At 60.5% G+C, this 56,911-nt stretch carries 52 protein-coding genes (2 of these 52 running past the window's edge); 36 read left to right on the forward strand and 16 right to left on the reverse strand.

Going from position 1 to position 56,911, the window contains the following annotated elements; translation table 11 throughout:
- Positions 1 to 776, reverse strand: the 5' portion of a protein-coding gene (plsB, locus tag BFN10_RS05310) for a glycerol-3-phosphate 1-O-acyltransferase PlsB (RefSeq protein WP_071488789.1). 1,729 nt of this gene lie to the left of the window's left edge; 776 of the gene's 2,505 nt are visible here — the first part of the coding sequence; its start codon is at positions 774 to 776; its stop codon lies off the left edge, out of view.
- Positions 777 to 958: 182 nt separating this feature from the next.
- On the opposite strand from plsB, the gene BFN10_RS05315 reads away from it, so the two are divergent.
- Complete coding sequence (locus BFN10_RS05315) at positions 959 to 1,168, forward strand: cold-shock protein (protein ID WP_003189131.1); 210 nt, start codon at positions 959 to 961, stop codon at positions 1,166 to 1,168.
- A gap of 178 nt (positions 1,169 to 1,346) precedes the next feature.
- Here the strand turns inward: BFN10_RS05315 and BFN10_RS05320 are convergent, their stop codons facing one another.
- The 4 genes from BFN10_RS05320 to BFN10_RS05335 all read right to left on the reverse strand — a co-directional run bounded on the left by BFN10_RS05320 (position 1,347) and on the right by BFN10_RS05335 (position 6,583).
- Positions 1,347 to 1,724, reverse strand: a complete 378-nt coding sequence (locus BFN10_RS05320; protein ID WP_058425300.1) for a hypothetical protein — start codon at positions 1,722 to 1,724, stop codon at positions 1,347 to 1,349.
- Between the two features lie 54 nt (positions 1,725 to 1,778).
- A complete protein-coding gene (locus BFN10_RS05325) occupies positions 1,779 to 2,588 on the reverse strand; it encodes a putative RNA methyltransferase (protein ID WP_071488790.1) in 810 nt (269 codons plus the stop codon).
- Complete coding sequence (gene dapE / locus BFN10_RS05330) at positions 2,588 to 3,739, reverse strand: succinyl-diaminopimelate desuccinylase (protein WP_071488791.1); 1,152 nt, start codon at positions 3,737 to 3,739, stop codon at positions 2,588 to 2,590. Before dapE ends, BFN10_RS05325 begins: the two co-directional genes overlap by 1 nt.
- Before the next feature lie 252 nt (positions 3,740 to 3,991).
- Positions 3,992 to 6,583 (reverse strand): glycosyltransferase, encoded by a 2,592-nt coding sequence (locus BFN10_RS05335; RefSeq protein ID WP_071488792.1) that lies wholly within the window; start codon positions 6,581 to 6,583, stop codon positions 3,992 to 3,994.
- A 212-nt stretch (positions 6,584 to 6,795) separates the two neighbouring features.
- Between BFN10_RS05335 and tcdA the strand changes: the two genes are divergently transcribed.
- The gene (gene tcdA, locus BFN10_RS05340; protein WP_083351546.1) at positions 6,796 to 7,611 is read left to right on the forward strand and encodes a tRNA cyclic N6-threonylcarbamoyladenosine(37) synthase TcdA; all 816 of its coding nucleotides are present in this window, start codon (positions 6,796 to 6,798) and stop codon (positions 7,609 to 7,611) included.
- 116 nt (positions 7,612 to 7,727) lie between these two features.
- Here the strand turns inward: tcdA and BFN10_RS05345 are convergent, their stop codons facing one another.
- The 4 genes from BFN10_RS05345 to BFN10_RS05360 all read right to left on the reverse strand — a co-directional run bounded on the left by BFN10_RS05345 (position 7,728) and on the right by BFN10_RS05360 (position 10,784).
- Positions 7,728 to 8,141 carry a SufE family protein gene (locus tag BFN10_RS05345; RefSeq protein WP_071488793.1) on the reverse strand — a complete coding sequence of 138 codons (414 nt, stop codon included), beginning with the start codon at positions 8,139 to 8,141 and terminating at the stop codon, positions 7,728 to 7,730.
- Positions 8,138 to 9,343 (reverse strand): aminotransferase class V-fold PLP-dependent enzyme, encoded by a 1,206-nt coding sequence (locus tag BFN10_RS05350; protein ID WP_071488794.1) that lies wholly within the window; start codon positions 9,341 to 9,343, stop codon positions 8,138 to 8,140. The genes BFN10_RS05345 and BFN10_RS05350 overlap by 4 nt, the downstream gene beginning before the upstream one ends.
- Before the next feature lie 64 nt (positions 9,344 to 9,407).
- Complete coding sequence (dapD, locus tag BFN10_RS05355; RefSeq protein WP_058425293.1) at positions 9,408 to 10,442, reverse strand: 2,3,4,5-tetrahydropyridine-2,6-dicarboxylate N-succinyltransferase; 1,035 nt, start codon at positions 10,440 to 10,442, stop codon at positions 9,408 to 9,410.
- A gap of 33 nt (positions 10,443 to 10,475) precedes the next feature.
- A complete protein-coding gene (locus BFN10_RS05360) occupies positions 10,476 to 10,784 on the reverse strand; it encodes an arsenate reductase (RefSeq protein ID WP_231999482.1) in 309 nt (102 codons plus the stop codon).
- Positions 10,785 to 11,050: 266 nt separating this feature from the next.
- On the opposite strand from BFN10_RS05360, the gene BFN10_RS05365 reads away from it, so the two are divergent.
- Positions 11,051 to 12,694, forward strand: a complete 1,644-nt coding sequence (locus tag BFN10_RS05365; RefSeq protein WP_071488795.1) for a Na+/H+ antiporter — start codon at positions 11,051 to 11,053, stop codon at positions 12,692 to 12,694.
- A 12-nt stretch (positions 12,695 to 12,706) separates the two neighbouring features.
- Here BFN10_RS05365 and dapC read toward each other — a convergent pair whose 3' ends face one another.
- The 3 genes from dapC to map form a co-directional block, all read right to left on the reverse strand.
- The gene (gene dapC, locus BFN10_RS05370) at positions 12,707 to 13,906 is read right to left on the reverse strand and encodes a succinyldiaminopimelate transaminase (RefSeq protein ID WP_071488796.1); all 1,200 of its coding nucleotides are present in this window, start codon (positions 13,904 to 13,906) and stop codon (positions 12,707 to 12,709) included.
- A 163-nt stretch (positions 13,907 to 14,069) separates the two neighbouring features.
- Positions 14,070 to 16,772, reverse strand: a complete 2,703-nt coding sequence (locus tag BFN10_RS05375) for a [protein-PII] uridylyltransferase (protein WP_071488797.1) — start codon at positions 16,770 to 16,772, stop codon at positions 14,070 to 14,072.
- Positions 16,773 to 16,837: 65 nt separating this feature from the next.
- Entirely contained in the window at positions 16,838 to 17,632 is a 795-nt protein-coding gene (gene map / locus BFN10_RS05380) for a type I methionyl aminopeptidase (protein WP_058425288.1), read from the reverse strand.
- Positions 17,633 to 18,019: 387 nt separating this feature from the next.
- Between map and rpsB the strand changes: the two genes are divergently transcribed.
- From rpsB to ispD, 23 genes are all read left to right on the forward strand, one after another.
- On the forward strand, positions 18,020 to 18,757 hold the full coding sequence (rpsB, locus tag BFN10_RS05385; RefSeq protein ID WP_003189158.1) for a 30S ribosomal protein S2: 738 nt from the start codon (positions 18,020 to 18,022) through the stop codon (positions 18,755 to 18,757).
- 191 nt (positions 18,758 to 18,948) lie between these two features.
- Positions 18,949 to 19,812 (forward strand): translation elongation factor Ts, encoded by an 864-nt coding sequence (gene tsf / locus BFN10_RS05390; protein ID WP_058425287.1) that lies wholly within the window; start codon positions 18,949 to 18,951, stop codon positions 19,810 to 19,812.
- 212 nt (positions 19,813 to 20,024) lie between these two features.
- Positions 20,025 to 20,768 (forward strand): UMP kinase, encoded by a 744-nt coding sequence (pyrH, locus tag BFN10_RS05395; protein WP_003189161.1) that lies wholly within the window; start codon positions 20,025 to 20,027, stop codon positions 20,766 to 20,768.
- A complete protein-coding gene (gene frr, locus BFN10_RS05400; RefSeq protein WP_012722596.1) occupies positions 20,765 to 21,322 on the forward strand; it encodes a ribosome recycling factor in 558 nt (185 codons plus the stop codon). Before pyrH ends, frr begins: the two co-directional genes overlap by 4 nt.
- Positions 21,323 to 21,339: 17 nt before the next feature.
- Positions 21,340 to 22,095, forward strand: coding sequence for a polyprenyl diphosphate synthase (gene uppS, locus BFN10_RS05405; RefSeq protein ID WP_016974405.1), 756 nt, complete (start codon positions 21,340 to 21,342; stop codon positions 22,093 to 22,095).
- The gene (locus tag BFN10_RS05410) at positions 22,096 to 22,902 is read left to right on the forward strand and encodes a phosphatidate cytidylyltransferase (protein WP_071488798.1); all 807 of its coding nucleotides are present in this window, start codon (positions 22,096 to 22,098) and stop codon (positions 22,900 to 22,902) included.
- Positions 22,899 to 24,089 carry a 1-deoxy-D-xylulose-5-phosphate reductoisomerase gene (gene ispC, locus BFN10_RS05415; RefSeq protein WP_071488799.1) on the forward strand — a complete coding sequence of 397 codons (1,191 nt, stop codon included), beginning with the start codon at positions 22,899 to 22,901 and terminating at the stop codon, positions 24,087 to 24,089. The genes BFN10_RS05410 and ispC overlap by 4 nt, the downstream gene beginning before the upstream one ends.
- A gap of 53 nt (positions 24,090 to 24,142) precedes the next feature.
- Positions 24,143 to 25,495, forward strand: coding sequence for a sigma E protease regulator RseP (gene rseP / locus BFN10_RS05420; RefSeq protein WP_071488800.1), 1,353 nt, complete (start codon positions 24,143 to 24,145; stop codon positions 25,493 to 25,495).
- 74 nt (positions 25,496 to 25,569) lie between these two features.
- Positions 25,570 to 27,957: an outer membrane protein assembly factor BamA gene (gene bamA, locus BFN10_RS05425; protein ID WP_058425283.1), complete on the forward strand. Its 2,388-nt coding sequence runs from the start codon at positions 25,570 to 25,572 to the stop codon at positions 27,955 to 27,957.
- A gap of 45 nt (positions 27,958 to 28,002) precedes the next feature.
- Entirely contained in the window at positions 28,003 to 28,506 is a 504-nt protein-coding gene (locus tag BFN10_RS05430; RefSeq protein WP_003172279.1) for an OmpH/Skp family outer membrane protein, read from the forward strand.
- A gap of 3 nt (positions 28,507 to 28,509) precedes the next feature.
- On the forward strand, positions 28,510 to 29,565 hold the full coding sequence (gene lpxD / locus BFN10_RS05435) for a UDP-3-O-(3-hydroxymyristoyl)glucosamine N-acyltransferase (protein ID WP_071488801.1): 1,056 nt from the start codon (positions 28,510 to 28,512) through the stop codon (positions 29,563 to 29,565).
- Between the two features lie 111 nt (positions 29,566 to 29,676).
- Positions 29,677 to 30,117, forward strand: coding sequence for a 3-hydroxyacyl-ACP dehydratase FabZ (fabZ, locus tag BFN10_RS05440; RefSeq protein WP_003172281.1), 441 nt, complete (start codon positions 29,677 to 29,679; stop codon positions 30,115 to 30,117).
- Positions 30,114 to 30,890, forward strand: coding sequence for an acyl-ACP--UDP-N-acetylglucosamine O-acyltransferase (gene lpxA, locus BFN10_RS05445; protein WP_071488802.1), 777 nt, complete (start codon positions 30,114 to 30,116; stop codon positions 30,888 to 30,890). The genes fabZ and lpxA overlap by 4 nt, the downstream gene beginning before the upstream one ends.
- A gap of 2 nt (positions 30,891 to 30,892) precedes the next feature.
- Positions 30,893 to 32,032, forward strand: coding sequence for a lipid-A-disaccharide synthase (lpxB, locus tag BFN10_RS05450; protein ID WP_071488803.1), 1,140 nt, complete (start codon positions 30,893 to 30,895; stop codon positions 32,030 to 32,032).
- A complete protein-coding gene (rnhB, locus tag BFN10_RS05455) occupies positions 32,029 to 32,661 on the forward strand; it encodes a ribonuclease HII (RefSeq protein WP_071488804.1) in 633 nt (210 codons plus the stop codon). The genes lpxB and rnhB overlap by 4 nt, the downstream gene beginning before the upstream one ends.
- A 72-nt stretch (positions 32,662 to 32,733) precedes the next feature.
- Positions 32,734 to 36,255, forward strand: coding sequence for a DNA polymerase III subunit alpha (gene dnaE, locus BFN10_RS05460; protein WP_071488805.1), 3,522 nt, complete (start codon positions 32,734 to 32,736; stop codon positions 36,253 to 36,255).
- A 129-nt stretch (positions 36,256 to 36,384) separates the two neighbouring features.
- Positions 36,385 to 37,332 carry an acetyl-CoA carboxylase carboxyltransferase subunit alpha gene (locus BFN10_RS05465; protein WP_058425278.1) on the forward strand — a complete coding sequence of 316 codons (948 nt, stop codon included), beginning with the start codon at positions 36,385 to 36,387 and terminating at the stop codon, positions 37,330 to 37,332.
- A 161-nt stretch (positions 37,333 to 37,493) separates the two neighbouring features.
- Positions 37,494 to 38,813: a tRNA lysidine(34) synthetase TilS gene (gene tilS, locus BFN10_RS05470; protein WP_071488806.1), complete on the forward strand. Its 1,320-nt coding sequence runs from the start codon at positions 37,494 to 37,496 to the stop codon at positions 38,811 to 38,813.
- 273 nt (positions 38,814 to 39,086) lie between these two features.
- Complete coding sequence (locus BFN10_RS05475) at positions 39,087 to 40,718, forward strand: CTP synthase (RefSeq protein ID WP_071488807.1); 1,632 nt, start codon at positions 39,087 to 39,089, stop codon at positions 40,716 to 40,718.
- A gap of 5 nt (positions 40,719 to 40,723) precedes the next feature.
- Positions 40,724 to 41,569, forward strand: a complete 846-nt coding sequence (kdsA, locus tag BFN10_RS05480; RefSeq protein WP_027604465.1) for a 3-deoxy-8-phosphooctulonate synthase — start codon at positions 40,724 to 40,726, stop codon at positions 41,567 to 41,569.
- A 157-nt stretch (positions 41,570 to 41,726) separates the two neighbouring features.
- Positions 41,727 to 43,016, forward strand: a complete 1,290-nt coding sequence (gene eno, locus BFN10_RS05485; RefSeq protein ID WP_071488808.1) for a phosphopyruvate hydratase — start codon at positions 41,727 to 41,729, stop codon at positions 43,014 to 43,016.
- A gap of 184 nt (positions 43,017 to 43,200) precedes the next feature.
- Complete coding sequence (gene ftsB, locus BFN10_RS05490; RefSeq protein WP_003172294.1) at positions 43,201 to 43,479, forward strand: cell division protein FtsB; 279 nt, start codon at positions 43,201 to 43,203, stop codon at positions 43,477 to 43,479.
- Positions 43,476 to 44,183 carry a 2-C-methyl-D-erythritol 4-phosphate cytidylyltransferase gene (gene ispD, locus BFN10_RS05495; protein WP_071488809.1) on the forward strand — a complete coding sequence of 236 codons (708 nt, stop codon included), beginning with the start codon at positions 43,476 to 43,478 and terminating at the stop codon, positions 44,181 to 44,183. Before ftsB ends, ispD begins: the two co-directional genes overlap by 4 nt.
- A gap of 112 nt (positions 44,184 to 44,295) precedes the next feature.
- On the opposite strand, the gene BFN10_RS05500 is transcribed toward ispD, so the two are convergent.
- Positions 44,296 to 45,192 carry a LysR substrate-binding domain-containing protein gene (locus tag BFN10_RS05500; RefSeq protein ID WP_071488810.1) on the reverse strand — a complete coding sequence of 299 codons (897 nt, stop codon included), beginning with the start codon at positions 45,190 to 45,192 and terminating at the stop codon, positions 44,296 to 44,298.
- Between the two features lie 110 nt (positions 45,193 to 45,302).
- On the opposite strand from BFN10_RS05500, the gene BFN10_RS05505 reads away from it, so the two are divergent.
- The 8 genes from BFN10_RS05505 to rpoS all read left to right on the forward strand — a co-directional run bounded on the left by BFN10_RS05505 (position 45,303) and on the right by rpoS (position 52,423).
- A complete protein-coding gene (locus BFN10_RS05505) occupies positions 45,303 to 46,415 on the forward strand; it encodes an S-(hydroxymethyl)glutathione dehydrogenase/class III alcohol dehydrogenase (protein WP_071488811.1) in 1,113 nt (370 codons plus the stop codon).
- An 8-nt stretch (positions 46,416 to 46,423) separates the two neighbouring features.
- Complete coding sequence (fghA, locus tag BFN10_RS05510) at positions 46,424 to 47,269, forward strand: S-formylglutathione hydrolase (protein ID WP_071488812.1); 846 nt, start codon at positions 46,424 to 46,426, stop codon at positions 47,267 to 47,269.
- 54 nt (positions 47,270 to 47,323) lie between these two features.
- Positions 47,324 to 47,797 carry a 2-C-methyl-D-erythritol 2,4-cyclodiphosphate synthase gene (gene ispF / locus BFN10_RS05515; protein ID WP_012722614.1) on the forward strand — a complete coding sequence of 158 codons (474 nt, stop codon included), beginning with the start codon at positions 47,324 to 47,326 and terminating at the stop codon, positions 47,795 to 47,797.
- Positions 47,794 to 48,852: a tRNA pseudouridine(13) synthase TruD gene (truD, locus tag BFN10_RS05520; protein WP_071488813.1), complete on the forward strand. Its 1,059-nt coding sequence runs from the start codon at positions 47,794 to 47,796 to the stop codon at positions 48,850 to 48,852. Before ispF ends, truD begins: the two co-directional genes overlap by 4 nt.
- Entirely contained in the window at positions 48,840 to 49,589 is a 750-nt protein-coding gene (gene surE, locus BFN10_RS05525) for a 5'/3'-nucleotidase SurE (protein ID WP_071488814.1), read from the forward strand. Before truD ends, surE begins: the two co-directional genes overlap by 13 nt.
- Before the next feature lie 41 nt (positions 49,590 to 49,630).
- A complete protein-coding gene (locus BFN10_RS05530; RefSeq protein ID WP_170856035.1) occupies positions 49,631 to 50,266 on the forward strand; it encodes a protein-L-isoaspartate(D-aspartate) O-methyltransferase in 636 nt (211 codons plus the stop codon).
- Positions 50,267 to 50,475: 209 nt separating this feature from the next.
- Complete coding sequence (locus BFN10_RS05535) at positions 50,476 to 51,312, forward strand: peptidoglycan DD-metalloendopeptidase family protein (protein ID WP_071488816.1); 837 nt, start codon at positions 50,476 to 50,478, stop codon at positions 51,310 to 51,312.
- 106 nt (positions 51,313 to 51,418) lie between these two features.
- Complete coding sequence (rpoS, locus tag BFN10_RS05540) at positions 51,419 to 52,423, forward strand: RNA polymerase sigma factor RpoS (protein WP_025855149.1); 1,005 nt, start codon at positions 51,419 to 51,421, stop codon at positions 52,421 to 52,423.
- Between the two features lie 213 nt (positions 52,424 to 52,636).
- Here the strand turns inward: rpoS and BFN10_RS05545 are convergent, their stop codons facing one another.
- Positions 52,637 to 52,846: a cold-shock protein gene (locus BFN10_RS05545; protein WP_002554837.1), complete on the reverse strand. Its 210-nt coding sequence runs from the start codon at positions 52,844 to 52,846 to the stop codon at positions 52,637 to 52,639.
- Positions 52,847 to 53,235: 389 nt separating this feature from the next.
- Between BFN10_RS05545 and dcd the strand changes: the two genes are divergently transcribed.
- A complete protein-coding gene (gene dcd / locus BFN10_RS05550) occupies positions 53,236 to 53,802 on the forward strand; it encodes a dCTP deaminase (RefSeq protein WP_071488817.1) in 567 nt (188 codons plus the stop codon).
- Between the two features lie 108 nt (positions 53,803 to 53,910).
- Positions 53,911 to 54,108, forward strand: coding sequence for a hypothetical protein (locus BFN10_RS05555; protein WP_058425267.1), 198 nt, complete (start codon positions 53,911 to 53,913; stop codon positions 54,106 to 54,108).
- A gap of 3 nt (positions 54,109 to 54,111) precedes the next feature.
- On the opposite strand, the gene pdeM is transcribed toward BFN10_RS05555, so the two are convergent.
- Positions 54,112 to 54,762 (reverse strand): ligase-associated DNA damage response endonuclease PdeM, encoded by a 651-nt coding sequence (pdeM, locus tag BFN10_RS05560; protein WP_071488818.1) that lies wholly within the window; start codon positions 54,760 to 54,762, stop codon positions 54,112 to 54,114.
- Positions 54,762 to 56,911: the 3' portion of a ligase-associated DNA damage response DEXH box helicase gene (locus tag BFN10_RS05565; protein ID WP_071488819.1), read on the reverse strand. It continues 331 nt past the right edge of the window; 2,150 of the gene's 2,481 nt are visible here — the last part of the coding sequence; its start codon lies off the right edge, out of view; the stop codon is at positions 54,762 to 54,764. The genes pdeM and BFN10_RS05565 overlap by 1 nt, the downstream gene beginning before the upstream one ends.

Below are 56,911 nucleotides of genomic sequence, written 5' to 3' on the forward strand. Positions count from 1 at the left end.
TCGTTGCCGTAGCGCAAGGCCTGGGCCTTGGCTTTTTCCGGGCTGATCTTTTCCCGTTCGGCCTCGTCGATGATGGCCTGGCGCACCAGCGGCATGTTGACCAGGCCCTTCACCAGATTGCGCCGGTGTGACAGATCGGGACCGATCACCGCCGTCTTCAGGTTACGAAAGTGCACACGCAGGATGCGTTGGGCCATGCGCACCGTGCGTTCGTGCCCTTTATTGTGCTCGATCAATTCACGCAGGTTGATTGGCGCAGAGAATTGCACGCGGGTCTTGCGACCCAGGATCAGGATGCTCAACAGGCGACGTAGACGCCCGGTGACCGCCCAGCTGTCGGCAAACAACAGCTTCCACGGGCTGGACTCGCTCTCGGGGGACTGGCCCCAGAACACGCTGACCGGAATGATTTGTGCATTCTCTTCGGCGTGCTCGCTGAGGGTATCGACCAGGCGGGTCAGCGTGGGCGGTGCACCACGCTTGTCCTGGCGGCCGAGCCAGTCCGGTTCCGGCGTGAGGTAGAAGAACGCCGCCGGTTCCATCAGCGGGCCGACCGAAACCGGCAGCACCGGGCGCGGCAGGCCGGCCTTGGTGCACTCGGCATCGACTACGGCCAATTCGGTGAGGGAGGGTGATTGCAGGACGTAGAACACCGGCCGGCTGCGGTCCAGGTTGAGGGTTAGGGACGACTGGTTGATCGTCTCCGAGCGAACCCAGAGGTACAACAGTCGGCGCAAGGTGCCAAACACTAGACGGCGGAACGGGGAGCGGGTCATAGGCGTGCTGCTTCAAGTGGAAAAAACCGAGCAGGCGCTCGGGCGGGTAGTGTGCCGTATTCGCCGAAAATCGGCAAAAAAGCAGCGATGTAAACTTGAGTTGATCGTTTTTGAGCCTGTCTTATACTCGGCAGTTCAATGCGACTGACCCAACAATAAAAAACTGTGGGAGCAAAAACAGAATGACAACGCGTGAAACCGGCAATGTGAAATGGTTCAACGATGCAAAGGGCTATGGCTTCATTCAACGCGAAGACGGCAAGGATGTGTTTGTGCATTACCGTGCCATTCGCGGCGAAGGCCACCGTTCCCTGGCCGAGGGCCAGCAGGTGGAATACGCCGTGGTGACTGGCGAGAAGGGGTTGCAGGCGGAGGATGTGGTGGGGCTTTAACGCGCGCTGAACCCCTGTTGTGGTGAGCGGGCTTGCCCCGCGTTGGGCTGCGAAGCGGCCCCAATAAGAACGCCGCGTTGTGTCAGGCACTCCGCGGCGTAGGGTTTTAGGGCCGCTTCGCAGCCCAGCGCGGGGCAAGCCCGCTCACCACACAAGCCCTTCCCTCATGCTTTCAGGATCAGGCGGTTTTCCAGGTGATCTGCTCTTCACCGTCCACGCTGATCCGAATCCAGGTATCGGCGCTTTCTTCGCCTTCTTCCTCGACCCAGGTCCCCGGTGCACAACGCACTTCCACGTTCAGTGCAGCAAACGCAGCACGGGCGCAGGCAATGTCGTCGTCCCACGGCGTCTGGTCACTTTCCAGGTACAGGCTGTTCCATTTGCCGACGGCTTTGGGCAGCCAGGTGACCGGCACGTTGCCGGCCTTGCATTTGTAGGTCTGGCCTTTCTGGACCCAGTCGGTGCAAGGGCCCAGGGCGGCGCCCAGCCAGGCGGCAATGGCCTTGTGGTCGACGTCGGCGTCCTTCAGGTAAATCTCGATATCGGGTTGGCGCATGGATGTTCCTCGTTGCGGGATTCGAAAATCCATTCGCGGGTATTGGAAAGGTGTTTATTGAAGCACGAAATAGTCGTAGCGCATCGACACGGTGACCACCAGCGGCTCGGCCGCCTCGATCACTTGCGCACGGCGCTCGGCACTGGCACGCCAGCCGTGAGGCGTCATGGCCAGCAGGTTGGCGCGGTCCCGGGGCTCGGCCAGGTTCAGCGTGAATTCCAATGTTTCGCTGTGTGCCAGGCTCATGCCGTCCGGCACCAGGGCCAGGTGCTTGTCGTCGGTGTATTCACGCACTTCGTCGTACAAGCGCTCGCGCAATTCCATCAGGTGGCCGCTGGTCGGACCGACCTTCATCAGACCGCCGCCGGGGCTGAGCAGGCGCTTGGCCTCTTCCCAGTCCAATGGGCTGAACACGCTGGCGAGAAACTGGCAGCTGCCTGACGCCAACGGCACGCGGGCCATGCTGGCGATCAACCAGGTCAGCGCAGGGTTGCGCTTGCATGCACGCTTGACCGCTTCCTTGGAAATATCCAGTGCGTAGCCATCGGCGTGAGGCAGGGCGTCGGCGATTTGCGCGGTGTAGTAACCCTCGCCACAGCCGATATCGACCCAGCGCTGCGGCGCGCGTTCGGCGGCCAGTTCGGCCAGGCGCCTGGCCACCGGGGCGTAGTGCCCGGCGTTGAGGAAATCGCGGCGCGCTTCGACCATGGCCAGGTTGTCGCCCGGGTCGCGGCTGTTCTTGTGCTGCACCGGCAACAGGTTCAGGTAACCCTGGCGCGCACGGTCAAAACGATGCCCGGCCGGGCACGCCACGCCATTGTCCACCGTGTTGAGCGGCGCGCTGCAAATGGGGCAGGCGAGCATCAGGCGAGCAACTTGATCAGGGTCTGGTAGTAGATTTCGGTCAGCACATCGAGGTCGCTGGCCAGGATGCGCTCGTTGACCTGGTGGATCGTCGCGTTGACCGGACCCAACTCGACCACTTGGGTGCCGAGGGTGGCGATGAAACGCCCATCGGAGGTGCCACCGCTGGTGGACGCCTGGGTCTCACGCCCGGTGATCGCCTTGATGCTCGCCGACACCGCATCCAGCAAGGCGCCCGGTTCGGTGAGGAACGGCAGGCCCGACAGCGCCCACTCCACGTGCCAGTCCAGGCCGTGCTTGTCGAGAATCTCCGCAACCCGTTGCTGCAGGCCTTCGACGGTGGACTCGGTGGAGAAACGGAAGTTGAACACCGCCGTCAGGTCACCGGGGATCACGTTGGTCGCGCCGGTGCCGGAATTGAGGTTGGAGATCTGGAAGCTGGTCGGCGGGAAGAAGGTGTTGCCGTCATCCCAGTGCTCGGCGGCCAGTTCGGCCAGGGCCGGCGCGGCCAGGTGGATCGGGTTCTTCGCCAGGTGCGGGTAGGCTACGTGACCTTGCACGCCGCGCACGGTCAGGGTGGCGCCGAGGGAGCCGCGACGGCCGTTCTTGACCACGTCGCCCACCAGCGTGGTGCTCGACGGCTCGCCGACGATGCACCAGTCCAGGCGTTCCTTGCGTGCAGCCAGGCGTTCGATCACGGCCTTGGTGCCGTGGTGCGCCGGGCCTTCTTCATCGCTGGTGATCAGGAAAGCCACCGAACCCTTGTGGTCGGGGTAGTCGGCGACAAAACGCTCCGCCGCCACCAGCATGGCCGCCAGGCTGCCTTTCATGTCCGCTGCGCCACGCCCGCAGAGCATGCCGTTTTCATCGATCAGTGCGTCGAACGGGTCGTTCTGCCACGCCTGCACCGGGCCGGTCGGTACCACGTCGGTGTGGCCGGCAAAGCACAGCACCGGGCCATCGTGCTTGCCGTGGGTGGCCCAGAAGTTGTCCACGTCTTCGATGCGCATCGGCTCAAGCGCAAAACCGGCGTCGCCCAGGCGCTGCATCATCAGCTTCTGGCAATCGGCGTCGATCGGCGTCACCGAGGGGCGACGGATCAGGTCGATGGCAAGTTGAAGGGTCGGCGAAAGGTCGGCATGGGCCGTCATGGGAAACTCCGGAAGCATGTGATGGGCGCAGGACGTAAGGTGCGCAGATTCAGTGTGGGAGGGGGCTTGCCCCCGATGGCTGAGTGTCAGTCACTGCATCTGTTGACTGGCTCACCGCCATCGGGGGCAAGTCGAATCGTCGCACCGCCCCTCCCACACAAAGCATTGGCCTGGGCCAAGACTCATAAAACGGCCGTTATCTTATAGCAAAACGGCGGCCAGAGGCCGCCGTTTAGTGCATTGCGCAAGTTTTTACGCAGCCGGTGCGGGTTGCGCTGCCGCCGCCGGTTTCGGCAGCGAAGACAGGAACGCCATGACCAGCGCCGCCACATACGGCAGCGACTGCACCAGCAACATCACCACCCAGAAGCGGATGTCATTGCTCGGCAGGCCCTGCACCAGGTAGATCCCCAGCGCCGCGCCCCACAACAGCAGCATGATGAACATCTCTTCGCGGGCTTCGGAAATCGCCACCCAGAAGCCGTGGTTATCGGCGTTTTTCGGTGTACGGAAGAACGGGATACTGGTGGTGAAGAAGCCATACAGCACCGCCTTGGCGATGGTGTGGGACAACGCCAGACCGGCCAGCGCCGCGCAGAATGCGTCCTTCAAGTTCACGCCTACCGCACGACGGTAAAGGAAGATGATCTTGCCCACCTTGAACACGAACAGCGCCAACGGCGGGATCGCGAAAATCAGCAGCGGCGGATCGACCCGCGTCGGCACGATGATCATCGCCGCCGACCACAGCAGCGCACCCACGGTGAAGAAGATGTTCATGCCGTCCGCCACCCACGGCAGCCAGCCCGCCAGGAAGTGGTAACGCTGGCCACGGGTCAGTTCGGTGTCCTTGCCGCGCAACAGGCTCGCGGTGTGGCGCTTGATGATCTGGATTGCCCCGTAGGCCCAGCGGAAACGCTGTTTCTTGAAGTCGATAAAGGTATCCGGCATCAGGCCCTTGCCGTAGCTGTCGTGGTAATACGCCGCCGACAGGCCTTTCTCGAACACACGCAGGCCCAGTTCGGCGTCTTCGCAGATGCACCAGTCGGCCCAGCCCAGTTCTTCGAGCACCGAGCGACGGGTCATGGTCATGGTGCCGTGCTGGATGATCGCATCGCGGTCGTTGCGGGTGACCATGCCGATATGGAAGAAGCCTTTGTATTCCGCATAGCAGAGCTTCTTGAAGGTGCTTTCGTTCTGGTCGCGGTAATCCTGCGGCGACTGCACCACGGCGATTTTCGGGTCGGCGAAGTGCGGCACCATGTGCTTGAGCCAGTTCGGCGATACGCAGTAATCGGAGTCGATCACCGCGATCACCTCGGCATCCTTGGCGGTGTGCGGGATCAGGTAGTTCAGTGCGCCACCTTTGAAACCGGCCAGGGGCGCGACATGGAAGAACTTGAAGCGCGGGCCCAGGGTTTCGCAGTAGTCGCGCACCGGCTCCCACACGGCCGGGTCCTTAGTGTTGTTGTCGATGATCAGGACTTCGTAGTCCGGGTAATCGAGCGCGGCCAACGCGTCGAGGGTCTGTTTGACCATCTCCGGCGGCTCGTTGTAGCAGGGCACGTGGATCGACACTTTTGGACGGTAGTCCGAATCCCCCACTACTGGCAGGAATTCACGCCGGCGCTTGTGGGTCCAGACCGCTTCCGCCAACTCATGGGCTTCGGTCAGCAACACGATAAACACGCCCAGGGCACCGAGGGCCAGGAGAATGCCCACGGTCACGCTGAACCAGGTGCTGTATTGCTGGCTGTAGTCGTAGCCGATCCACACCAGCACCGAACCGCACAGGAACGCGATAAAGGTCAGGAAGGTGCGGCCACGCTGGCGCAGGGCCGAGCCGTCGATCATCAGCAGGGTCAGCGACAACAGCGCGAGCACCACCGAACCGATGGCCAGCACGCGCCATTGCGGGATCGCGACCACGGGGCCTTCAAAGTTGAATTTCTGCTGGCGTGCGGCGTTGTACACGCCCCAGTAGGCGCCCGCCGAGCCTTCGTCGCTGACTTTCCACGGCTGATCGAAGGCCTCGATCACAAAGTAGTTGTAGCCCTGGCGGTTCAGCTTGTTTACCAGCGTACGCAGGTAAATCGCCTGGTCGGCCGGGGAGGTTTCATTACCCCCGCGCATGCGGCCGTTGCTCGGCCAGCCGACTTCCGACAGCAGCAGCGGTTTTTTCGGGAACAGTTTCTTCAGGTCACGGGCACGGTCGAGTACATACTGGCCGGCCTTGTCCATCGGGATGTATTCCCAGAACGGCAGGATGTGCGCGGCGATCAGGTCGACGTGCTTGGCCAGTTGCGGGTTCTTTTCCCAGATGTGCCACTGCTCGGAGGTCGTCACCGGTACTTTCACGGCGGCGCGCACCCGGTCCAGCAGCACAATCAGTGCCTCAGGGGTGATTTCTTCCCGGAACAGGGCTTCGTTACCCACCACTACCCGCACCACACTGCGCGAGGTGTTGGCGATTTCGATGGCACGCTGGATTTCTCGTTCGTTGCGCTCCAGGTCCGGGCTGATCCAGATCCCCAGCGTCACGCGCAGGCCGAACTCTTCCGCCAGCTTGGGGATGTCCCCCAGGGTGCCGTCGACCGAGTAGGTGCGGATGTTGTCCGTCAGCTTGCTCATGATCGCAAGGTCTTGACGCATCTGGTCGTCGGTCGGGTACTGGTCTTTCTGTGGGAACTGGCCTTGCTGGAACGGCGAGTAGGAAAAACCGGAGATCTGTTCAGGCCAGTTGGGGGTGGTGACGGGGCGGTTGATCAGCGCCCAGAAGCCGGTGAACAGCGCGGCGATTGCCAGCACGATCACCAGGTTGAGTCCAAATTTACGCGATGCCATGGCTATTTCGGGTTCCAAAAGGTGTGGAACGAAAAGAGGTGTCGGCCTGCGCCGAACGGCGCGCATCCTACACCGGCCCTTCCCTGACCGTACAGCAAGCAGAGAAAAACCGGACATTAGTCAGCGAAAGGCCATCTTAGTTCTTAACTTGTAGCTTGAAGCTTCGAACTTGTCGCTGCGTAGCCCTATAATGCGCGCCGGTTTTTGGGGTAATGGTCATGAGTACAGAAGATCCGCGGTTTGCAGGCGTCGCCCGCTTGTATGGCATTGAAGGCCTGGAGCGCTTGAAAGCGGCCCATGTGGCGATCGTCGGCGTCGGCGGCGTAGGCTCCTGGGCGGCGGAAGCCATGGCCCGTTGCGGGGTGGGCGAGATTTCGCTGTTTGACCTGGATGACGTCTGTGTCAGCAACAGCAACCGCCAGTTGCACGCCCTGGACAGCACCGTGGGCAAACCCAAGGTCGAGGTGATGGCCGAGCGCCTGCGCGGCATCAACCCGCACTGCACGGTGCATGCGGTGGCCGACTTCGTGACCCGCGACACCATGGCCGAATACATCACCCCCAACATCGATTGCGTGATCGACTGCATTGACGCGGTCAACGCCAAAGCTGCGCTGATCGCCTGGTGCAAGCGCCGCAAGATCCAGATCATCACCACCGGCGGCGCCGGCGGGCAGATCGACCCGACGTTGATCCAGGTCTGCGACTTGAACCGTACCTTCAATGATCCACTGGCTTCGAAAGTGCGTTCTACCTTGCGTCGCGACTATGGTTTTTCACGCACCGTGACCCGTCATTACAGCGTGCCGTGCGTGTTTTCCACCGAGCAACTGCGTTATCCCAAGCCGGATGGCAGCATTTGTTTGCAGAAGAGTTTTGTCGGGGATGGCGTGAAGCTGGACTGCGCGGGTGGGTTTGGTGCGGTGATGATGGTGACTGCCACGTTCGGCATGGTGGCGGCGACCAAGGCGGTGGACAAGATTGTGGCCGGGGTGCGCAGGCCTTCCGAGCGGGTCAAGCCCACTTAATACTGGATACTTGCACCATTCAAAATGTGGGAGCTGGCTTGCCTGCGATAGCGGTGCATCAGTCAACCTCTTCGACGACTGACACCCTGTAATCGCAGGCAAGCCAGCTCCCACATTTAGTTTTGTATAAGGCTCAATGCTCGCATGCGCTGCAAGACCGCATTCAGGCCATTGCTGCGCGACGGCGACAATTGGCGGGAAAGCCCCAGTTGGTTGAACCAGTCGGGCAAGTCGACGGCTTGCAGCTCGGCGGCAGAGAGTCCATTGACCCGCGCCAGCAACAACGCCACCAACCCGCGAATCATCCGCGCCTCGCTGCTGGCGGCGAACTGCCAATGGCCATCGTGCAATTGCCCGACCAGCCACACCAGGCTTTCGCAGCCCTGCACGAGATTGGCGTCGACTTTATCTTCGGCAGGCAGGGCGGGCAAACGCTCGCCCCATTGCATCAGCATGCGCGCGCGCTGTTCCCAACTGCCTACCGCCTGGAAGGCCTCCAGTGCAGCGACTGCCTCCACCGGCAGGCTCATCGCAGCATATCCAGCGCCTGATCCAGTGCTTCAAAAAAGCGTTCCAGATCGTCGGAATCGTTATACAGCGCCAGCGATACACGGATCGCCCCCGACAAGTGCATTGCCTTGAGCAACGGCATGGCGCAATGGTGCCCGGCGCGCACAGCGATGCCTTGTTCGGTCAACAGATGCGCGAGGTCGGCGTTATGCACGCCTTCGACCACAAAGCTGACCAACGCCACTTGCGGCGAGCCCAGCACGCGCACGCCATTGCGCGCTTTCAAACCGCGCAGCAGATACTCGTGCAACGCCGCTTCATGGGCGATCACTGCCGGTTGATCCAGCGAACTCAGGTAATCCAGGCTGGCGCCCAGGCCGATCACGCCGGCAATCGGCGGTGTGCCCGCTTCGAAACCCAGCGGCGCCGGGCGGAAACTGGCGCTGTGGTAGTCGGCCTGTTGCACCATTTCGCCGCCAAACTGCCAGTGGTGCAGGTGGTGCAGGGCTTCGTTGCGGCCAAACAGCACGCCGACGCCGTCCGGCCCGTACAACTTGTGGCTGGAAAACACATAGAAGTCGCAGCCCAGGGCCTGCACGTCGTGGCGGCCGTGGACGATGCCTTGGGCGCCATCGACCACGGTCAGTGCGCCGTGGGCCTTGGCCGTTGTGATCAGCGTCTGTAAGGGTTGCCAGGCGCCCAGCACGTTGGATAGCTGGCTTACCGCCAGCAGGCGTGTACGCGGGCCGATCAATTCGGCGGCGGCTGTCAGGTCGATCACGCCGTCATCGTTCAACGGCAACACCACCAGCGTGGCAGCGCGGCGTTTGGCCAGTTGCTGCCAGGGCAGCAGGTTGGCGTGGTGTTCCAGGGCGCTGACCACAATCTCATCGCCCGCATTGAATAAGTGCTCAAGGCCGTAGGCCAAGAGGTTCAGCGCAGAAGTCGCGCCGTGGGTGAACACGATCTGCCCACTGCCGCCTGCATTCAACCACTGCGCGACCTTGCTGCGGCTGTCTTCGAACGCCTGGGTCGCATGGGCGCCGGGCAAGTGCTGGGCACGGTGCACATTGGCTGCGCCATTGGCGTAGTAATGGCTGATGGCATCCAGCAGGGCCTGGGGCTTTTGTGTAGTGGCGGCGTTGTCCAGGTACGTCTGGTCTTGCCGTTGCAGGGTGGCGATGGCCGGGAAATCGGCGCGCCAGGGGGAGGGCACTAGCATGGTGTTCAAGACTCGTATAAGCGAGCCCCAGGGTCGGGGCCCGCTAGTGGCATCGAGTGGCTGCTTAGTTGTGAGCGTGCAGCGCTTCGTTCAGTTCGATGGCCGATTTGTGGGTTTTGCACTCCACGGCACCGGTCTCGGAGTTACGGCGGAACAACAGGTCCGGCTGGCCGGCCAGCTCACGGGCCTTGACCACTTTCACCAATTGGTTTTTCTCATCCAGCAGCGCGACCTTGGTGCCGGCGGTGACGTACAGGCCCGACTCCACGGTGTTGCGGTCGCCCAACGGGATACCGATACCGGCGTTGGCGCCGATCAGGCAGCCTTCGCCGACCTTGATCACGATGTTGCCGCCGCCGGACAAGGTGCCCATGGTGGAGCAACCGCCACCCAGGTCCGAACCCTTGCCGACGAACACGCCTGCCGATACACGGCCTTCGATCATGCCCGGGCCTTCGGTGCCGGCGTTGAAGTTGATGAACCCTTCGTGCATCACGGTGGTGCCTTCGCCCACGTAGGCGCCCAGGCGCAGACGTGCGGCATCAGCGATACGCACGCCGCTCGGCACCACGTAGTCGGTCATTTTCGGGAACTTGTCCACCGAGAATACTTCCAGCAGCTCGCCACGCAGGCGGGCTTCCAGCTGGCGTTCGGCCAGTTCGTTGATGTCGATCGCGCCCTGGCTGGTCCAGGCCACGTTCGGCAGCTGCGGGAACACACCGGCCAGGCTCAGGCCGTGGGGCTTGACCAGGCGATGGGACAGCAGGTGCAGCTTGAGGTAGGCCTCAGGCGTGGAGGTCAGTGCGGCGTCTTCGGCCAGCAGGGTGGCGACCAGCGGGGTGTGGCTTTCGGCCAGGCGGTTGAGCAGCGCGGCTTGGGTGGCGTCGACATTCTTGAGGGCATCGGCCAGTTGCAGCGCTTGGCTGATGGTGAAGGTGATGGCCTGGTTGCCTTCGGTGTAACCGAGGATCGGCGCGATAGCCGCGACGATTTCAGCCGATGGGTTGAGCAGCGGCTGTGCGTAAAACACTTCCAGCCAAGCACCTTGGCGGTTCTGAGTGCCGACGCCGAAGCCCAGGCTGAACAGGGAATTGGACATGCTGTTACCTCTACAAAAATGGAAAGGGCTGGCCTACTTGAGGGCCGCCGAATAACTATCTGGCTTGAAGCCAATCAGGGTTCTGTCACCGAGATCGAGCACCGGGCGCTTGATCATCGAGGGTTGTGCGAGCATCAATTCAATGGCTTTCGACTGATCGAGATCGGCTTTGCGTTCGTCTTCGAGTTTGCGAAAGGTGGTGCCCGCACGGTTCAACACCACCTGCCAACCGTGCTCGTTGCACCATTGGGTCAAGTGTTCGCGGTCGATACCGGCCGTTTTGTAGTCGTGGAACTCATAGCCCACGCCGTGCTCATCGAGCCAGGTGCGCGCTTTTTTCATGGTGTCGCAGGCTTTGATGCCGAAAAGGTGCAACGTTTTGCTTGAAGCGGTCAAGGAATTGCCCCCCTTTGGACCAAGTGAAAATTAAAGGTCACGGATTATGCCACGACCAGCGGGCGGGTGCCCCTCGTCATGCGGCGTGCGACTTATGTGCAAAGGCCGGCAGGCAGCATAGGCGGTTAACATAGCTGGGTAATATGGCACTTAGGCGGCCAGTTGTTGCCTCATGTGTGTCGTTGCAAGTCGATTGTCCGGGAAACCGCGTTATGCAAACCGCCTACACCGTTCTTATCCTGCTGATGCTGGTCAGCGTTTCGCGTCTGGTTGGGCGTGTCATTCCTCTGCCGTTGCCCCTGGTACAGATTGCTGCCGGAGCCCTGCTGGCCTGGCCGACGCTGGGCCTGCATGTGGCGCTGGACCCGGAGCTGTTTCTGTTTCTGTTCCTGCCGCCGTTGCTGTTTTCGGATGGCTGGCGTATGCCCAAGCGTGAGTTGTGGCGGTTGCGTGGGCCGATCCTGACGCTTGCGGTGGGGCTGGTGTTGTTCACGGTGGTTGGTGCTGGTTATTTCATTCACTGGATATTGCCTACGATCCCGTTGCCGGTGGCCTTCGCCCTGGCGGCGGTTTTGTCGCCGACGGATGCCGTGGCGGTGTCGGCCATTTCCCAGAATCGTTTACCTACGCCACTGATGCACATGTTGCAGGGCGAGGCCTTGATGAACGACGCATCGGGCCTGGTAACGTTCAAGTTTGCCCTGGCGGCGGCGTTGACCGGGGTGTTTTCCCTGGCGGATGCCAGCCTGACCTTCGTGTTGGTCGCCGTCGGTGGCCTGGCCGTTGGCGTGGCCCTGAGCTGGCTGGTCGGCCGACTGCGCGCCTGGATGATCGCCCGTGGCTGGGATGACCCGGCAACCCACGTGGTGTTCATGTTGTTGCTGCCCTTTGCTGCGTATGTGCTGGCCGAGCGCCTGGGAGCCTCGGGCATCTTGTCGGCGGTCGCGGCAGGCATGATGCAAAGCTGGCTTGATCTGCTACCGCGCCAGACCAGCACGCGCTTGCTCAACCGCAGCGTCTGGTCGCTGCTGGAGTTTGCCTTCAATGGCCTGATCTTCCTGCTGCTGGGCCTGCAACTGCCGGACATCATCAAGGCCGTGGTCAGCCATGAGCCGACACTGTGGCCGACCCTGTTTTATCGCTGCCTGGATGTGATTGCGATCTTCCTGGTGTTGGTCGTGCTGCGTTTTATCTGGGTGCAGAGCATCTGGCGGCTGTCCGGCCTGTTACGCCGGATTCGTGGGAAAAGCGAGCTGACGCTGGTGCCAACCGCCCGTTCTTGCTGGTTGTTGACCGTGGGTGGTGTGCGCGGTGCGGTGACGTTGGCCGGTGTGATGTCGGTGCCGTTGCTGCTGGCGCCGGGCCAGGACTTTCCCGAGCGCGACCTGCTGATCTTCATCGCGGCAGGCGTGATCCTCCTGTCGCTGATCGCCGCCTGTATCGCCTTGCCGTTGTTGTTACGCGGCATTGAAAAGAGCCCGGACGAGAAACGCCATAAAGAGGTCCGCGAGGCTTGGAAAAAAACGGCCGTCGCTGCGATCCATGCGCTGGAAACGGAAGAGCCCGTTGAGCCCGAAACCCAGGACGCCGCCCAGGCTGCGCTCGCCACCGAACTCAAGGCACGGCTGATGTCGGAATATCGCCATCAATTGGAGGTGTTCAACGACTCGGCCGAAGCCCAGGCGTTGGCACGGCAGATGGACCTGCTCGAGCGCAAATTGCGCCTCAAGGCCCTGCGGGCACAGCGGTTGGAGCTGTATAGCCTGAGCCGTCATCACCAGATTGGTGATGACGTGCTGAGGGAGGTGTTGGCGGATCTGGATATGAGTGAGGCGAATCTGGGTCAGGTGAAATGACCCTCAAGCCCGTTAGCGGCGACGCTGAATAAAATCGCGAATGCGCTCAGCCGCTTCCACACACTCGGCCAACGGCGCGACCAACGCCATACGCACTCGCCCAGCGCCGGGGTTGGCGCCGTCCACTTCACGGGACAGGTACGAACCCGGCACCACGGTCACATGTTCTTCCACGAACAGATCGCGGCAGAATGCGGCATCGTCGCCATTCACATTCGGCCACAGATAGAAGCCGCCATCCGGGCTCTGCACATCCAGCACCGGCTTGAGAATCGCCAGCACCGCGTCGAATTTCTCGCGATACAGGTCACGGTTGGCGTGCACGTGGGCTTCATCCTGCCAGGCGGCAATGCTCGCCAGCTGGGTTTGCACCGGCATCGCGCAGCCGTGATAGGTGCGGTACAGCAGGAACGCCTTGAGGATGTCGGCATCGCCGGCAACGAACCCGGAACGCAGGCCCGGCAGGTTGGAGCGCTTGGACAGGCTGTGGAACACCACGCAGCGCTTGAAATCCTGGCGACCCAGTTCGACGCAGGCGCTCAGCAGGCCGGGCGGCGGGGTTTGTTCGTCGAAGTACAGTTCGCTGTAGCACTCGTCGGCGGCGATGACGAAGTCGTATTCGTCGGCCAGGGCGATGAGTTTTTTCAGGGTGTCGACCGGGATCAGCGCGCCGGTCGGGTTGCCGGGCGAGCACAGGAACAGGATCTGGCAGCGTTTCCAGATGTCCGGCGTCACGGCGTCGAAGTCCGGGTTGAAGCCATTGGCGTCCAGGCACGGCAGGTAGTGTGGCTTGGCCCCGGCCAGGAACGCGGCACCTTCGTAGATCTGGTAGAACGGGTTCGGGCTCACCACCAGTGCATCGTCGCCACGGTTGACCACGGTCTGGGTGAAGGCGAACAGCGCTTCACGTGTGCCGTTGACCGGCAAGATATTGCGCGCCGGGTCGAGCCAGCCCTTGGGCACGTTGAAGCGACGTTCGCACCAGGCACCGATGGCTTCGCGCAGCGCCGGGATACCCAGGGTGGTCGGGTACACGGCCATCTGGTCGAGGTTGTTGCTCAACGCTTCGGCCACGAACGTTGGAGACTTGTGCTTCGGCTCGCCGATGGACAGCGCAATCGGGCGCTTGTCCGGGTTTGGCGTGACGCTGCCGAGCAGGGCGCGCAGTTTCTCGAACGGGTAGGGTTGCAGTTGGTTCAGGGCGTTGTTCATGGGCATCTCGTTCAATTCGGTTTAAAGCATGCGGTCTGCTGGGCGAAGCCATCTAAATGTGGGAGGGGGCTTGCCCCCGATTGCAGTGTGCCAGCCAAAGCATTTTTATCTGATCCACCATTATCGGGGGCAAGCCCCCTCGCACACGGGCCCTGTTTGTTTTTTAGAGAGTCAGGCGTGTCAGCTCGACGCCGGGTTCCTGGGTCACGCTCAATTGCTGGACGATCGCTTCCTGCAACCGCAGGCACAGCTCCGGGTCGGACAACGGCTGGTTGTCGGCATCGGTGATAAAGAACACGTCTTCCACGCGTTCGCCGAGGGTCGCAATCTTGGCGTTCTGCAACGACAGGTCGAACTCCAGGAAAATCCCACCGATACGGGCTAGCAGGCCTGGGCGGTCCGGGGCGCTCAGTTCGAGCACCGTCACCGGGCGCTGGGCGTCGTTGGAAATGGTCACCTGGGGCGCAAACGCAAAGTGTTTGAGTTGGCGCGGCACTCGACGCTGGATGATGGTCGGGTAGTCGTCAGGGTTGCGCAGGGCCTCGGTCAGGCCTTCGCGGATCTTCTTCACGCGCGCTGGATTGTCGCCGATCGAGTCGCCATCGGTGTCGAGCACGATATAGGTGTCGAGGGTGAACTGGCTGCTGGAGGTGATTACCCGTGCGTCATGGATGTTCAGGTTCAACTGGTCCATGGCCGCTACGGTCACAGCGAAGAAGTCGTGCTGGTCCGGCGCGTAGATGAAAATCTGCGTGCCGCCTTCGAATTCGCGCTGGGTGGTTTCCTTGATCAGCACCAGTGGGCCGCCGTCGGCCGGTTGCTGCAGGATCGCGTCGGTGTGCCAGGCCACATCACCGGCGGTGTGGCGCAGGAAGTAATCGTCGCCCAGTTGCGACCACAGTTGTTCCACATCGTCCGGGTCGTTGCCGCCGCGCACCAGGATATCCAGGGCGGCGCTTTGGGTGCGGCGGATCTGCTCTTCGCGGTCCACCGGGTTTTCCAGGCCGCGGCGCAGGGCGCGCTTGGTCTCGGTGTACAGTTGGCGCAGCAGGCTGGCGCGCCACGAGTTCCACAGCGTCGGGTTGGTCGCGTTGATATCCGAGACGGTCAGCACATACAGGTAGTCGAGGCGGGTTTCATCGCCGACGATCTGCGCGAAGTCGTGTATCACCTGCGGGTCGGACAAGTCCTTGCGCTGGGCGGTGGTCGACATCACCAGGTGGTTCTGCACCAGCCAGACGATCAGGCGGCTGTCCCATAGCGGCAACTGGTGGCGCTGGCAGAAGGCTTCGGCATCAACCGCACCGACCTCGGAGTGATCGCCATGCCGGCCCTTGCCGATGTCGTGGTACAGGCCGGCCAGGTAGATCAGCTCGGGCTTGGGTAGCTTGGCCATCAATTTGCTGGCCAGCGGGAATTTCTCCGACACCTGGGTGTACTGCAGCTTACGCAGGTGCTTGATCAGGTTCAGGGTGTGGGCGTCCACGGTATAGATGTGGAACAGATCGTGTTGCATCTGCCCGACGATAAAACCGAACTCCGGCAGGTAGCGCCCGAGGATGCCGTAACGGTTCATGCGCCGCAGGTTGCGGTGGATGCCGATCTTGCACTTGAACAGCTCGATGAACAGGCTGGTGTTGCGGATATCGTTGCGGAAATCCTCGTCGATCAGGTGCCGGTTTTCCCGCAGCAGGCGAATGGTATCGGCGCGCACGCCTTTGATTTCCGGCTGCTGGGCCATCAGCACGAAGATTTCCAGCATGGCAAACGGTGTGCGGCGGAACACGTTGTCGTTGCGCGCCTCGATATAGCCATCGTGCAGTTGGAAACGCGCATTGATCGGTTGCGGCGGCGCCTCGTCTTCGGGGGCCAGGATCACTTCTTCGAAATGCTGGATGATCAGGTCGCTGAGCTGTGCAATGCTCATGACCACCCGGTAGTACTGCTGCATGAAGCTTTCGATGCTGGTCTTCGCGTCTTCGCCTTCAAAGCCCAGCAGGGTGGCGATGGAGCGCTGGTGGTCGAAGAGCAGGCGGTCTTCGGAACGCCCGGCCAGCATGTGCAAGGCGTAGCGCACTTTCCAGAGGAATTCCTGGGAGGAGGCCAGCAGGGCGTTTTCGCTTTCCACCAGGAAGCCTTCGCCGGCCAGGGCGCGCAGGTTCAGGGTGCCGTACTGGCGACGCGCAACCCACAGGATCGTCTGGATATCCCTCAGTCCGCCCGGCGAGCCTTTGACGTTGGGTTCCAGGTTGTATTCGGTGTCGTTGTACTTGTGGTGCCGGGCCTTTTGCTCGGCGCGCTTGGCCAGGAAGAAGTCCTTGCTCGGCCACATGTGCGCGGTGCTGGTGACTTCGAGCATGCGCTGGCGCAGGCGCTCGGGGCCGGCGATGGTACGGCTTTCCATGAGGTTGGTGATGACGGTGAGGTCGGCGCGGGCTTCTTCGGCGCATTCGTCCACCGAGCGTACGCTTTGGCCGACTTCCAGGCCGATGTCCCACAACAATGTGAGAAAGCGCTCGATGGAATCGCGAAAGATCTCATGGTCGGCGCTGTCCAGCAGGATCAGCAGGTCGATGTCGGAGTAAGGGTGCAGCTCACCGCGACCGTAGCCGCCGACCGCCACCAGGGCGATGTCGGCGTCTTCGCTCCAACTGAACTGTTCCCAGGCTTTTTGCAGGATGTTATCGACGAACCAGGCTCGGTCCTCAATCAGCCGGCGGATGTCCCGGCCCCTGCGAAAGCGCTCGTCGAGCACCTCGCGGGCCTGGCGGATCGCCTTCTTGAACGCGGCGATGGGGCTCGCCTTCAGGGCCAGTTCGGCCTGGAACTGGCCACGGTCGAAGAGTTCGGGATCCACCTGGGGCATTGATCGGCTTTCCTTTCTATCTATTCAGTCAGTCACAACACAGTGGGGGAAAACCTGAGCAACGTTTATGCCGACGTTGTACCCGACGTACGCGGGATCGTGTCATCGGCGCGCAGCGTGAAAATCTCGTAGCCGGTCTCGGTGACCAGCAAAGTGTGTTCCCACTGGGCCGAAAGCTTGCGGTCCTTGGTGATGGCAGTCCAGCCGTCGCCCAGCACCTTGGTGTCGGCCTTGCCCTGGTTGATCATCGGCTCGATGGTGAAGGTCATGCCTGCCTTCAGCTCCATGCCGGTGCCGGCGCGGCCGTAGTGCAGGATCTGTGGCTCTTCGTGGAAGACCGTGCCGATACCGTGGCCGCAGAACTCGCGTACCACCGAGAAGCCGTTCTTTTCCGCATGCTTCTGGATCACTTCGCCGATGTCGCCCAGGCGGCAGCCAGGCTTGACGATTTCGATGGCCTTGTACATGCATTCCTGGGTGACCTGGGACAGGCGCTCGGCCCAGACCGGCACGTTGCCGACGTGGAACATGCGGCTGGTGTCGCCGAAGTAGCGGTCCTTGATCACGGTGACGTCGATGTTCAGGGTGTCGCCGTCCTTCAGCGGCTTGTCACCCGGAATTCCGTGGCAGACCACGTGGTTGACCGAGGTGCAGATCGACTTGGGGAAGCCCTTGTAGTTCAGCGGCGCAGGGATGGCGCCCTGCACGTTGACGATATAGTCGTGGCAGATCTGGTTGAGGGTCTCGGTGGTGACGCCGGGCTTGACGTGTTCGGCAATCATTTCCAGCACGTCGGCAGCCAGTTTGCCGGCGATGCGCATGCCAGCGATGTCTTCGGCGGTTTTCAAACTAACGGTCATACAGGCTCTCTCTAGCGCGACGCGCTGAAATCAATACGGTTTACGGGCGTGCGACAAAAGGTTGCAAAATTCGCACAAGCCACAGAAAACGCGATTCTAACAGACCATGGCGTCAAATCATGAGCCTCTGATGATCGCTTCTGTCTATAAGGTAGGGCTATGTCACCTCTATTCAAGGGGTTACACGAACGCGCCCAACGGCAAATGTGATTGCGTGTTCCGTTTTTGCCGATGCTGTGGTATAAAATGCGCCGCTTTCCGGGGATACCCCGCAAAGCTTAAATCCACACACGTGTCGACACGATGACCTGGGTGCCGGAGGCCTTGATGCCGCTGGTTGGTCATTGGGATACGTGGAGGCCAAACCCGACTTATTAAGGAACTATCATGTCCCAAGTCAACATGCGCGATATGCTGAAGGCCGGTGTGCACTTCGGTCACCAGACCCGTTACTGGAACCCGAAAATGGGTAAGTACATTTTCGGCGCGCGTAACAAGATCCACATCATCAACCTTGAAAAAACCCTGCCAATGTTCAACGAAGCGCTGACTTTCGTAGAGCGCCTGGCCCAAGGCAAAAACAAGATTCTGTTCGTCGGCACCAAGCGTTCCGCTGGCAAGATCGTTGCTGAAGAAGCAGCACGTTGCGGTTCGCCGTACGTCGATCATCGCTGGTTGGGCGGCATGCTGACCAACTTTAAAACCATCCGTGCTTCCATCAAGCGTCTGCGTGACCTTGAAGTGCAAGCCGAAGACGGTACTTTCGCCAAGCTGACCAAGAAAGAAGCGCTGATGCGCTCCCGTGACCTGGAAAAGCTCGATCGTTCCCTGGGTGGTATCAAGGACATGGGCGGTCTGCCTGACGCACTGTTCGTTATCGACGTTGATCACGAGCGCATCGCGATCACCGAAGCCAACAAGCTGGGCATCCCTGTTATCGGCGTAGTCGATACCAACAGCAGCCCGGAAGGCGTTGACTACATCATCCCAGGCAACGATGACGCAATCCGCGCCATCCAGTTGTACATGGGGTCGATGGCTGACGCTGTCATCCGTGGTCGCAACCACGTTGCTGGCGGTACCGAGCAGTTCGTTGAAGAAGCTCCGGTAGCTGCCGCTGAGTAATTAGCGCCCTGGCGTTGACTCAGTAAGCAAAAAGGGGGCTTGGCCCCCTTTTTGCCACCTCGAAAACCATTTGTCGGCAGCGCGGCTACATCATCTGTAACGTGCAGCGGCCTACAAGGGAGATTCGGGAAGAATTGATCGCCCGTCTGATCGGGTGGAATGGTTGAAAACCTATCCAAGAGGATTTTGAAATGGCAGAGATTACTGCAGCGTTGGTTAAAGAACTGCGTGAGCGTACCGGCGAAGGCATGATGGATTGCAAAAAGGCCTTGACCAAGGCTGGCGGCGACATCGAAAAAGCCATCGACGACATGCGCGCTTCCGGCGCCATCAAGGCCGCCAAGAAAGCCGGCAACGTCGCTGCTGAAGGCGCTATCGCCCTGGTTGAAGACGGTAAAGCCGCCGTTCTGCTGGAAGTGAACTCGCAGACCGACTTCCTGGCCCTGCAAGACGACTTCAAGGCATTCGTTGCTGCCAGCGTCAAGAAGGCATTCGATGAGAAGCTGACCACCGTTGAGCCTCTGATCGAAGCTCAAGAAGCGGATCGCCTGGTACTGGTCGGCAAAGTTGGCGAAAACGTCAACATCCGTCGCCTGACTCGCGTTGAAGGTGATGTCGTCGGTGGTTACCTGCACGGCAACAAAATCGGTGTAGCTGTTGTTCTGAAAGGCGGCGACGTTGAGCTGGCCAAAGACATTGCTATGCACGTTGCTGCCAGCAACCCTGAGTTCCTGCTGCCTTCGGAAGTGTCTGCCGAAGCGATCGAGCGTGAAAAAGCGGTGTTCCTGAGCCTGAACGCCGACAAGATCGCCGGCAAGCCAGAAAACATCGTGGAAAACATGATCAAAGGCCGTATCAGCAAGTTCCTGGCTGAAGCGAGCCTGGTTGAGCAGGCGTTCGTCAAGAACCCTGAAATCAAGGTTGGCGAACTGGCCAAGAAAGCCGGTGCTGAAATCGTTTCCTTCACTTACTACAAAGTAGGTGAAGGCATCGAGAAGCCGGTCGACAACTTCGCTGAAGAAGTTGCTGCCCAGCTGGCTGCCGCCAAGCAATAAGACAGCTTTCAACTGTCGCCCGAAAGAGGCTGCCCGCTCACGCGCGCAGCCTCTTTTCAAATGGGAGGGCCGATTTTAATTGGCATCCCTCCGGAACTGGCTTACAAAGCCGTGTTCCGATGGCGCTGTTACAGCGTCCAGCTAGAGTGAACGCAAGCCGTAAAACGGCTCGCCAAGAATTTTTAAAAAATACGCCGCAGGAGAGATTCGCAATGGCTCAGCAGGGCAGTGGTTATCAGGCTCGCTATAAACGCATTCTACTCAAGCTTAGCGGCGAGGCCCTGATGGGCTCGGAAGAGTTCGGGATCGATCCCAAGGTGCTCGACCGCATGGCGCTGGAAGTCGGCCAACTGGTCGGTATCGGCGTACAGGTCGGCCTGGTGATCGGTGGTGGCAACCTGTTCCGTGGCGCGGCCCTGAGTGCTGCTGGCATGGACCGGGTTACCGGCGACCATATGGGCATGCTGGCCACTGTGATGAATGCCCTGGCCATGCGTGACGCCTTGGAGCGCGCCAATATCTCGGCTATCGTGATGTCGGCTATTTCCATGGTCGGCGTAACCGATCACTATGACCGCCGCAAAGCCATGCGCCACCTGAATTCCAAGGAAGTGGTGATCTTCGCCGCCGGCACGGGTAACCCGTTCTTTACCACCGATTCGGCAGCCTGCCTGCGCGCCATCGAGATCGATGCGGACGTGGTGCTCAAGGCGACCAAGGTAGACGGCGTGTACACCGCAGATCCATTCAAAGACCCGCATGCCGAGAAGTTCGATCATCTGACCTACGATGAAGTGCTGGATCGCAAGCTGGGCGTAATGGATCTGACGGCTATCTGTCTGTGCCGCGACCACAAGATGCCACTGCGCGTATTTAATATGAACAAGCCCGGCGCCCTGCTGAATATCGTACACGGCGGCGCAGAAGGGACTCTGATCGAGGAAGGCCAACAATGATCAACGAAATCAAGAAAGACGCCCAAGCGCGTATGCAGAAATCCCTGGAGTCTCTGAGCCATGCATTCGGCCAGATTCGTACCGGCAAGGCACACCCAAGCATCCTGGGCAGCGTGATGGTGCCTTACTACGGCTCCGATACCCCTATCAGCAGCGTCGCCAACATTACCGTTAAAGACTCGCGCACCCTGCAAGTCGTAGCGTTTGAGCGCAACATGCTGGGTGCTGTCGACAAGGCCATCCAGAGCGCCGGTTTGAACCTCAACCCGACCAACCTGGGTGAGTTGCTGCTGATCTCCATGCCGGCCCTGACTGAAGAGACCCGTAAGGGCTTCACCAAGCAGGCTCGCAGCGCTGCAGAAGACGCGCGTGTTGCCGTACGTAATATCCGTCGTGATGCCTTGGGTGACCTGAAGAAGTTGGTCAAGGACAAGGAAATCAGCGAAGACGAAGAGCGTCGTGCCACCGCCGATATCGACAAGTTGACCAAGGATGCCGAGGCCCAGATCACCAAGGCCACGGAAGAAAAAGAAAAGGACCTGATGGCCGTATAAGGGGTCAGGACGCCTTCATGGAAAAGACCAAGCAGACTGTACCCTCCGTGGTGCCGCGCCATGTCGCGATCATCATGGATGGGAATAATCGCTGGGCGAAGAAGCGCTTTATGCCGGGTGTCGCCGGGCATAAAGCCGGTGTCGATGCGGTAAGGGCTGTGATCGAGGTGTGTGCCGAGGCCAAGGTCGAAGTGTTGACCCTGTTTGCGTTCTCCAGTGAGAACTGGCAGCGGCCCGCCGAAGAAGTCAGTGCCTTGATGGATCTGTTCTTCAAGGCCTTGCGTCGTGAGGCCAAGCGCCTTAACGACAACAACATCAGCCTGCGCATCATTGGCGACCGCTCGCGCTTCCACCCGGAACTTCAGGCTGCCATGCGCGAGGCTGAGGCAATCACCGCTGGTGCCAACCGTTTTGTGCTACAGATCGCAGCCAACTACGGCGGCCAGTGGGATATCGCCCAGGCAGCGCAGCGGCTGGCTCGCGAAGTGCAGGCCGGGCACCTGCGGCCCGACGACATCACGCCCGAACTGTTGCAAACCTGCCTGGTGACCGGTGATCTGCCGTTGCCGGACCTGTGCATCCGGACCGGTGGTGAGCACCGCATCAGTAATTTCCTGCTGTGGCAGCTGGCCTATACCGAGCTGTACTTCTCCGACCTGTTCTGGCCGGACTTCAAACACGATGCCATGCGTAATGCACTGGCCGATTTCGCTTCCCGTCAGCGTCGCTTCGGTAAAACGAGCGAGCAGATCGAAGCTGGAGCCCGGGTTTAAATGCTTAAACAACGAATCATCACTGCACTGATCCTGTTGCCGATCGCCTTGTGCGGGTTTTTCCTGCTCGAGGGTTCCGGCTTTGCGCTGTTCATTGGCCTGGTCGTCACCCTGGGCGCCTGGGAATGGGCGCGCCTGGCCGGGTTCAGCGCGCAGTTGCCGCGCGTGGTGTATGCCGCCGTCGTGGCCGCGTTGGCGTTCCTCTTGTACATCCTGCCGGATCTCGCGCCCTGGGTGTTGGGGGCGGCGGTGCTGTGGTGGGCGCTGGCGACGTTCCTGGTGCTGACCTATCCGCGCACCAGCGGCCAATGGTCCAGCGTTGCCTGCAAGCTGGTGATTGGTTTGCTGATCCTCTTGCCGGCTTGGCAAGGGCTGGTGGAGATCAAGCGTTATCCAATGGGTAACTGGTTAATCCTGGCAGTCATGGTGCTGGTATGGGGGGCTGATATCGGTGCCTACTTCTCCGGTCGGGCCTTCGGCAAGCGCAAGTTGGCGCCGGCGGTCAGCCCGGGCAAGAGCTGGGAGGGCGTCTATGGTGGTTTGGCGTTGACACTGGTGATTGCGCTGGTGGTCGGTGTCGTGCGTGGCTGGGCGGTGAAGGAAATCTTCCTGGCGCTGCTGGCCACAGCCATTGTCGTGTTTGTTTCTGTGGTGGGTGACCTCACCGAAAGCATGTTCAAGCGTCAGGCCGGCATCAAGGACAGCAGTAACCTGCTGCCCGGGCACGGTGGTGTATTGGACCGTATCGACAGCCTGACGGCGGCTATTCCGATCTTCGCTGTGCTGCTATGGATGACTGCTTCGTGAGCCGCCTTCAACAAGTGACGGTGCTGGGTGCAACCGGCTCGGTGGGGCTGAGCACCCTGGATGTGATTGCGCGTCATCCTGATCGCTATCAGGTCTTTGCCCTGACTGGGTTCAGTCGTCTGAGCGAGCTGTTGGCTTTGTGTGTGCGCCACGCACCGCGCTTCGTGGTAGTCCCTGAGGCAGGAGCGGCGCGTGGCTTGCAGGATGATCTGCGGGCGGCCGGGTTGGCGACTCGAGTGCTGCTGGGCGAGGAGGGGTTGTGCCAGGTCTCGGCTGACGCTGAGGTAGATACGGTAGTCGCCGCTATCGTCGGTGCCGCCGGCCTGCGTCCAACCCTCGCCGCTGTAGATGCGGGCAAGAAGATCCTGCTGGCCAACAAAGAAGCGCTGGTCATGTCTGGCGCGCTCTTCATGCAAGCAGTGCGTAAAAGCGGCGCCGTGCTGCTGCCGCTCGACAGCGAGCACAACGCGATCTTCCAATGCATGCCTGGCGACTATGCGCGTGGTTTGGGTCAGGTTGGCGTGCGTCGGATTCTGCTGACCGCCTCCGGTGGTCCGTTCCGGCAAACTCCGCTGACCGAGCTTGAGCATGTTTCGCCCGACCAGGCGTGTGCTCATCCGAACTGGTCCATGGGGCGTAAGATCTCGGTGGATTCGGCGAGCATGATGAACAAGGGGCTGGAACTGATCGAGGCGTGCTGGCTGTTCGATGCGCGGCCGGATCAGGTCGAAGTGGTGATTCATCCGCAAAGTGTTATTCATTCCCTGGTCGATTACGTCGACGGTTCGGTACTTGCGCAGTTGGGTAACCCCGATATGCGCACGCCGATTGCCAATGCCTTGGCCTGGCCGGAGCGGATTGATTCCGGTGTCGCCCCGCTGGATCTGTTTGCAGTGGCCCGCCTGGACTTTGAAGCGCCGGACGAGCAGCGCTTTCCTTGCCTGCGCCTGGCCCGGCAAGCGGCCGAGGTGGGGAACAGCGCGCCAGCAATGCTGAATGCGGCCAACGAAGTGGCTGTGGCGGCGTTTCTCGAACGGCGCATCCGCTTTCCGCAGATCGCGAGTATCATCGAGGACGTCCTGGCGCTCGAGCCTGTCGTGGCGGTGAATGACCTGGCGGCGGTATTCGAAGCCGATACCAAGGCTCGGGACCTGGCAGAGCAATGGTTGAGCCGCAACGCGCGTTAGCCTGTGGGCGGGTTCGAGCCTTCAGGCACTGGATTGGAATGCGGAGAAATTAGATGAGTGCGCTTTACATGATTGTCGGCACCCTGGTTGCTCTGGGCGTGCTGGTTACCTTCCACGAGTTCGGCCATTTCTGGGTGGCGCGTCGTTGCGGCGTCAAGGTATTGCGCTTTTCCGTCGGCTTTGGCATGCCGCTGCTGCGCTGGCATGACCGTCGTGGCACCGAGTTTGTGATTGCGGCCATCCCGTTGGGTGGCTACGTCAAGATGCTCGATGAGCGCGAAGGCGAAGTGCCTGCAGACCAGTTGGATCAATCCTTCAATCGCAAGACCGTTCGTCAGCGTATCGCCATTGTTGCTGCGGGTCCGATCGCCAACTTCCTGTTGGCGATGGTGTTCTTCTGGGTGTTGGCCATGCTGGGCAGCCAACAGGTGCGTCCGGTGATCGGTGCGGTTGAATCGGACAGCATCGCCGCCAAGGCCGGGCTGGTCGCTGGGCAGGAAATTGTTTCTATTGATGGCGAACCCACCACGGGTTGGGGCGCAGTCAATTTGCAGTTGGTGCGTCGCCTGGGCGAAAGCGGGACTGTGAATGTAGTGGTGCGCGAGCAGGGCTCCACCACCGAAAGCCCGCGTGAACTGGCTCTCGACCACTGGCTCAAGGGCGCAGATGAGCCTGATCCGATCAAATCCCTGGGCATACGTCCATGGCGTCCTGCCTTGCCGCCGGTGCTTGCCGAGCTGGATCCGAAAGGTCCGGCCCAGGCTGCTGGCCTGCAAACCGGCGATCGCCTGTTGGCCCTCGATGGTCAGCCACTGGGTGACTGGCAGCAGGTGGTCGATCTGGTTCGTGTACGTCCTGATACCAAAATTGTGCTGAAAGTTGAGCGCGACGGTGCTCAAATCGACGTCCCTGTGACCTTGTCGGTTCGCGGGGAAGCCAAGGCGGCCGGGGGTTACCTGGGTGCTGGAGTCAAAGGTGTCGATTGGCCGCCATCGATGGTGCGTGAGGTGAGTTTCGGGCCGTTGGCGGCAATTGGCGAGGGTGCGAAACGTACCTGGACCATGAGTGTGCTGACCCTGGAATCCCTCAAGAAAATGTTGTTCGGCGAGCTCTCGGTAAAAAACTTGAGTGGACCGATAACCATTGCTAAAGTGGCGGGCGCTTCTGCCCAGTCGGGTGTCGCGGATTTCCTGAATTTCCTGGCTTATCTGAGTATTAGCCTGGGGGTTCTGAATTTGCTGCCCATTCCAGTATTGGATGGGGGGCATCTGTTGTTTTATCTGGTCGAGTGGGTGCGTGGTCGCCCCTTGTCGGATCGGGTGCAGGGTTGGGGGATACAGATCGGTATCAGTTTGGTGGTCGGGGTGATGTTGTTAGCCCTGGTCAACGATCTGGGTCGACTGTAACGCTTCGCTGAATTGCGAATCTGCCGCATTTTGCGGCAGTTTGTTTATTGCCAGTTGGAATAAGAAAGGACTTCATGAAACGTCTGCTGCTAACTGCGGTTCTCACCGTATTGATGATCGCCGAAGTTCACGCCGAGTCCTTCACCATCTCCGATATTCGCGTCAACGGCCTCCAGCGGGTTTCCGCGGGTAGCGTCTTTGGTGCCTTGCCGTTGAACGTTGGGGAACAGGCTGATGACCGTCGCCTGGTGGAATCCACTCGTGCGCTGTTCAAAACCGGTTTCTTTCAAGACATCCAACTGGGTCGCGAAGGCAACGTCCTGGTCATCACCGTGGTCGAGCGACCTTCCGTCGCCAGTATCGAGATCGAAGGCAACAAGGCGATCTCGACTGAAGACCTGATGAAGGGTCTGAAGCAATCCGGCCTGGCCGAAGGCGAGATCTTCCAGCGCGCCACCCTCGAAGGTGTGCGTAACGAGCTGCAACGCCAGTACGTTGCGCAGGGCCGCTACTCCGCGACCGTGGAAACGGAAGTGGTGCCGCAGCCGCGTAACCGTGTCGGCCTCAAGGTCAACATCAACGAAGGCACTGTGGCGGCGATCCAGCACATCAACGTGGTAGGCAATACCAAGTTCTCTGATGACGACCTGATCGACCTGTTCGAACTCAAGACCACCAACTGGCTGTCGTTCTTCAAGAACGATGACAAGTATGCCCGCGAAAAACTGTCTGGTGACCTGGAGCGCCTGCGCTCCTACTACCTGGACCGTGGCTACATCAATATGGACATCGCTTCGACCCAGGTGTCCATCACCCCGGACAAGAAGCACGTCTACATCACCGTCAACGTCAACGAAGGCGAGAAGTACAAGGTTCGCGACGTCAAGCTGAGCGGCGACCTGAAGGTGCCTGAAGACCAGGTCAAGGCGCTGTTGCTGGTGCAGAAGGACCAGGTGTTCTCGCGCAAGCTGATGACCACCACGTCCGAACTGATCACCCGTCGCCTGGGCAACGAAGGCTACACCTTCGCCAACGTCAACGGCGTGCCGACGCCCCATGATGATGACCACACCGTGGACATCACCTTCGTGGTCGATCCAGGCAAGCGCGCCTACGTAAACCGTATCAATTTCCGTGGCAACACCAAGTCTGCGGACGAAGTGCTGCGTCGTGAAATGCGTCAGATGGAAGGTGGCTGGGCGTCGACTTACCTGATCGACCAGTCCAAGACCCGTCTTGAGCGTCTGGGCTTCTTCAAGGAAGTCAACGTCGAAACCCCGGCCGTACCGGGTGTGGATGACCAGGTTGACGTGAACTACGCCGTAGAAGAACAGGCATCGGGCTCCATCACCGCCAGTGTTGGCTTCGCACAGAGCGCCGGCCTGATCCTCGGTGGTTCGATCACTCAGAACAACTTCCTGGGTACCGGTAACCGAGTTTCCATCGGCCTGACCCGAAGCGAATACCAGAGCCGATATAACTTCGGTTATACCGACCCCTACTGGACTGCTGACGGTGTGAGCCTGGGCTACAACGCCTTCTATCGCACCACTGACTACAAAGATCTCGACGTTGATGTAGCCAGCTATGCAATCGATAGTCTTGGTGCTGGCGTGAACGTTGGTTACCCGATCAGCGAGACCTCGCGCCTGACGTTCGGCTTGACTGCGCAGCAGGATGAAATCAAGACCGGTGTGTACACCGTGGACGAAATCTTCGACTTCACCCGTCGTGAAGGTGACAAGTTCCTGAACTTCAAGGCGTCCGCCGGCTGGTCCGAGTCGACCCTGAACAAAGGTGTACTGGCGACCCGTGGTCATTCCCAGAGCCTGACCCTGGAAACCACCACGCCGGGCAGCGACCTGTCGTTCTTCAAGCTCGACTACCGCGGCCAGCTGTTCCAGCCGTTGAGCGACAACTACACCATGCGCCTGCACACTGAGCTGGGTTATGGCGATGGTTATGGCTCCACCAATGGTCTACCGTTCTACGAGAACTACTATGCGGGTGGCTTCAACTCCGTACGTGGTTTCAAAGACAGCACCCTGGGCCCGCGTGGTACGCCGAGCCGTGGTGTTGGTGTAACCGGTAACCAAGGCACCGTAGCAGACTCCGACAACGACCCACTGCCTTTCGGTGGTAACGTCCTGATCCAGGGTGGTGCGGAAATCCTGTTCCCGCTGCCGTTCGTGAAAGATCAGCGCTCCCTGCGTACTTCGGTATTCTGGGATGTGGGTAACGTGTTCGACTCCAAGTGCGAGCAGATCCGTAACCCGAGCGGCGTGAAGTCCAACACCCAGTGTAACGACGTGAGCCTGAGTAATCTGGCAAGCTCCGTGGGCGTGGGTGTGACCTGGGTGACTGCGCTTGGCCCATTGAGCTTTGCTCTGGCCATGCCGATCAAGAAACCGGATAACGCTGAAACCCAGATTTTCCAATTCTCCCTCGGCCAGACGTTCTAAGCGTCTGACCCAAGATAACGACAACGGATTCTGTAGGAGTACATCGTGCGCAAGTTGACTCAATTGGTCCTGCTGGCAACCGTGCTGGTAACCACCCCGGCCTTCGCCGAAATGAAAATCGCCGTCCTGAACTATCAGATGGCCCTGCTGGAATCCGATGCGGCCAAGAAATACGCCGTGGATGCCGAGAAAAAATTCGGTCCGCAACTGACCAAGCTCAAGACCCTGGAAAGCAGCGCCAAGGGCATCCAGGATCGTCTGGTAGCCGGTGGTGACAAGATGCAGCAAGGCGAGCGCGAGCGTCTGGAGCTTGAATTCAAGCAAAAGGCCCGTGACTACCAGTTCCAGTCCAAGGAGCTGAACGAAGCCAAGGCTGTTGCTGACCGTGAAATGCTGAAACAGCTGAAGCCGAAACTCGACAGCGCTGTGGAAGAAGTCATCAAGAAAGGTGCCTTTGATCTGGTGTTCGAGCGTGGCGCTGTGATCGACGTCAAGCCTCAATACGACATCACCCGTCAGGTGATCGAGCGCATGAACCAGCTGAAGTAAGCCATGACCGCGACTATCAAGCTCGGCGAGTTGGCCGAGTTCCTGGGAGCCACCTTGCGTGGCTCCCCGGAGAAGGAAATCACTGGGCTAGCCACCTTGCAGGAGGCTGGCCCAGCTCAGTTGAGCTTCCTCGCAAACCCCCAATACCGTAAATACCTGGTCGACAGCCAAGCCGCAGCCGTGTTGCTGAAGGCGGCTGATGCCGAAGGGTTTGCCGGGGATGCGCTGGTGGTAGGCGACCCTTACCTGGCGTATGCGCGGGTGTCGCACCTGTTCGATCCGAAACCCAAGGCCGCCAGCGGTATTCACCCGTCTGCGGTGATCGCCGATGATGCCCAGGTTGACCCTGCTGCCAGCGTCGGTGCTTTTGCGGTGATCGAGAGCGGTGCACGCATTGCGGCGGGCGTGACCATTGGCGCCCATTGTTTTATCGGTGCGCGCTGCGAAATCGGCGCAGGCGGTTGGCTGGCACCCCGCGTAACCCTGTACCACGACGTGCGTATCGGTGAGCGTGTGGTCATCCAGTCAGGTGCCGTGATCGGTGGTGAAGGCTTTGGCTTTGCCAATTCCAAGGGCATCTGGAACAAGATTGCCCAGGTCGGCGGCGTACTGATCGGCGATGACGTGGAAATTGGCGTGAACACAGCTGTTGATCGCGGGGCCCTGGCCGATACCGTGATCGGCAACGGCGTAAAGCTCGACAACCAGATCCAGATCGCCCACAACGTGCAGATTGGCGATCACACCGCCATGGCAGCATGCGTGGGTATCTCCGGCAGCACCCGGATCGGCAAGCATTGCATGCTGGCCGGTGGCGTCGGGCTGGTGGGGCACATCGATATTTGCGACAACGTCTTCATCACCGGCATGACCATGGTCACCCACTCGATTACCGAACCGGGTGCTTATTCTTCCGGTACCGCCATGCAGCCTGCGGCTGAATGGCGCAAGAGTGCAGCACGGTTGAGGCAGCTCGACGACATGGCTCGACGTCTCAAACAGCTGGAAAAGCGTGTTGGGGACGTGACCCCTGGCGGTAATGCTTCATCAGAAGGCTGATACCATTTCCATATCAAGTGTGCACAGCCGCTAGACTGCCTCCTTGATTTGCTAGCGGGGCGTGCTTTTAGTTCGCCCGCCCCCAATCTTTATTACAGGCTTCCCCCCGAAATGATGGACATCAACGAGATTCGCGAATACCTGCCTCACCGTTACCCGTTCCTGTTGGTGGATCGCGTAGTGGACCTCAATGTCGAGGAAAAGCGCATTCGTGCCTACAAGAATGTCAGCATCAACGAACCATTCTTCAATGGTCACTTTCCTGCGCATCCGATCATGCCGGGTGTGTTGATCATCGAGGCGATGGCCCAGGCTGCCGGTATCCTTGGTTTCAAAATGCTCGACCTCAAGCCTGCCGATGGCACGCTTTACTATTTCGTGGGCTCCGACAAGTTGCGTTTCCGCAATCCGGTTACCCCGGGTGACCAGTTGATCCTGGAAGCCAAGTTCATCAGCTGCAAGCGCCAGATCTGGAAGTTCGAATGCCAGGCCTCGGTGGATGGCAAGCCGGTGTGCTCTGCCGAGATCATCTGTGCGGAACGCAAACTATGAGTTTGATTGACCCTCGCGCAATCATCGATCCGTCGGCCGTTCTGGCCGCCGACGTTGAGGTCGGCCCCTGGTCGATCATCGGCGCAGGTGTGGAAATCGGCGAGGGGACTGTCATCGGGCCGCACGTGATCCTCAAAGGTCCGACCCGCATTGGCAAGTACAATCGCATCTACCAGTTCTCCTCGGTAGGCGAAGACACCCCGGACATGAAGTACAAGGGTGAAGAGACCCGCCTGGTAATCGGTGATCACAACATCATCCGTGAAGGCGTGACCATTCACCGTGGCACCGTGCAGGATCGGGCCGAGACCACGCTGGGTGACCACAACCTGGTCATGGCCTACGCCCATATCGGCCACGACAGCGTGATCGGCAACCATTGCATCCTGGTCAACAACACCGCGTTGGCCGGCCATGTGCATGTTGACGATTGGGCAATCCTGTCCGGTTTCACCCTGGTGCATCAGTACTGCCATATCGGTGCCCACAGCTTTTCCGGCATGGGTACCGCCATTGGCAAGGATGTTCCGGCATTCGTCACGGTATTCGGTAACCCCGCCGAAGCCCGTAGCATGAACTTCGAAGGCATGCGTCGTCGAGGTTTCAGCGAAGAAGCCATCCACGCCCTGCGCCGCGCCTACAAGGTGGTTTACCGCCAGGGGCTCACGGTGGACCAGGCGTTGACCCAACTGACCGAGCCGGCAGCGTTGTTCCCGGAAGTCGCGGTGTTCCGTGACTCGATCCAGGCGTCGACTCGCGGCATCACCCGCTGATCATGGCTAATCTGCGTATCGCGCTGGTGGCCGGGGAAGCTTCCGGCGACATTCTGGGCGCAGGTCTTATGCGGGCCCTCAAGGCCCAGCATCCAGCGGTAGAGTTCATCGGCGTCGGCGGCCCGCTGATGCAGGCTGAGGGGCTTACGTCCTACTTCCCCATGGAGCGTTTGTCTGTCATGGGGCTGGTCGAGGTGCTGGGCCGCCTGCGCGAGCTGCTGGCCCGCCGCAAGCTGCTGATCCAGACCCTGATCGAAGAAAAGCCGGACGTCTTTATCGGAATCGACGCGCCGGACTTCACCCTCAATATCGAACTCAAGTTGCGCCAGGCCGGCATCAAGACAGTGCACTATGTCAGCCCGTCCGTCTGGGCATGGCGGCAGAAGCGCGTGCTCAAGATCCGCGAAGGCTGCGACCTGATGCTGACCTTGCTGCCGTTCGAAGCGCGGTTCTATGAAGAAAAGGGCGTGCCGGTGCGGTTTGTCGGGCACACCCTGGCCGACACTATTCCCTTGCAGGCGGATCGCGCGGCCGCGCGTGCCGAGTTGGGCTTGCCCGACGGCCCATTGGTTGCGCTGATGCCGGGCAGCCGTGGCGGCGAAGTCGGCCGCCTGGCCTCGGTATTTTTCGACGCCGCAGAGCGTCTGCAGGTCTTGAAGCCGGGCGTACGTTTCGTGTTGCCCTGCGCCAGCCCGCAACGGCGTGCGCAGATCGAGACATTGCTGGAAGGGCGCAACCTGCCGTTGACCCTGCTCGATGGTCAATCGCACCTGGCCCTGGCGGCCTGCGATGCGGTGTTGATCGCTTCGGGGACGGCCACGCTGGAGGCCTTGCTGTACAAGCGTCCGATGGTCGTGGCCTACCGCCTGGCGCCGCTGACGTTCTGGATTCTCAAGCGCATGGTCAAAAGTCCTTACATCTCCCTGCCCAACCTGCTGGCCCAGCGCTTGTTGGTGCCGGAGTTGTTGCAGGACGATGCAACGCCTGAGGCGCTCGCGCAAACCTTGCTCCCCTTGATCGAGGGTGGCGAAGAACAGACCCGTGGTTTCGACGACATCCATCGCATACTGCGCCGTGACGCCTCGAACCAGGCGGCAGACGCCGTGTTGACTCTGATCGGCCAGAAGCAGGAGGCGTTATGAGTACGCAAATGGGCCTGGATTTCAGCCTGGTTGCCCAAGCCCACGAACTGGTAGCCGGTGTTGACGAGGTCGGGCGCGGACCTTTGTGCGGTGCGGTCGTCACGGCTGCGGTGATTCTTGATCCGAACCGTCCGATCCTCGGCCTCAACGACTCGAAAAAACTCACCGAAGCGCGCCGTGAAAAGCTCTACGACGAGATTTGCGAGAAAGCCCTGAGCTGGCACATCGCACGGGCCGAAGTTGAGGAAATCGACGAACTGAACATCCTCCACGCCACCATGCTCGCCATGCAGCGTGCAGTGGAGGGCCTGCACATTACGCCCAAACTGGCGATGATCGATGGCAACCGCTGCCCCAGACTGGCCATGCCATCGGAAGCGGTGGTGAAGGGCGATAGCAAGGTGCCGGCGATCGCGGCAGCCTCCATCCTGGCAAAGGTCAGTCGTGATCGTGAAATGGCGGCTTTCGAACTGATCTATCCCGGCTATGGCATCGGCGGTCATAAAGGCTACCCGACGCCCGTTCATCTGGAAGCCCTCGCACGTCTTGGCCCGACACCGATCCATCGCCGCTCGTTCGCCCCGGTGCGCCAGGCTTGCGAGGCGCGGGAGAGTCTCAGCGAGGTGTAGTCGCGAGGCTGATGTTTTTGCCAAGGCCCGGTACAATCCGGGCCTTGTTGTTTCCACGTATAAGAGATCACTATGCCGGCTTCATTCGTTCACCTACGCCTGCACACTGAATACTCCCTGGTCGACGGCCTGGTACGGATCAAACCGCTGGTCAAAACCCTGGTGGGCATGAACATGCCTGCGGTGGCGGTCACCGATCAGAACAACATGTGTTCCCTGGTCAAGTTCTACAAGAACGCCATGGGCGCCGGCATCAAGCCGATCTGCGGCGCCGACCTGTGGCTGTCCAACAAAGACCCGGATAACCCCCTGAGCCGCATCAGCCTGCTGGCGATGAACGGCGTGGGTTACCGCAACCTCACTGAACTGATTTCCCGTGGTTTCATTGACGGCCAGCGCAATGGCTCGATCATCATCGAGCGCGAATGGGTCGCCGAGGCCAGCGAAGGCCTGATCATGCTGTCGGCCGCCAAAGAGGGCGAAATCGGTATCGCGCTGCTGGGCGGCAACCCCCAGGAAGCCGAAGTGCTGGCCAGGGAATGGATGCAGGTCTTCCCCGACCGTTTTTACCTGGAAGTCCAGCGGACCAACCGCCCCAACGATGAAGAGCACCTGCACGCTGCCGTGGCCCTGGCCGACAAGCTGGGCGCGCCACTGGTGGCGACCAACGACGTGCGCTTCATCAAGAAGGAAGACTTCGAAGCCCACGAAACCCGCGTGTGCATCGGTGAAGGCCGGGCCCTGGATGACCCGCGTCGTTCGAAGAACTACAGCGAAGAGCAGTACCTCAAAAGCGCTGAGGAAATGGCCGAGCTGTTCAGCGACCTGCCCGAGGCCCTGGAAAACTCCGTCGAGATCGCCAAGCGCTGCAATATCGAGGTCAAGCTGGGCAAGCACTTCCTGCCCAACTTCCCGATTCCGGATGGCATGACCATCGACGAGTACTTCCGCAAAGTCTCGTTCGACGGGCTGGAAGAGCGGCTGGCCGTTCTGCTGCCCAGGGACACCACCGAAGATTACGAGGCCAAGCGCCAGGTTTATGTGGACCGGCTGAATTTCGAGCTGGATATCATCATCCAGATGGGATTCCCCGGTTACTTCCTGATCGTGATGGACTTTATCCAGTGGGCCAAGAACAACGGCGTGCCGGTTGGTCCGGGCCGGGGGTCAGGTGCCGGTTCGCTGGTGGCCTATGTGCAAAAGATCACCGACCTCGATCCGTTGGAATATGACCTGCTGTTCGAACGTTTCTTGAACCCGGAACGGGTTTCCATGCCCGACTTCGACGTCGACTTCTGCATGGATGGCCGTGACCGCGTGATCGAGTATGTGGCCGAGAAATACGGCCGCAACGCGGTAAGCCAGATCATCACCTTCGGTTCCATGGCGGCCAAAGCGGTAATCCGCGACGTGGCCCGGGTGCAGGGCAAGTCGTACGGCCTGGCGGATCGCCTGTCGAAGATGATCCCGTTCGAAGTCGGCATGACCCTGGAAAAGGCCTACGAGCAGGAAGAAATCTTGCGCGACTTCATCAAGGTCGATGAAGAAGCGGCCGAGATCTGGGAGATGGCCCGCAAGCTTGAAGGCGTGGTGCGTAACGTCGGTAAGCACGCGGGTGGCGTGGTCATCGCGCCGACAAAGTTGACTGACTTTTCGCCGATCTATTGCGATGAAGAAGGCGACGGCCTGGTCACCCAGTTCGACAAGGATGACGTGGAGGCGGCCGGCCTGGTGAAGTTCGACTTCCTCGGCCTGCGGACCCTGACCATCATCGACTGGGCGCTCAAGACCATCAACCGCGACCGCGCCAAGGTGGGCGAAGAACCGCTGGACATCGCTTTCATCCCGCTGGACGACAAGCCGACCTACACCCTGCTGCAAAAAGCCGAAACCACGGCGGTGTTCCAGCTTGAATCGCGTGGCATGAAAGAGCTGATCAAAAAGCTCAAGCCCGACTGCCTGGAAGACTTGATCGCACTGGTGGCCCTGTTCCGTCCGGGCCCGCTGCAATCGGGCATGGTGGACGACTTTATCAACCGTAAACACGGGCGCGCCGAGCTGGCCTACCCGCACTCGGACTACCAGTACGAAGGCCTCAAGCCGGTATTGGCACCGACCTACGGCATCATCCTGTATCAGGAACAGGTGATGCAGATTGCCCAGGTGATGGCCGGTTACACCCTGGGTGGCGCGGACATGCTGCGTCGAGCCATGGGTAAGAAAAAACCCGAGGAAATGGCCAAGCAGCGCGGTGGTTTCATTGAAGGTTGCGCGACCAACAATATCGACGCCGACCTCGCGGGTAACATCTTCGACCTGGTGGAGAAATTCGCCGGTTACGGCTTCAACAAATCCCACTCCGCCGCCTACGGCCTGGTGTCGTACCAGACTGCCTGGCTGAAAGCCCACTACCCGGCGCCGTTCATGGCTGCGGTACTTTCGGCGGATATGCACAACACCGACAAGGTCGTGACCTTGATCGAGGAAGTGCGCACCATGAAGCTGCGCCTTGATGCGCCGGATGTGAACGCCTCGGAGTTCAAGTTCACGGTAAACGACGAAGGCCGCATCATCTATGGCCTGGGCGCGATCAAAGGCGTCGGTGAAGGCCCGGTGGAAGCCATTACCGAAGCGCGCCAGGACGGTCCGTTCAAGGACCTGTTCGACTTCTGCGCACGGGTGGACCTCAAGCGCATCAACAAACGAACCCTCGATGGCCTGATCCGCAGCGGCGCGCTCGACCGTCTCGGCCCGTATTTCCATGACGAGCCGAAGGCTTACCAGGCCAATATCGACCGTAACCGTGCCGTGCTGCTCGCCGCCATGGAAGAAGCGATCAAGGCGGCCGAACAGACTGCACGTACCCATGACAGCGGCCATGCCGACCTGTTTGGCGGGTTGTTCGTCGAAGACGATGCGGATGTCTACGGTAACCACCGCAAGGCCAAGGAACTGACCCTCAAGGAACGCCTCAAGGGTGAGAAAGATACCCTGGGCTTGTACCTGACCGGCCATCCGATTGACGAATACGAAGGTGAAATCCGTCGCTTCGCCCGTCAGCGCATCATCGACCTGAAACCGGCGCGGGACACCCAGACCGTCGCCGGCATGATCATTGCCCTGCGGGTGATGAAGAACAAGAAGGGCGACAAGATGGGGTTTATCACCCTCGATGACCGCTCGGGCCGCATCGAAGCGTCGCTGTTTGCCGACGCGTTCCACTCCGCCCAGTCGTTGTTGCAGACCGACGCCATGGTGGTCGTCGAAGGGGAGGTCAGCAACGATGACTTCTCCGGCGGCCTGCGCCTGCGGATCAAGCGGGTGATGAGCATGGAAGATGCGCGCACCAATCTGGCCGAGAGCCTGCGCTTGAAGGTGAAAACCGAAGCGCTCAAGGGCGATCAGCTACGCTGGTTGGGCGACCTGCTCAAACGCCACCGTGGCGCGTGCCCGGTGACCATGGAGTACACCGGCAATGACGCCAAGGCCATGTTGCAGTTTGGCGAGACCTGGCGAATCGATCCCGCTGATGGCTTGATTCAAGCTTTGCGTGACCAGTTCGGGCGAGACAACGTCTTCCTCCAATACCGTTGATGGTCAGATATGTCTGACCTCGGCTAAACATTTAATCTCGACCTAAACGCGCCTCTCCCTTAAGGTAGGGCGCGAATAGACAACCGGCTGGCCAGGCATGCCCTGGCCGTCGACCCAAGACGGACGCTTATGAACCCGAATTTTCTTGATTTCGAACAGCCGATCGCTGACCTGCAAGCCAAGATCGAAGAGCTGCGCCTGGTCGGCAATGACAATTCGCTGAATATCGGCGATGAGATCTCCCGCCTGCAAGACAAGAGCAAAACGCTCACCGAAGACATCTTCGGCAAGCTGACCAGCTGGCAGATTGCGCGCCTGGCTCGCCACCCGCGCCGCCCGTACACCCTGGACTACATTCAGCACATCTTCACCGAGTTCGACGAGCTGCATGGCGACCGCCACTTCTCCGACGACGCGGCCATCGTCGGCGGTATCGCTCGCCTGGACGACCAGCCGGTGATGGTGATCGGTCACCAGAAAGGCCGTGAAGTGCGCGAGAAGGTCCGTCGCAACTTTGGCATGCCGCGTCCAGAGGGCTACCGCAAGGCGTGCCGCCTGATGGAAATGGCCGAGCGCTTCAAGATGCCGATCCTGACCTTCATCGACACCCCGGGCGCTTATCCGGGGATCGACGCCGAAGAGCGTAACCAGAGCGAGGCTATCGCCTGGAACCTGCGCGTCATGGCCCGCCTGAAAACCCCGATCATTGCCACCGTGATTGGTGAAGGCGGTTCCGGCGGTGCACTGGCCATCGGCGTCTGCGACCAGTTGAACATGCTGCAATACTCGACCTACGCGGTGATCTCGCCGGAAGGTTGCGCCTCGATCCTATGGAAAACCGCCGAAAAGGCACCGGACGCTGCCGAAGCCATGGGCATCACCGCCGATCGCCTCAAAGGCCTTGGGATCGTGGACAAAGTGATCGCCGAGCCATTGGGCGGCGCTCACCGTGACCCGGCTGCTGCTGCTGCGACCATCCGTGCTGAACTGGGTTCGCAACTGGCGATGCTCAAGAAGCTGGATAACGAAGCGCTGCTGGCTCGTCGTTACGAGCGCCTGATGAGCTACGGTCTCTAAGACCCACGCAATACCCAAATGTGGGAGGGGGCTTGCCCCGATTGCTGAGTGTCAGTCAATGTATCCAGGACTGGCCCACCGCTATCGGGGGCAAGCCCCCTCCCACATTTGCGTTGTGTATGCTTGGTGAGCGTATTCCAGACCAGAGGCGGTAACTTGTCATGAAACCGGCTCTGCCCGCCAAACTCGTGCAAATCCTAGCGCCTTGGCGCAACGCCCCGGCCTGGCACATCGCACTCTCCGGTGGCCTTGATTCCACCGTCCTGCTGCACCTCCTGGCCAACCTGGCGAAAACCGAAACCCTGCCACCCCTCAGCGCTGTCCATGTCCACCATGGCCTGCAGGCTGCCGCCGACGCGTGGCCGGCTCATTGCCAGTCGATCTGTGACAGCCTGGGCGTGCCTTTGCGCGTGATGGGCGTGCAGGTACAACCGGGCGCCAGCCTCGAGCGTGCCGCCCGTGACGCGCGCTACCAGGCATTTACCGAGGTGATCGGGGCGGGGCAGGTGATGCTCACCGGCCAGCATCGTGAAGACCAGGCAGAAACACTGTTGTTCCGCCTGCTGCGTGGGGCTGGGGTGCGCGGGTTGGCAGCGATGCCCGTGCAGCGCCGATTGGCAAGTGGCTACCTGGTAAGGCCATTGTTGCGTGTCTCCAGGGACGAGTTGGAAGCCTACGCACGCCAGTATCAGCTCAAATGGATCGAAGACCCTTCCAACGCAGATTTGCGTTTCTCCCGTAATTACCTGCGTCACCGCGTGCTTCCTGCACTGACGGAACGCTGGCCTCAGGCCTTCTCAAGCCTGGCGCGCACCGCCGAACACCTGAGTGAAGCCCAGGGCCTGCTCGATGAGCTGGCGCAGATGGACCTGCAGGCCGCCGATCAACCTTCCCCTTTTCCCTGGCTGAATTTGCCGTCCTTGGCTCTTGCGCCGCTGCGTGAGCTTTCCGACGCCCGTCAGCGCAACGCCCTGCGTCATTGGCTGACGCCGCTGACGCGCCTGCCCGACAGTGACCACTGGGCAGGCTGGTATTCCCTGCGCGATGCCAGGGGTGACGCACAACCTTTATGGCGCCTGGCCGACGGTGAGTTGCATCGCGGTGGCGAGCGCATCTGGTGGCTGCCCCGTGCAGGATCAGAATTTTCCGACGCATCGCTGAGCTGGTCCGATCCACAAAAAACACTAGAGTTACCCGGCAATGGTCAGTTGACGTTCACGGGCAGCGTGCCCGCAGGCCCGCTGGAGGTCCGCTACCGCCAGGGCGGCGAAATCCTCGACGTACCCGGTCGAGGCCGGCGTGACTTGAAGCGCCTGCTTAACGAAAGTGGCCTGCCGGGTTTCGTCCGTGGCAGATTGCCGCTGCTCTATCGCGGCCAGCAATTGCTGGGTGCACCCAGCCTTGCGGGACTGTGGCCGGCGGCAAGTGATGACTGGCAATTACATTGGATGCCACAGACCTGCGATCAAGGTTTGAGCTGATAGCGCCTTTCCGGTAGACTACGCTCCCTTCTTGATACAACTTCTGTGGATTCGACTGAATCGCAGCAGTTGCCGATTACCAAGCAGTCTTTGCTGGGCGATTCCAAAAAATGTGTAGCGATCAACGTACCGGTGTTTCATTGCTGGTCTGTCACCACGCGGCGGTTTTTTTGAAAGGTGCACTGTGATTAATGCAGGTGATCGGGGGCTTCGGCCTTCCTTCGCTTTCCCCGGCGGCTCGGACCGCTTTAACGCAGACTTCTAGGGTTTTTCATGACGCGCTACATATTCGTCACGGGCGGTGTTGTTTCTTCATTGGGGAAAGGCATTGCCTCCGCTTCATTGGCGGCCATCCTGGAGGCGCGGGGACTTAAGGTCACCATGCTCAAGCTGGACCCCTACATCAACGTTGACCCGGGCACCATGAGCCCGTTCCAGCACGGTGAAGTGTTCGTCACCCACGACGGCGCCGAAACCGACCTGGACCTGGGCCACTACGAGCGGTTCATCCGCACGACCATGACCCAGAACAACAACTTCACCACCGGCCGTGTCTACGAGCACGTGCTGCGCAAGGAGCGCCGTGGTGACTACCTGGGTGCAACCATCCAGGTGATCCCGCACATCACCGACGAAATCAAGCGCCGCATCATCAAGGGTGCCGGCGATGCCGACGTGGCGATGGTCGAGATCGGTGGCACCGTGGGTGACATCGAGTCCCAACCGTTCCTCGAAGCCATCCGCCAGTTGCGTTTCGAAGTCGGCGCCAAGCGCGCGATGCTGATGCACCTGACCCTGGTGCCGTACATCGCCACCGCCGGCGAGACCAAAACCAAGCCTACCCAGCACTCGGTCAAGGAACTGCGTTCCATCGGCCTGCAGCCGGACGTGCTGGTGTGCCGCTCCGATCACCCGATCGACATTTCCTCGCGTCGCAAGATCGCGCAATTCACCAACGTTGAAGAACGTGCGGTGATCGCGCTGGAAGACGCCGACACCATCTACAAGATCCCGGGCATCCTGCACTCCCAAGGCCTGGACGATTTTGTGGTCGAGCGCTTCGGCCTGCAATGCAACGGCGCGGACCTGTCCGAGTGGGAAGCCGTGGTCGACGCCAAGCTCAACCCTGAGCACGAAGTCACCATCGCCATGGTCGGCAAGTACATGGAGCTGCTGGACGCGTACAAGTCGCTGATCGAAGCGATGAGCCACGCGGGTATCAGCAACCGTACCAAGGTCAACCTGCGCTACATCGACTCCGAAGACATCGAGAACCAGGGCACCGCGCTGCTCGAAGGTGTCGACGCGATCCTCGTGCCAGGCGGTTTCGGCCTGCGTGGCGTGGAAGGCAAGATCACCGCGGTTCAGTACGCTCGTGAAAACAAGGTGCCGTACCTGGGGATCTGCCTGGGCATGCAAGTGGCTGTCATCGAATTCGCCCGTAACGTGCTGGGCTGGAAAGACGCCAACTCCACCGAGTTCGACAGTAAGAGCGGTCACCCGGTCGTGGGCCTGATCACCGAGTGGGAAGATGCCACCGGCGCCGTCGAAGTCCGCACCGAAGCCTCCGACCTGGGCGGCACCATGCGCCTTGGCGCGCAGGACTGCCTGCTGGAGCCGGGCTCGCTGGTTCACGACTGCTACGGCAAGGACGTGATTGTCGAGCGTCACCGTCACCGCTACGAAGTGAACAACAACCTGCTGCCGCAGATCAAAGAGGCCGGCCTGAAGATCTCCGGTCGCTCCGGTGACGGCGCGCTGGTTGAAGTGGTCGAGGCGCCGGATCATCCGTGGTTCGTGGCGTGCCAGTTCCACCCTGAGTTCACCTCGACGCCGCGCGACGGTCACCCGTTGTTCAGCGGTTTCGTCAAGGCAGCCCTGACGCAACACCAGAAGAAGGCGTAACCCTGATGGCCCAGAAGATCATTCGCGTAGGCGACATCGAGATTGCCAACGACAAGCCCATGGTGCTGTTCGGTGGCATGAACGTGCTGGAAAGCCGTGACATGGCGATGCAGGTCTGTGAAGAGTACGTCAAGGTCACCGAGAAGCTCGGTATCCCTTACGTATTCAAGGCCAGCTTCGACAAGGCCAACCGTTCGTCCGTGACCTCCTATCGCGGCCCGGGCCTTGAAGAAGGCATGCGGATCTTCCAGGACATCAAGCAAGCCTTCGGCGTGCCGATCATCACCGACGTCCACGAGCCTGAGCAGGCTGCCGTGGTCGCCGAGGTGTGCGACATCATCCAGTTGCCGGCCTTCCTGTCGCGCCAGACCGACCTGGTCGTCGCGATGGCCAGGACCGGCGCTGTGATCAATATCAAGAAAGCCCAGTTCCTCGCACCCCAAGAGATGAAACACATCCTGAACAAGTGCGTGGAAGCGGGTAACGACCAACTGATCCTCTGCGAGCGGGGTTCGAGCTTCGGCTACAACAACCTCGTGGTGGACATGCTTGGTTTCGGCATCATGAAACAGTTCGAATACCCGGTGTTCTTCGACGTGACCCACGCGCTGCAAATGCCCGGTGGTCGCGCCGATTCCGCGGGCGGGCGTCGTGCCCAGGTGCTGGACCTGGCCAAGGCAGGCATCAGCCAGTCCCTGGCTGGCCTGTTCCTGGAAGCCCACCCGGACCCGGACAACGCCAAATGCGACGGCCCATGTGCCCTGCGCCTGGACAAGCTGGAGCCGTTCCTGGCCCAGCTCAAGCAGTTGGACGAACTGGTCAAGAGTTTTCCGACGGTAGAGACCGCGTAAGCGTCGTTTCTCCGGTAGACTTTCCCACGCTTTACGCTCAGGCCTATGGGCCTGAGCCTTGTCGCCTGCAAGCCTGCCCCGTTGTTCCACCCTTGCGGTCGGTCAAAAGATTCCCTTCAGCTGCGTCGTTTTCGTCAACTTTGGAGTGTTTACAACAATGGCAAAAATCGTCGACATCAAAGGTCGTGAAGTTCTCGACTCCCGTGGCAACCCCACCGTCGAAGCCGACGTGCTTCTCGATAACGGCATCATCGGCAGCGCCTGCGCGCCGTCCGGTGCTTCTACCGGTTCGCGCGAAGCGCTGGAACTGCGTGATGGCGACAAGGGCCGTTACCTGGGCAAAGGTGTACTGAAAGCCGTGGCCAACATCAACGGCCCGATCCGTGACCTGTTGCTGGGCAAGGACCCGCTGGACCAGAAAGCCCTGGACCACGCGATGATCAAGCTCGATGGCACCGAAAACAAAGGCAGCCTGGGCGCCAACGCCATCCTCGCCGTGTCCCTGGCCGCCGCCAAGGCCGCCGCACAGGACCAGGACTTGCCGCTGTACGCGCACATTGCCAACCTGAACGGCACCCCGGGCGTCTACTCGATGCCGGTACCGATGATGAACATCATCAACGGTGGCGAGCATGCCGATAACAACGTCGACATCCAGGAATTCATGGTACAGCCGGTCGGCGCCAAGTCTTTCTCCGAAGGCCTGCGCATGGGCACCGAGATTTTCCATCACCTCAAGGCTGTGCTGAAGGCCCGTGGCCTGAGCACTGCGGTGGGTGACGAAGGCGGTTTTGCACCGAACCTGGCGTCCAACGAAGATGCACTGAAAGTGATCTCCGAAGCCGTGGCCAACGCTGGCTACAAGCTGGGCACCGACGTGACCCTGGCCCTGGACTGCGCGGCCAGCGAGTTCTACGAGGACGGTAAGTACAACCTGTCCGGCGAAGGCCAGGTGTTCAACTCCGAAGGTTTCGCCGAATACCTGAAGGGCCTGACCCAGCGCTACCCGATCATCTCGATCGAAGACGGCCTGGACGAGTCCGACTGGGACGGCTGGAAAATCCTCACCGACAAGATCGGCGAGAAAATCCAACTGGTGGGCGACGACCTGTTCGTGACCAACACCAAGATCCTGAAAGAAGGCATCGATAAAAAGATCGCCAACTCGATCCTGATCAAGTTCAACCAGATCGGCACCCTGACCGAAACCCTGGAGGCCATCCAGATGGCCAAGGCTGCGGGCTACACCGCCGTGATCTCGCACCGCTCCGGCGAAACCGAAGATTCGACCATTGCCGACCTGGCCGTGGGCACCTCGGCTGGCCAGATCAAGACCGGTTCCCTGTGCCGTTCCGACCGTGTTTCCAAGTACAACCAATTGCTGCGTATCGAAGAGCAACTGGCTGGCAAGGCCAAGTACAACGGTCGCGGCGAGTTTCGCGGCTGATCGCTAGTTGATGGTGAAACATGGTAAAAAGTCGGCGGATTGCGTCGGAAAACTCACGACAGTGTGGATTTCGACGCTAATCTGATGGCTATCAAGCACAAGCCTGGTTTTTCCAGGCTTCGTGCTATCAGTTGCTGCAAAAGTTTTGCATGGCGGTCTTTTTTCACTGGATACCCGATATTCGATGCGCAGTCCCAATTGGTTGTTCCTCGTCTTGCTCTTGTTGCTGGCTGGCCTGCAGTACCGCCTATGGGTGGGTAATGGCAGCTTTGCGCAGGTAAAAGACCTGACCCAGCAAATTGCCGACCAGCACGCCGAAAACGAACGCCTGCTGGAGCGCAACCGCGTCCTCGATGCCGAAGTGCTTGAGTTGAAAAAAGGTACGGAGACCGTTGAAGAGCGGGCTCGTCATGAATTGGGCATGGTCAAGGAGGGTGAAACCCTCTACCAGTTGGCCCAATGAGTAGCCGTTTGCCGGCCTTCTGGGCCGTGATTCCTGCCGCGGGCGTCGGTGCCCGTATGGCCGCGGACCGTCCCAAGCAATATCTGCAACTGGGCGGGCGCACTATTCTCGAACACAGCCTTGGCTGTTTTCTTGGCCATCCAGACCTTAAAGGGTTGGTGGTCAGTCTTGCTGTCGATGATCCTTACTGGCCCAACCTGCCTTGTGCCAACGACCCACGCGTCGTGCGTGCGGACGGCGGCGACGAGCGTTCGGGGTCTGTGCTCAATGCGCTGCTTCAGCTCAATGCCCTGGGCGCCAGTGATGACGATTGGGTGCTGGTCCACGATGCTGCACGGCCGAACCTGAGCCGTGATGATCTGGACAGCTTGCTCGCCGAACTGGCGGACGACCCGGTCGGCGGCCTGTTGGCCGTACCGGCCCGCGATACCCTCAAGCGCGTCGACAAGCGTGGCCGTGTGGTCGAGACCGTCGATCGCAGCCTGATCTGGCAGGCTTATACGCCGCAGATGTTCCGCCTGGGGGCTTTGCATCGTGCCTTGGCCGACAGCCTGGTGGCGGATGCGGTGATTACCGATGAAGCTTCGGCCATGGAGTGGTCCGGCCAGTCGCCACGCCTGATCGAAGGGCGCTCGGACAACATCAAGGTGACCCGGCCGGAAGATCTGGAATGGCTACGGCTGCGGTGGGTCAACCGCAGGTAATCTGCGATACCGTGTCGACCTCATCGGGGGCAAGCCCCCTCCCACATTGAAATACATTCCAAGTGTGGGAGGGGGGCTTGCCCCCGATGAGGCCCGTCCAAACCACCAACAGTCAACTGCTGTACTCCGGCCTTTCAGCCAGCCCCTCCTTCAAGAAATCCACCAACTTCCTGACCTTCGGCGACAAATGCCTCTGCTGTGGATACAGCGCCCACACTGCCGTATTCGGCGGTTGATGCGCCTCCAGCAGCGACACCAGCGCGCCACTGTGCAAATGCTCCAGCACGTAATAGTCCGGCAACTGGCACAACCCGACGCCCTGTAGCGCCGCATCCAGCACCGCTTGCCCGCTGTTGCAGCGCCAATTTCCCTGCACGCGCTGGGAAAACTCCCGGCCGTCCTGGGCCAGTTGCCAGATATCCGAGCTGCCGATGAGACAGTTATGCCGGCTCAATTCCGACAAGCTATGTGGCCGACCATACCGAGCGAGGTAGGACGGCGACGCACACAGGTACATGCGCCTCGGCGCCAGTCGGCTGGCGACCATGCGCGAATCCTGCAGACGCCCCAGGCGGATCGCCAGGTCGAGGCCTTCGTGCACCAGGTCCAACTGGCGGTTGCTCAGCTCGATATCCACCCGCAACTGCGGATACAGCCCCATGAACCGGGTGACCAGCGGCACGATAAAGCGCTCGCCATACGCCACCGCGCAGGTCATGCGCAACATGCCCTTGGGCTCGCTGGTGAGGTCACCTACGGCGCGCAGGGCTTCTTCACGCCCGTCCTGCAGGCGTTGGCAGTGTTGCAGGAACGTCTGGCCTGCTTCGGTCAACGTCACTTTGCGCGTACTGCGATATAACAAGCGGGTTTGCAGGCGTTCTTCCAGACGCGCCACCTGCCGGCTGATATGGGAAGACGACACCCCCAGCCGTTCCGCAGCCGCTGTGAATTGGCCGCATTCGGCCACCGCGACAAATTCGTCGATACCTTCCCAGCGGTTTTCAAGCACGTGGATTATCCCTGTACAGCAATAAAGTTTTGCTTTTGCCTGGATTATTCATCAGTCAGGCATGTTTTACACTCACGCACTCAGTTTTTTAACCTCCTGGAGAAACCTGGATGATCAAGTCCCGCGCCGCCGTAGCCTTCGAAGCCAAGAAGCCCCTTGAGATCGTCGAAGTGGATGTCGCCATGCCCAAGGCGGGTGAAGTGCTGTTGCGCGTGGTCGCGTCCGGCGTGTGCCATACCGACGCCTATACCCTGTCGGGCGCCGACCCGGAAGGTATCTTCCCGTCGATCCTCGGTCACGAAGGCGGCGCGGTGGTTGAAGCGATCGGCGAAGGCGTGACGTCGGTGGCCGTGGGCGATCATGTGATCCCGCTGTACACCCCGGAATGCGGCAAGTGCAAGTTCTGCCTGTCGGGCAAGACCAACCTGTGCCAGGCCATCCGTTCCACCCAGGGCAAAGGCCTGATGCCGGACGGCACCACGCGTTTCTCCTACAAAGGCCAGCCGATTTTCCACTACATGGGCACTTCGACGTTCTCCGAGTACACCGTGCTGCCGGAAATCTCCGTGGCCAGGATTCCTAAAGAGGCGCCGCTGGAAAAAGTCTGCCTGCTCGGTTGCGGCGTCACCACGGGCATCGGCGCGGTAATCAACACCGCCAAGGTCAAGCCAGGCGATACCGTTGCCATCTTCGGCCTCGGCGGTATCGGCCTGTCGGCAGTGATTGGTGCGGTCAAGGCCAAGGCGGGTCGCATCATCGCCATCGATATCAACCCGGCCAAGTTTGAAATCGCCAAGCAACTGGGGGCGACCGACTGCATCAACCCGAAAGATTACGATCGCCCGATCCAGGACGTGATCGTCGACCTCACCGATGGCGGCGTGGACTTCTCCTTCGAATGTATCGGCAACGTGCAACTGATGCGCGCCGCCCTCGAGTGCTGCCACAAAGGCTGGGGCGAGTCGGTGATCATCGGCGTGGCCGGTGCCGGCCAGGAAATCGCCACCCGTCCATTCCAGTTGGTGACCGGTCGCGTCTGGCGCGGTTCGGCCTTCGGTGGCGTGCGTGGTCGCTCCGAACTGCCAAGCTACGTAGAAATGGCCCAGACCGGCGAGATCCCGCTGGACACCTTCATCACCCACACCATGGGCCTGGAAGACATCAACAAAGCGTTTGACCTGATGCATGAAGGCAAGAGCATTCGTACCGTCATCCACTTCTGAGGTTCGCCATGAGTCTGGAAAACCTGTCGTGCCAGAAGAGTTTCGGCGGCTGGCATAAACGCTACAAGCATCATTCCGATGTGCTTGGTTGTGACATGACCTTCGCTGTCTACCTGCCGCCGCAAGCGGAGCAGGGCGGCAAATTGCCGGTGCTGTACTGGCTGTCCGGTCTCACTTGCACCGATGAGAACTTCATGCAGAAGGCGGGCGCGCAGCGCATGGCTGCCGAGCTGGGGTTGATCATCGTGGCGCCGGACACCAGCCCGCGAGGTCCGGGTGTGCCGGACGACCCGGATAACGCCTGGGATTTCGGTCTCGGTGCCGGCTTTTATCTGAATGCCACCCAGGAACCCTGGGCCAAGCACTACCGGATGTATGACTACGTCGTGCAAGAATTGCCGGCGTTGATCGAAGGGCATTTCCCTGCCTCGGATAAACGTGGCATCAGCGGCCACTCCATGGGTGGCCACGGTGCGCTGGTCTGTGCCTTGCGCAACCCCGGGCGCTACCTGTCGGTGTCGGCGTTTTCGCCGATCAACAACCCGATGGATTGCCCGTGGGGCCAGAAAGCGTTCTCCCGCTACTTGGGCGAAGAGCGTTCAAAATGGCGCGAGTGGGACACCTGTGTGCTGATCAGCGAAGCTACGGAAAAGCTGCCACTGCTGGTTGACCAGGGCGACCGCGACGACTTCCTCGCCGTGCAACTCAAGCCCGAAGCCCTGCAGCAGGCAGCCAAGGCGGCCAACCACCCGCTGGAACTGCGCCTGCAACCGGGCTATGACCACAGCTACTTCTTTATCGCCAGCTTCATCGAAGACCATTTGCGACACCATGGCCGTGCTTTGCTCGGTTAATGTGAGGCAAAAGTAGGTAGAATCACGCCCTGAATTAAATCGGGGCGTTTTTTTATGCGTATTGGCCACGGCTACGATGTGCACCGTTTCGCCGAAGGCGATTTCATCACCCTGGGCGGCGTGCGCATTGCGCACCACCATGGTTTGCTGGCTCATTCCGACGGCGACGTCGTGTTGCATGCCTTGAGCGATGCCTTGCTCGGCGCGGCGGCGTTGGGTGATATCGGCAAGCACTTTCCGGACACCGACCCGACGTTCAAGGGCGCGGACAGCCGCGTCTTGCTGCGCCATGTGGTTGGCCTGATCCATGCCAAGGGCTGGAAAGTCGGCAACGTCGACAACACCATCGTGGCCCAGGCGCCGAAGATGGCCCCGCATATCGAGTCGATGCGCGCGCTGATTGCCGCCGACCTGCAAATTGAACTGGATCAAGTCAACGTGAAAGCCACCACCACCGAAAAGCTCGGGTTCACCGGCCGTGAAGAGGGCATTGCCGTGCACTCCGTTGCCTTGTTGCTGCGCGCATGAATGACCTGCACCTGCTGGGCCCTCGGGCCTATGGCGAGGCCTTGGGCAGCGCGGTACTGAAGGCGACGGCCGAAGACTTCCAGGTTGACGAAGTGCTGGACATTCCGCTGACCGGCGAAGGCGAACACCTGTGGTTGTGGGTGGAAAAGCGCGGCCTCAACACCGAGGAAGCCGCGCGGCGTATCGCCAGGGCGGCCGGCGTGCCGTTACGCACCGTCAGCTATGCCGGGCTCAAGGATCGCCAGGCGTTGACTCGCCAATGGTTCAGCGTGCAACTGCCGGGCAAGGCCGACCCGGACATGAGCGCGGCAGAGAACGACACGCTCAAGGTTCTCAAGACCGCTCGCCACAAGCGCAAGCTGCAGCGCGGTGCGCATTCGGCCAATGGGTTCACTTTGCGCCTGACGCAGTTGGCCGGTGATACCGCAGCCATCGATGCGCGGTTGCAACAGATTGCCCAACACGGCATTCCCAACTATTTCGGTGCCCAGCGTTTTGGCCACAACGGCGGCAATGTCGTGGACGCTCGCGAGTGGGCCGCCCGCAAAGCCTTGCCGGAACAGCGCAATGTGCGTTCGCGGTTGTTGTCCACCGCCCGCAGCTTTTTGTTCAACAAAGTGCTGGCGGCACGTGTGGCCGATGGCTCGTGGCAACGGGCCCAGGTCGGCGACCTGCTGGCGTTTACCGACAGCCGCAGTTTTTTTCCGGCTGGCGAAGCGGAATGCAGTGACCCGCGCCTGGCAATCCTGGACCTGCACCCGACCGGGCCGCAGTGGGGCGAGGGCGACTCGCCGGCCAGTGGTGCAACCTTCGAGCTGGAACAGGCGGTTGCCGCTGGTGAAGCCGACCTGCGAGATTGGCTGGTGAATGCCGGCATGAGCCAGGAACGTCGCATTCTTCGACTGCCCATTGGCGGTTTGACGTGGCATTATCCCTCGCTGGACATTCTGCAATTGGAATTCGTCCTGCCGGCCGGATGCTTCGCCACTGTGTTGGTGCGCGAGCTTGTTGATCTGGTGCCGGCGGGGCAGACGGACAACCCATGCGTATTCTGATATCAAACGATGACGGTGCCACCGCACCCGGTCTTGCCGCGCTTTATGCTGCGCTGCAGGATTATGCCGAGTGCGTGGTGGTTGCCCCCGACCAGGACAAGAGTGGCGCCAGCAGTTCGTTGACGCTCGACCGTCCGCTGCACCCGCAAGTCCTGGCCAATGGCTTTATCAGTGTGAACGGCACGCCTACCGACTGCGTCCACCTGGCAATCAACAGTCTGCTGGAGCAGGCGCCGGACCTGGTGGTGTCGGGCATCAACCTGGGTGCAAACCTGGGGGATGATGTGCTGTATTCCGGGACCGTGGCGGCGGCCCTTGAGGGGCGCTTCCTGGGTCGTACTGGGTTCGCCTTTTCGTTTGCCTCGCGGCAACTGGATAACCTGGCAACCGCTGCGCATTTCGCGCGCAAGCTGGTGGAGGCCCATGGCTCTCTGGATCTGCCACCGCGTACGGTGCTCAACGTCAATATTCCCAACCTGCCCCTTGATCATATTCGCGGTATCAAGCTGACGCGCCTGGGCCATCGTGCCCGTGCGGCGGCGCCGTTGAAGGTGGTCGACCCGCGTGGCAAGGAAGGCTATTGGATTGCCGCAGCGGGTGATGCCGAAGATGGCGGTGAAGGCACGGACTTTCATGCGGTGATGCAAGGCTATGTGTCGATTACCCCATTGCAATTTGATCGCACCTTCAGTGATGCCTTCAGTGGTCTCGATGGCTGGCTGGAGGGGCTGCGCTGATGGGCCGTGAACAAGACGACTTGCTGCGTCGCGGCATCGGGATGACGTCCCAGCGTACCCGCGAACGCCTGATCCAGCGCCTGTACGAAGAAGGGTTGTCCAACGCTCAGGTGCTGGAAGTGATCCGGCGTACGCCTCGCCATCTGTTTGTCGATGAAGCCCTGGCTCACCGAGCCTACGAAGACACAGCGTTGCCCATCGGCCATAACCAGACCATCTCCCAACCGTACATGGTGGCGCGCATGAGCGAGCTGCTGCTGGCGGCGGGGCCGTTGGACAAGGTGCTGGAAATCGGCACCGGCTCCGGCTACCAGACCGCCGTGCTGGCGCAACTGGTGGAGCGGGTGTTCTCGGTCGAGCGCATCAAGGTGCTGCAAGACCGGGCCAAGGAGCGTCTGGTGGAGTTGAACCTGCGCAACGTGGTATTCCGCTGGGGTGACGGCTGGGAAGGCTGGCCGGCGCTGGCGCCGTACAACGGCATCATCGTCACCGCTGTGGCCACCGATATCCCGCAAGCGTTGCTCGATCAACTTGCCCCAGGCGGACGCCTGGTGATCCCGGTGGGATCCGGCGAAGTGCAACAATTGATGCTCATTATCCGTGAGGACGAAGGCTTTTCCCGGCATGTGCTGGGGGCCGTGCGTTTTGTGCCGTTGCTCAATGGGCCGCTGGCCTGATCATTTGTTCGCGGGCAGTGAATTCTGTTGGCGGGGATGTGTCTTACGGCGGGGTCCATCGAGTCAACATGATCGGGAGTCGGAATTAAACGCGATGAATGTTTCGTTTCCGTCGTGTGCCGGTAAAACTCCAATGCCCAGTTATACTTGCGTCATATTTCAAGCCTGATACAGGCATTCATGTTCAGCCACCACAAAGGGAGCGGCGGGTGAGTCTCACAGGTCTTGCGCAGCGTATGAGTAAAACAAGCTTTCATCGACTGGTGCTTGGCCTCGTCTTCAGTTCCGTGCTGGTCGGCTGCTCCAGCTCGCCAAGCAGCGGCGCACGGGTGGTTGACCGTAACAATGCCGTCCCGCAAAAGCCGACGGTGACCACCGGGCAATACGTGGTGCGCAAAGGCGACACATTGTTCTCGATTGCCTTCCGGTATGGCTGGGACTACAAGGCGCTCGCAGCCCGTAACAATATTCCCGTGCCCTACACGATACATCCCGGTCAGACGATTCGTTTCGACGGCCGCACCGGTTCTGCGCCTACGACAGTTGTGACAAACACCGGATCTTCGCCGTCGTCCTCCAGCAAAACCACCATCATTACCCGGCCTGCAGGCACCGCTGCGCCCGCTCCTGCAAGCAAGCCGGCACCCGCGCCGCTGCCACCTGCCGGGCCTGCACCGACCGGTTGGGGATGGCCCTCAAACGGAGTGCTGATTGGAAAATTCTCTTCAAACGGTAGTTTGAATAAAGGCATTGATATCGCCGGAGATTTGGGACAGCCTGTTTTAGCTGCGTCTGATGGGACAGTGGTGTACGCCGGGAGTGGTTTACGGGGCTACGGCGAGCTGGTCATCATCAAACACAGCGATACCTACGTCAGTGCTTACGGTCACAACCGCAGGCTGTTGGTTCGGGAGGGGCAGCAGGTCAAAGTCGGACAGACAATTGCCGAAATGGGGTCAACTGGTACAGACCGGGTGAAACTGCACTTTGAGATTCGCCGTCAAGGGAAGCCTGTAGATCCACTGCAATTCCTACCCCGTCGTTGATATGTTGCACAGCCTGTTCCCTCACGTAGAAGGAACAGGCTCCAGCGTTGCCAAGGATAAAGGCGCCGCTTGAGCTTGAGGTCGAACTCACCAAAGGACTATAACAATGGCTCTCAGTAAAGAAGCGCCGGAGTTTGACATCGACGATGAGGTTCTCCTGATGGAGACCGGTATCGCTACGGAATCGATGTCGAATGAGGGACCTGCTGTACCTTCAGTTCGCACCAAATCCAAGAACTCCACCGCGTTAAAGCAACACAAGTACATCGACTACACACGGGCGCTCGATGCGACCCAGCTGTATCTCAATGAAATCGGCTTTTCCCCTCTGCTGACCCCCGAAGAAGAAGTCCATTTTGCGCGTTTGTCGCAAAAGGGCGATCCGGCTGGGCGCAAGCGCATGATTGAAAGCAACCTGCGCCTGGTGGTGAAAATCGCCCGACGCTATGTCAATCGCGGGCTGTCCCTGTTGGACCTGATCGAGGAAGGCAACCTGGGCCTGATCCGGGCGGTGGAGAAGTTCGACCCTGAGCGGGGTTTCCGCTTTTCGACCTATGCCACCTGGTGGATTCGCCAGACCATCGAACGGGCGATCATGAATCAGACCCGCACGATCCGGTTGCCGATCCATGTGGTCAAGGAGCTCAACGTCTACCTGCGGGCAGCGCGTGAGCTTACTCAAAAACTCGATCATGAACCTTCGCCCGAAGAAATCGCCAACCTGCTGGAAAAACCGGTAGGGGAGGTGAAGCGCATGCTGGGCCTCAACGAGCGTGTGTCTTCGGTCGACGTCTCGCTGGGTCCGGATTCGGATAAAACCCTGCTGGACACCCTGACCGATGATCGTCCTACGGATCCTTGCGAGCTGTTGCAGGACGATGATCTGTCCCAAAGCATTGACCAGTGGTTGTCGGAGCTCACGGACAAACAGCGCGAGGTGGTGATTCGCCGCTTCGGCCTGCGTGGCCATGAGAGCAGCACCCTGGAAGACGTAGGCCTGGAGATCGGCCTGACCCGTGAGCGGGTACGGCAGATCCAGGTAGAAGGGCTCAAGCGCTTGCGCGAGATCCTGGAGAAGAATGGCTTGTCGAGTGAGTCGTTGTTTCAGTAACGACCCAGCTTTAATGCTTGAATGTGGGAGGGGGCTTGCCCCCGATAGCGGTGACTCAGTCAAATCTTTATTGACTGACACACCGCTATCGGGGGCAAGCCCCCTCCCACATTGGTTTTATGCAGAGTCTTATTAGGGGGCATAGGGTCAAATCCCAGGCATAAAAAAACCCCGCTTTTAAGGGCGGGGTCTTTTTGACTGAGTCAGTACAAGTTAGATAACTTGAACTTCTTCAGCTTGCATGCCTTTCTGACCGCGGGTAGCGATGAAAGAAACCTGTTGGCCTTCTTTCAGGCTTTTGAAGCCGTCGGATTGGATAGCTTTGAAGTGAACGAACAGGTCGTCACCGGATTGTGGAGTGATGAAGCCGAAGCCTTTTTCATCGTTGAACCACTTAACGGTACCAGTTTGGCGATTAGACATGGTGTATCTCCTTGGACAAAGTTAACTGCGACTCAGGAAAAGCCCTGGCCGAGACTGAGTGCAAAGAGCAGGAAAAATTCTTGGAGATGGTTGGATCGAAATTCAACATATCGTGTAGAGATTCTCAGTGACACAAGCAGCACAGTGGCGCCACCTTAACCCTTTTTCCGGAACGTGCCAATGGTATTTCCGAAGGTTTCTCCATTTTCGTGACTGGCGGTGGTATTTCCGGTCACCCTGCACGTCAATGCGGGTCCCGGACCCGCTGGCTGCGGCTGATAGCAGCAGGCGCGTTCATCAAGAAAAGCCGCGTGGCCTTTGAACCCCAACGCCGGCCCCGGTAAGATGCCCCACAGAATTTTTCCACCTCGCTATTCAGGACACCCGCCATGAGCATCAAATCGGACAAGTGGATTCGCCGCATGGCGCAAGAGCACGGCATGATCGAACCGTTCGTCGAGCGCCAGATCCGTGGCCAAGGCGATGCCCCGGTGATTTCCTATGGTGTTTCCAGCTACGGCTACGATGTGCGCTGCGCCGATGAGTTCAAGGTGTTCACCAATATCAACTCGGCGATCGTCGATCCGAAGAACTTCGACGAAAAGAGCTTCGTCGACATCAAGAGCGACGTGTGCATCATCCCGCCCAACTCCTTCGCCCTGGCGCGCACCGTGGAGTTCTTCCGTATCCCGCGTGACGTGCTGACTATTTGCCTGGGTAAAAGCACCTACGCGCGTTGTGGCATCATCGTCAACGTGACGCCGCTTGAGCCGGAGTGGGAAGGCCACGTAACCCTCGAGTTCTCCAACACCACCACCTTGCCGGCGAAGATCTACGCCAACGAAGGTGTGGCGCAGATGCTGTTCCTGCAGTCCGACGAGGCCTGTGAAGTGTCCTACAAAGACCGTGCCGGCAAGTACCAGGGCCAGCGCGGAGTCACTCTCCCACGCGCTTGATCGAAAGGTCTTACACGCTAAGGGAATTAGTCTGCAGAAAGTGACTCTATCTAGGTGTACTGCCTCGGCGCGTGTAAAACGTGCCGGGCCACGCTTGAGGAGTACCTTATGAAGCTCGACCCGCGAATCAGCGCAGAACTTGCCCGGCTTGAACCCAACCAGATTGGCGTTCTGGCCTGGTCCCTGATGGCCGACCCCGCATACGGGGGCGGCATCCCCGGCCAACCCGAGCCGGACTACCCACAACCCACCGAACCCGGTGAGCCGACCCTGCCGGACGAGCCACCACCCGCACCTGTCGCCTGATACCTAGCGCACCGGCCACACCTCCTGATCACCGACCACATAGAGTCGGTGGTCATCGGCCTGTTCCACCGCAAAGCCACCGGTAAACGCACCGAACGCCGGCAACAAGCTGACCCGCGTCCCGATCTGAAAGCAGGGCAACCTTAGGCTTTGCCGGCCCTTGCCGCGCAAGCGGTACACCGGGTGTACATGCCCCGCCAGCACGTGGTGGCTGGGGTGGGCGGCAGGTTCATGCTGCAAGGCAAAGGGGCCCATCAGCAGTGGTTCCTCAACCACTTCAATCCTCAGGTCCAGCGGTGGGTCACCGGCGCGTTTATCGTGATTGCCGCGCACCAGCGTCAGGGCCAGCGCGGGATGGCGCTCGCGCCAGGCCCGCAAGGCGCCCAGGGTGCCGCTGGCGTGAGAGCCGGGACCATGCAGGAAGTCGCCAAGAAAGATCACCTGCGCGCACCCATGCGACGCGAGCAGCCGGTCCAGCCGCTCCAGATTGGCAGTGGTGGTTCCTTGCGGCACCGGCTGCCCCAGGCTGCGGTACGCCGAGGCCTTGCCAAAGTGCGCATCGGCAATCAACAGGCACCCGCGTGCAGGCCAGTAGATCGCTTTGTCTGCCAGCAACCATAATTGCTCACCCTCGAGCGTTATCGAACAGACCATCAACGCTTCCCGTTATCCGCGACTTTTTCCAGGTCCTTGACCATCCTTGCAATACGCTCCGAGAGTTTTTCCGAACTCATGCTTTCGCGCATCCGCTCGACCAGCAGCGGAAAGGCCAGGGGAGTCGGCCGTTCGATCCGGTGCAGGTCCAGCTTCAACGCCGACAGATGACGCAACGTCACTTCCAGCCGACGAATATCCAACTCATCGCGCAGGACTTCTTCCCCAGCCTGAGCCAGCAACAGGTTCTGCGGGTCGTACTGTTTGAACACCTCGAAGAACAGACCGCTGGACGCCTGCACCTGCCGCGTACTTTTCGGCGCACCGGGGTAGCCGGCGAACACCAGCCCGGCGATGCGTGCGATCTCGCGAAAGCGGCGCAGCGCCAGCTCCCCGGCATTCAGGCTGGCGGCCACATCTTCCAGCAGGTTCTCAGGACTCAGCAGCGCGTCATTCAACAACACCGGCCAATCCACAGGCGTGGCGCTCAGCAACTCCAGCCCGTAGTCATTCACGGCAATCGAAAACGTCACCGCCTGCCCCTGGCTCACCCGCCACGCCAACAGACTCGCCAGCCCCAGGTGCACCTGGCGCCCGGCGAACGGATAAAGAAACAGGTGCCAGCCTTCCCGCGATTTCAGCGCTTCGGCCAGCAGATGCTCGCGTGTGGGCAGGCCCGACCAACGTAACTGCGTCTGTAACAACGGTTGCACCGCTTGCATTTCCGGCCCCTTGAAATGCCCGTGCGCCGCCGCATCAAAGCGCTCCACCACCGCCTGGGCCAGCTCGTTGGAAAGTGGCATGCGCCCGCCATTCCAGCGCGGCACGGCGGCTTTTTTGGCGGTGCTGCGGCGCACGTAGGCGGTCATGTTTTCCACGCGCACCAGCTCCAGCAGACGCCCGGCGAACAGGAAACCATCCCCGGGCTTGAGCCGCGCAATAAAACCTTCTTCGACACTGCCCAGGTTCTTGCCGCCCCCGCCCTTGCTCCAGTATTTCAAATGGATGCTCGCGTCACTGACGATGGTGCCCACGCTCATGCGGTGACGGCGCGCCAGACGGGCATCGGGGACACGCCAGACGCCCTGTTCGTCCGGCTCCACGCGACGGTAATCCGGATAGGCCGTCAGCGACAGGCCGCCATGGCGCACAAACCCCAGGGCCCATGCCCAGTCTGCGTCCGTGAGGTCACGGTACGCCCAGGCCCCGCGCACTTCCGCCAGCAGCTCATCTGGCGTGAAGCCACCGCCCAGCGCCATGCTCACCAAATGTTGTACGAGTACATCCAACGGTTTGTGCGGCGATTCCCGCGCTTCGATGCGCCGCTGGGCAATCGCATCCTGGGCCGCCGCCGCTTCCACCAGTTCCAGGCTGTGGGTCGGCACCAGCGTCACCCGCGAGGGCCGCCCCGGCGCGTGCCCCGAGCGCCCGGCGCGTTGCATCAGGCGTGCGACGCCTTTGGCCGAGCCGATCTGCAGCACCCGTTCCACCGGCAGGAAGTCCACCCCCAGGTCCAGGCTGGAGGTGCACACCACGGCCTTGAGCTGGCCATCCTTCAACGCCCGTTCCACCCAGTCGCGGGTTTCCCGAGACAGCGAGCCATGGTGCAAGGCAATCACCCCAGCCCAGTCGGGCCGGGCGTCCAGTAACGCCTGGTACCAGATTTCCGACTGGGCCCGGGTATTGGTAAACACCAGGCAACTGCTGCTGCTTTCGACCTCGGCCACTACCTGGGGCAACATCTTCAAGCCGATATGCCCGGCCCAGGGAAAGCGCTCGGCGACCGGCGGCAGCAAGGTGTCGACCTTTAACTCTTTGGCCGTTTGCCCCTGTACATTGATCCCGTCGCCTTGCGGGACTAACACCTCCAAGGCATGGGATTGGTTACCCAAGGTCGCCGAAATGCCCCACACCATCAGTTCCGGATGCCAGCGCCGCAGCCGCGCCAGTGCCAATTGCAACTGCACGCCGCGCTTGTTGCCGATCAATTCATGCCATTCATCCACGATCACCATGCGCAGGTGCGCCAGGCTCACCTGGCTGTCGGCGCGGGCCAGCATCAGGGTCAGGCTTTCCGGGGTGGTCACCAGCGCGGTCGGCTGGCGACGGGTCTGGCGAGCGCGCTCGCTGCTGCTGGTGTCGCCGGTGC

This window comes from Pseudomonas extremorientalis (assembly GCF_001870465.1).
GTDB classification, from domain to species: Bacteria; Pseudomonadota; Gammaproteobacteria; order Pseudomonadales; family Pseudomonadaceae; genus Aquipseudomonas; species Aquipseudomonas extremorientalis.

Coding starts and splice junctions, on each gene's coding strand:
- dapD (WP_058425293.1), bottom strand. CDS start 10,442: ATGTCCAATTCCCTGTTCAGCCTGGGCTTCGGCGTCGGCACTCAGAAC.
- rnhB (WP_071488804.1), top strand. CDS start 32,029: ATGAGTACGCAAATGGGCCTGGATTTCAGCCTGGTTGCCCAAGCCCAC.
- dapE (WP_071488791.1), bottom strand. CDS start 3,739: ATGACGGCCCATGCCGACCTTTCGCCGACCCTTCAACTTGCCATCGAC.
- ispD (WP_071488809.1), top strand. CDS start 43,476: ATGAGTAGCCGTTTGCCGGCCTTCTGGGCCGTGATTCCTGCCGCGGGC.
- pyrH (WP_003189161.1), top strand. CDS start 20,025: ATGGCTCAGCAGGGCAGTGGTTATCAGGCTCGCTATAAACGCATTCTA.
- BFN10_RS05555 (WP_058425267.1), top strand. CDS start 53,911: ATGAAGCTCGACCCGCGAATCAGCGCAGAACTTGCCCGGCTTGAACCC.
- tsf (WP_058425287.1), top strand. CDS start 18,949: ATGGCAGAGATTACTGCAGCGTTGGTTAAAGAACTGCGTGAGCGTACC.
- BFN10_RS05505 (WP_071488811.1), top strand. CDS start 45,303: ATGATCAAGTCCCGCGCCGCCGTAGCCTTCGAAGCCAAGAAGCCCCTT.
- pdeM (WP_071488818.1), bottom strand. CDS start 54,762: ATGGTCTGTTCGATAACGCTCGAGGGTGAGCAATTATGGTTGCTGGCA.
- rpsB (WP_003189158.1), top strand. CDS start 18,020: ATGTCCCAAGTCAACATGCGCGATATGCTGAAGGCCGGTGTGCACTTC.
- BFN10_RS05350 (WP_071488794.1), bottom strand. CDS start 9,343: ATGCTAGTGCCCTCCCCCTGGCGCGCCGATTTCCCGGCCATCGCCACC.
- lpxD (WP_071488801.1), top strand. CDS start 28,510: ATGACCGCGACTATCAAGCTCGGCGAGTTGGCCGAGTTCCTGGGAGCC.
- tilS (WP_071488806.1), top strand. CDS start 37,494: ATGAAACCGGCTCTGCCCGCCAAACTCGTGCAAATCCTAGCGCCTTGG.
- BFN10_RS05325 (WP_071488790.1), bottom strand. CDS start 2,588: ATGCTCGCCTGCCCCATTTGCAGCGCGCCGCTCAACACGGTGGACAAT.
- BFN10_RS05375 (WP_071488797.1), bottom strand. CDS start 16,772: ATGCCCCAGGTGGATCCCGAACTCTTCGACCGTGGCCAGTTCCAGGCC.
- eno (WP_071488808.1), top strand. CDS start 41,727: ATGGCAAAAATCGTCGACATCAAAGGTCGTGAAGTTCTCGACTCCCGT.
- BFN10_RS05335 (WP_071488792.1), bottom strand. CDS start 6,583: ATGGCATCGCGTAAATTTGGACTCAACCTGGTGATCGTGCTGGCAATC.
- kdsA (WP_027604465.1), top strand. CDS start 40,724: ATGGCCCAGAAGATCATTCGCGTAGGCGACATCGAGATTGCCAACGAC.
- truD (WP_071488813.1), top strand. CDS start 47,794: ATGAATGACCTGCACCTGCTGGGCCCTCGGGCCTATGGCGAGGCCTTG.
- ispF (WP_012722614.1), top strand. CDS start 47,324: ATGCGTATTGGCCACGGCTACGATGTGCACCGTTTCGCCGAAGGCGAT.
- BFN10_RS05315 (WP_003189131.1), top strand. CDS start 959: ATGACAACGCGTGAAACCGGCAATGTGAAATGGTTCAACGATGCAAAG.
- ftsB (WP_003172294.1), top strand. CDS start 43,201: ATGCGCAGTCCCAATTGGTTGTTCCTCGTCTTGCTCTTGTTGCTGGCT.
- fabZ (WP_003172281.1), top strand. CDS start 29,677: ATGATGGACATCAACGAGATTCGCGAATACCTGCCTCACCGTTACCCG.
- uppS (WP_016974405.1), top strand. CDS start 21,340: ATGGAAAAGACCAAGCAGACTGTACCCTCCGTGGTGCCGCGCCATGTC.
- rpoS (WP_025855149.1), top strand. CDS start 51,419: ATGGCTCTCAGTAAAGAAGCGCCGGAGTTTGACATCGACGATGAGGTT.
- BFN10_RS05360 (WP_231999482.1), bottom strand. CDS start 10,784: ATGAAAAAAGCGCGCACCTGGCTCGATGAGCACGGCGTGGGCTATGAG.
- BFN10_RS05465 (WP_058425278.1), top strand. CDS start 36,385: ATGAACCCGAATTTTCTTGATTTCGAACAGCCGATCGCTGACCTGCAA.
- bamA (WP_058425283.1), top strand. CDS start 25,570: ATGAAACGTCTGCTGCTAACTGCGGTTCTCACCGTATTGATGATCGCC.
- dcd (WP_071488817.1), top strand. CDS start 53,236: ATGAGCATCAAATCGGACAAGTGGATTCGCCGCATGGCGCAAGAGCAC.
- BFN10_RS05345 (WP_071488793.1), bottom strand. CDS start 8,141: ATGAGCCTGCCGGTGGAGGCAGTCGCTGCACTGGAGGCCTTCCAGGCG.
- frr (WP_012722596.1), top strand. CDS start 20,765: ATGATCAACGAAATCAAGAAAGACGCCCAAGCGCGTATGCAGAAATCC.
- BFN10_RS05365 (WP_071488795.1), top strand. CDS start 11,051: ATGCAAACCGCCTACACCGTTCTTATCCTGCTGATGCTGGTCAGCGTT.
- BFN10_RS05530 (WP_170856035.1), top strand. CDS start 49,631: ATGACGTCCCAGCGTACCCGCGAACGCCTGATCCAGCGCCTGTACGAA.
- dapC (WP_071488796.1), bottom strand. CDS start 13,906: ATGAACAACGCCCTGAACCAACTGCAACCCTACCCGTTCGAGAAACTG.
- BFN10_RS05475 (WP_071488807.1), top strand. CDS start 39,087: ATGACGCGCTACATATTCGTCACGGGCGGTGTTGTTTCTTCATTGGGG.
- dnaE (WP_071488805.1), top strand. CDS start 32,734: ATGCCGGCTTCATTCGTTCACCTACGCCTGCACACTGAATACTCCCTG.
- map (WP_058425288.1), bottom strand. CDS start 17,632: ATGACCGTTAGTTTGAAAACCGCCGAAGACATCGCTGGCATGCGCATC.
- lpxA (WP_071488802.1), top strand. CDS start 30,114: ATGAGTTTGATTGACCCTCGCGCAATCATCGATCCGTCGGCCGTTCTG.
- BFN10_RS05320 (WP_058425300.1), bottom strand. CDS start 1,724: ATGCGCCAACCCGATATCGAGATTTACCTGAAGGACGCCGACGTCGAC.
- rseP (WP_071488800.1), top strand. CDS start 24,143: ATGAGTGCGCTTTACATGATTGTCGGCACCCTGGTTGCTCTGGGCGTG.
- fghA (WP_071488812.1), top strand. CDS start 46,424: ATGAGTCTGGAAAACCTGTCGTGCCAGAAGAGTTTCGGCGGCTGGCAT.
- BFN10_RS05410 (WP_071488798.1), top strand. CDS start 22,096: ATGCTTAAACAACGAATCATCACTGCACTGATCCTGTTGCCGATCGCC.
- tcdA (WP_083351546.1), top strand. CDS start 6,796: ATGGTCATGAGTACAGAAGATCCGCGGTTTGCAGGCGTCGCCCGCTTG.
- BFN10_RS05545 (WP_002554837.1), bottom strand. CDS start 52,846: ATGTCTAATCGCCAAACTGGTACCGTTAAGTGGTTCAACGATGAAAAA.
- surE (WP_071488814.1), top strand. CDS start 48,840: ATGCGTATTCTGATATCAAACGATGACGGTGCCACCGCACCCGGTCTT.
- lpxB (WP_071488803.1), top strand. CDS start 30,893: ATGGCTAATCTGCGTATCGCGCTGGTGGCCGGGGAAGCTTCCGGCGAC.